This is a genomic window from Streptomonospora wellingtoniae (assembly GCF_031845375.1).
Lineage (GTDB): Bacteria > Actinomycetota > Actinomycetes > Streptosporangiales > Streptosporangiaceae > Streptomonospora > Streptomonospora wellingtoniae.
On the sequence record NZ_JAVREK010000027.1, the window covers coordinates 1 to 57,671 of the forward strand.

46 protein-coding genes are annotated in these 57,671 nt (G+C 72.7%); 21 read left to right on the forward strand and 25 right to left on the reverse strand.

The window, feature by feature from the left end:
• Positions 1 to 161 precede the first annotated feature (161 nt).
• Positions 162 to 1,013 (forward strand): AMP-binding protein, encoded by an 852-nt coding sequence (locus tag RM446_RS21060; RefSeq protein ID WP_311547120.1) that lies wholly within the window; start codon positions 162 to 164, stop codon positions 1,011 to 1,013.
• A 63-nt stretch (positions 1,014 to 1,076) separates the two neighbouring features.
• Here the strand turns inward: RM446_RS21060 and RM446_RS21065 are convergent, their stop codons facing one another.
• Positions 1,077 to 2,027: an alpha/beta hydrolase gene (locus RM446_RS21065; protein ID WP_311547121.1), complete on the reverse strand. Its 951-nt coding sequence runs from the start codon at positions 2,025 to 2,027 to the stop codon at positions 1,077 to 1,079.
• Positions 2,028 to 2,126: 99 nt separating this feature from the next.
• Positions 2,127 to 2,693, reverse strand: coding sequence for an ATP-binding protein (locus RM446_RS21070; RefSeq protein WP_311547122.1), 567 nt, complete (start codon positions 2,691 to 2,693; stop codon positions 2,127 to 2,129).
• 355 nt (positions 2,694 to 3,048) lie between these two features.
• Between RM446_RS21070 and RM446_RS21075 the strand changes: the two genes are divergently transcribed.
• From RM446_RS21075 to RM446_RS21095, 5 genes are all read left to right on the forward strand, one after another.
• Positions 3,049 to 4,017, forward strand: coding sequence for an ATP-binding protein (locus RM446_RS21075; protein WP_311547123.1), 969 nt, complete (start codon positions 3,049 to 3,051; stop codon positions 4,015 to 4,017).
• A 574-nt stretch (positions 4,018 to 4,591) separates the two neighbouring features.
• Entirely contained in the window at positions 4,592 to 6,169 is a 1,578-nt protein-coding gene (locus RM446_RS21080) for an ABC transporter substrate-binding protein (RefSeq protein ID WP_311547124.1), read from the forward strand.
• An 88-nt stretch (positions 6,170 to 6,257) separates the two neighbouring features.
• The gene (locus RM446_RS21085) at positions 6,258 to 7,208 is read left to right on the forward strand and encodes an ABC transporter permease (RefSeq protein WP_311547125.1); all 951 of its coding nucleotides are present in this window, start codon (positions 6,258 to 6,260) and stop codon (positions 7,206 to 7,208) included.
• The gene (locus RM446_RS21090; protein ID WP_311547126.1) at positions 7,205 to 8,107 is read left to right on the forward strand and encodes an ABC transporter permease; all 903 of its coding nucleotides are present in this window, start codon (positions 7,205 to 7,207) and stop codon (positions 8,105 to 8,107) included. Before RM446_RS21085 ends, RM446_RS21090 begins: the two co-directional genes overlap by 4 nt.
• A complete protein-coding gene (locus tag RM446_RS21095; protein ID WP_311547127.1) occupies positions 8,104 to 9,804 on the forward strand; it encodes an ABC transporter ATP-binding protein in 1,701 nt (566 codons plus the stop codon). Before RM446_RS21090 ends, RM446_RS21095 begins: the two co-directional genes overlap by 4 nt.
• Before the next feature lie 124 nt (positions 9,805 to 9,928).
• On the opposite strand, the gene RM446_RS21100 is transcribed toward RM446_RS21095, so the two are convergent.
• The 5 genes from RM446_RS21100 to dxr all read right to left on the reverse strand — a co-directional run bounded on the left by RM446_RS21100 (position 9,929) and on the right by dxr (position 16,912).
• The gene (locus RM446_RS21100) at positions 9,929 to 10,771 is read right to left on the reverse strand and encodes a GNAT family N-acetyltransferase (protein ID WP_311547128.1); all 843 of its coding nucleotides are present in this window, start codon (positions 10,769 to 10,771) and stop codon (positions 9,929 to 9,931) included.
• Between the two features lie 195 nt (positions 10,772 to 10,966).
• On the reverse strand, positions 10,967 to 12,553 hold the full coding sequence (locus RM446_RS21105) for an alpha/beta hydrolase (protein ID WP_311547129.1): 1,587 nt from the start codon (positions 12,551 to 12,553) through the stop codon (positions 10,967 to 10,969).
• A gap of 191 nt (positions 12,554 to 12,744) precedes the next feature.
• Positions 12,745 to 13,902, reverse strand: coding sequence for a flavodoxin-dependent (E)-4-hydroxy-3-methylbut-2-enyl-diphosphate synthase (gene ispG, locus RM446_RS21110; RefSeq protein WP_311547130.1), 1,158 nt, complete (start codon positions 13,900 to 13,902; stop codon positions 12,745 to 12,747).
• A gap of 429 nt (positions 13,903 to 14,331) precedes the next feature.
• Positions 14,332 to 15,690 carry a M50 family metallopeptidase gene (locus RM446_RS21115; RefSeq protein WP_311547131.1) on the reverse strand — a complete coding sequence of 453 codons (1,359 nt, stop codon included), beginning with the start codon at positions 15,688 to 15,690 and terminating at the stop codon, positions 14,332 to 14,334.
• A 22-nt stretch (positions 15,691 to 15,712) separates the two neighbouring features.
• Positions 15,713 to 16,912: a 1-deoxy-D-xylulose-5-phosphate reductoisomerase gene (gene dxr, locus RM446_RS21120; protein WP_311547194.1), complete on the reverse strand. Its 1,200-nt coding sequence runs from the start codon at positions 16,910 to 16,912 to the stop codon at positions 15,713 to 15,715.
• A 201-nt stretch (positions 16,913 to 17,113) separates the two neighbouring features.
• Between dxr and RM446_RS21125 the strand changes: the two genes are divergently transcribed.
• The 3 genes from RM446_RS21125 to RM446_RS21135 all read left to right on the forward strand — a co-directional run bounded on the left by RM446_RS21125 (position 17,114) and on the right by RM446_RS21135 (position 21,018).
• Entirely contained in the window at positions 17,114 to 18,151 is a 1,038-nt protein-coding gene (locus RM446_RS21125; RefSeq protein WP_311547132.1) for a trypsin-like serine peptidase, read from the forward strand.
• A 183-nt stretch (positions 18,152 to 18,334) separates the two neighbouring features.
• Positions 18,335 to 19,963, forward strand: a complete 1,629-nt coding sequence (gene dacB, locus RM446_RS21130; protein ID WP_311547133.1) for a D-alanyl-D-alanine carboxypeptidase/D-alanyl-D-alanine endopeptidase — start codon at positions 18,335 to 18,337, stop codon at positions 19,961 to 19,963.
• 104 nt (positions 19,964 to 20,067) lie between these two features.
• Positions 20,068 to 21,018: a 3-methyladenine DNA glycosylase gene (locus RM446_RS21135; protein WP_311547134.1), complete on the forward strand. Its 951-nt coding sequence runs from the start codon at positions 20,068 to 20,070 to the stop codon at positions 21,016 to 21,018.
• A gap of 270 nt (positions 21,019 to 21,288) precedes the next feature.
• Here RM446_RS21135 and RM446_RS21140 read toward each other — a convergent pair whose 3' ends face one another.
• From RM446_RS21140 to RM446_RS21160, 5 genes are all read right to left on the reverse strand, one after another.
• On the reverse strand, positions 21,289 to 23,679 hold the full coding sequence (locus RM446_RS21140; protein ID WP_311547135.1) for an excinuclease ABC subunit UvrA: 2,391 nt from the start codon (positions 23,677 to 23,679) through the stop codon (positions 21,289 to 21,291).
• Between the two features lie 281 nt (positions 23,680 to 23,960).
• Positions 23,961 to 24,371: a VOC family protein gene (locus tag RM446_RS21145; protein ID WP_311547136.1), complete on the reverse strand. Its 411-nt coding sequence runs from the start codon at positions 24,369 to 24,371 to the stop codon at positions 23,961 to 23,963.
• Positions 24,372 to 24,376: 5 nt separating this feature from the next.
• Positions 24,377 to 24,826 (reverse strand): helix-turn-helix transcriptional regulator, encoded by a 450-nt coding sequence (locus tag RM446_RS21150; protein WP_311547137.1) that lies wholly within the window; start codon positions 24,824 to 24,826, stop codon positions 24,377 to 24,379.
• A 101-nt stretch (positions 24,827 to 24,927) separates the two neighbouring features.
• Positions 24,928 to 26,610, reverse strand: a complete 1,683-nt coding sequence (locus RM446_RS21155; RefSeq protein ID WP_311547138.1) for a serine hydrolase domain-containing protein — start codon at positions 26,608 to 26,610, stop codon at positions 24,928 to 24,930.
• A gap of 230 nt (positions 26,611 to 26,840) precedes the next feature.
• Entirely contained in the window at positions 26,841 to 28,244 is a 1,404-nt protein-coding gene (locus RM446_RS21160) for a GH1 family beta-glucosidase (protein WP_311547139.1), read from the reverse strand.
• Positions 28,245 to 29,047: 803 nt separating this feature from the next.
• Here RM446_RS21160 and RM446_RS21165 point away from each other — a divergent pair.
• Positions 29,048 to 29,800, forward strand: a complete 753-nt coding sequence (locus tag RM446_RS21165; protein ID WP_311547140.1) for a hypothetical protein — start codon at positions 29,048 to 29,050, stop codon at positions 29,798 to 29,800.
• 354 nt (positions 29,801 to 30,154) lie between these two features.
• Positions 30,155 to 30,784 (forward strand): phospholipase, encoded by a 630-nt coding sequence (locus tag RM446_RS21170; protein WP_311547141.1) that lies wholly within the window; start codon positions 30,155 to 30,157, stop codon positions 30,782 to 30,784.
• Positions 30,785 to 30,970: 186 nt separating this feature from the next.
• Here the strand turns inward: RM446_RS21170 and RM446_RS21175 are convergent, their stop codons facing one another.
• Positions 30,971 to 34,381: a hypothetical protein gene (locus tag RM446_RS21175; RefSeq protein WP_311547142.1), complete on the reverse strand. Its 3,411-nt coding sequence runs from the start codon at positions 34,379 to 34,381 to the stop codon at positions 30,971 to 30,973.
• A gap of 357 nt (positions 34,382 to 34,738) precedes the next feature.
• On the opposite strand from RM446_RS21175, the gene RM446_RS21180 reads away from it, so the two are divergent.
• Positions 34,739 to 35,536, forward strand: a complete 798-nt coding sequence (locus tag RM446_RS21180; RefSeq protein WP_311547143.1) for a carbon-nitrogen hydrolase family protein — start codon at positions 34,739 to 34,741, stop codon at positions 35,534 to 35,536.
• Between the two features lie 816 nt (positions 35,537 to 36,352).
• On the opposite strand, the gene RM446_RS21185 is transcribed toward RM446_RS21180, so the two are convergent.
• Both RM446_RS21185 and RM446_RS21190 read right to left on the reverse strand, forming a co-directional pair.
• Positions 36,353 to 37,939, reverse strand: coding sequence for a CoA-acylating methylmalonate-semialdehyde dehydrogenase (locus RM446_RS21185; RefSeq protein WP_311547145.1), 1,587 nt, complete (start codon positions 37,937 to 37,939; stop codon positions 36,353 to 36,355).
• Between the two features lie 180 nt (positions 37,940 to 38,119).
• The gene (locus tag RM446_RS21190) at positions 38,120 to 39,412 is read right to left on the reverse strand and encodes an aspartate aminotransferase family protein (RefSeq protein WP_311547146.1); all 1,293 of its coding nucleotides are present in this window, start codon (positions 39,410 to 39,412) and stop codon (positions 38,120 to 38,122) included.
• A gap of 157 nt (positions 39,413 to 39,569) precedes the next feature.
• On the opposite strand from RM446_RS21190, the gene RM446_RS21195 reads away from it, so the two are divergent.
• Positions 39,570 to 41,192 carry a PucR family transcriptional regulator gene (locus RM446_RS21195; protein WP_311547147.1) on the forward strand — a complete coding sequence of 541 codons (1,623 nt, stop codon included), beginning with the start codon at positions 39,570 to 39,572 and terminating at the stop codon, positions 41,190 to 41,192.
• Positions 41,193 to 41,309: 117 nt separating this feature from the next.
• Positions 41,310 to 41,798, forward strand: coding sequence for an Lrp/AsnC family transcriptional regulator (locus RM446_RS21200; protein ID WP_311547148.1), 489 nt, complete (start codon positions 41,310 to 41,312; stop codon positions 41,796 to 41,798).
• Positions 41,799 to 41,858: 60 nt separating this feature from the next.
• Here RM446_RS21200 and RM446_RS21205 read toward each other — a convergent pair whose 3' ends face one another.
• Together RM446_RS21205 and rlmN are read right to left on the reverse strand one after the other, a co-directional pair.
• Complete coding sequence (locus RM446_RS21205; RefSeq protein WP_311547149.1) at positions 41,859 to 42,335, reverse strand: VTT domain-containing protein; 477 nt, start codon at positions 42,333 to 42,335, stop codon at positions 41,859 to 41,861.
• A gap of 43 nt (positions 42,336 to 42,378) precedes the next feature.
• Entirely contained in the window at positions 42,379 to 43,476 is a 1,098-nt protein-coding gene (rlmN, locus tag RM446_RS21210; RefSeq protein ID WP_311547150.1) for a 23S rRNA (adenine(2503)-C(2))-methyltransferase RlmN, read from the reverse strand.
• A 247-nt stretch (positions 43,477 to 43,723) separates the two neighbouring features.
• Here rlmN and RM446_RS21215 point away from each other — a divergent pair, with 247 nt between their 5' ends.
• Positions 43,724 to 44,809 (forward strand): suppressor of fused domain protein, encoded by a 1,086-nt coding sequence (locus RM446_RS21215; RefSeq protein WP_311547151.1) that lies wholly within the window; start codon positions 43,724 to 43,726, stop codon positions 44,807 to 44,809.
• Positions 44,810 to 44,830: 21 nt separating this feature from the next.
• Here the strand turns inward: RM446_RS21215 and RM446_RS21220 are convergent, their stop codons facing one another.
• On the reverse strand, positions 44,831 to 45,100 hold the full coding sequence (locus RM446_RS21220; protein ID WP_311547152.1) for a hypothetical protein: 270 nt from the start codon (positions 45,098 to 45,100) through the stop codon (positions 44,831 to 44,833).
• A gap of 173 nt (positions 45,101 to 45,273) precedes the next feature.
• Between RM446_RS21220 and RM446_RS21225 the strand changes: the two genes are divergently transcribed.
• Both RM446_RS21225 and RM446_RS21230 read left to right on the forward strand, forming a co-directional pair.
• Entirely contained in the window at positions 45,274 to 45,906 is a 633-nt protein-coding gene (locus RM446_RS21225; protein ID WP_311547154.1) for a helix-turn-helix domain-containing protein, read from the forward strand.
• The gene (locus RM446_RS21230) at positions 45,903 to 47,156 is read left to right on the forward strand and encodes an MFS transporter (protein ID WP_311547155.1); all 1,254 of its coding nucleotides are present in this window, start codon (positions 45,903 to 45,905) and stop codon (positions 47,154 to 47,156) included. The genes RM446_RS21225 and RM446_RS21230 overlap by 4 nt, the downstream gene beginning before the upstream one ends.
• Before the next feature lie 61 nt (positions 47,157 to 47,217).
• On the opposite strand, the gene RM446_RS21235 is transcribed toward RM446_RS21230, so the two are convergent.
• The 5 genes from RM446_RS21235 to rpsB all read right to left on the reverse strand — a co-directional run bounded on the left by RM446_RS21235 (position 47,218) and on the right by rpsB (position 51,718).
• Positions 47,218 to 48,051 (reverse strand): phosphatidate cytidylyltransferase, encoded by an 834-nt coding sequence (locus RM446_RS21235; protein WP_311547195.1) that lies wholly within the window; start codon positions 48,049 to 48,051, stop codon positions 47,218 to 47,220.
• A gap of 221 nt (positions 48,052 to 48,272) precedes the next feature.
• On the reverse strand, positions 48,273 to 48,830 hold the full coding sequence (gene frr / locus RM446_RS21240; protein ID WP_311547156.1) for a ribosome recycling factor: 558 nt from the start codon (positions 48,828 to 48,830) through the stop codon (positions 48,273 to 48,275).
• A gap of 58 nt (positions 48,831 to 48,888) precedes the next feature.
• Entirely contained in the window at positions 48,889 to 49,617 is a 729-nt protein-coding gene (gene pyrH / locus RM446_RS21245; protein ID WP_311547196.1) for a UMP kinase, read from the reverse strand.
• Between the two features lie 181 nt (positions 49,618 to 49,798).
• The gene (gene tsf / locus RM446_RS21250; protein ID WP_311547157.1) at positions 49,799 to 50,635 is read right to left on the reverse strand and encodes a translation elongation factor Ts; all 837 of its coding nucleotides are present in this window, start codon (positions 50,633 to 50,635) and stop codon (positions 49,799 to 49,801) included.
• 117 nt (positions 50,636 to 50,752) lie between these two features.
• The gene (rpsB, locus tag RM446_RS21255) at positions 50,753 to 51,718 is read right to left on the reverse strand and encodes a 30S ribosomal protein S2 (RefSeq protein WP_311547158.1); all 966 of its coding nucleotides are present in this window, start codon (positions 51,716 to 51,718) and stop codon (positions 50,753 to 50,755) included.
• 355 nt (positions 51,719 to 52,073) lie between these two features.
• Between rpsB and RM446_RS21260 the strand changes: the two genes are divergently transcribed.
• Entirely contained in the window at positions 52,074 to 52,715 is a 642-nt protein-coding gene (locus RM446_RS21260) for a M23 family metallopeptidase (RefSeq protein ID WP_311547159.1), read from the forward strand.
• On the opposite strand, the gene RM446_RS21265 is transcribed toward RM446_RS21260, so the two are convergent.
• Positions 52,688 to 53,638, reverse strand: a complete 951-nt coding sequence (locus RM446_RS21265; RefSeq protein ID WP_311547197.1) for a tyrosine recombinase XerC — start codon at positions 53,636 to 53,638, stop codon at positions 52,688 to 52,690. The genes RM446_RS21260 and RM446_RS21265 overlap by 28 nt on opposite strands.
• A gap of 53 nt (positions 53,639 to 53,691) precedes the next feature.
• The gene (locus tag RM446_RS21270; RefSeq protein ID WP_311547198.1) at positions 53,692 to 54,060 is read right to left on the reverse strand and encodes a RidA family protein; all 369 of its coding nucleotides are present in this window, start codon (positions 54,058 to 54,060) and stop codon (positions 53,692 to 53,694) included.
• Positions 54,061 to 54,308: 248 nt separating this feature from the next.
• Here RM446_RS21270 and RM446_RS21275 point away from each other — a divergent pair, with 248 nt between their 5' ends.
• The 3 genes from RM446_RS21275 to dprA all read left to right on the forward strand — a co-directional run bounded on the left by RM446_RS21275 (position 54,309) and on the right by dprA (position 57,611).
• The gene (locus RM446_RS21275; protein WP_311547160.1) at positions 54,309 to 54,743 is read left to right on the forward strand and encodes a YraN family protein; all 435 of its coding nucleotides are present in this window, start codon (positions 54,309 to 54,311) and stop codon (positions 54,741 to 54,743) included.
• The gene (locus RM446_RS21280) at positions 54,743 to 56,284 is read left to right on the forward strand and encodes a YifB family Mg chelatase-like AAA ATPase (RefSeq protein WP_311547161.1); all 1,542 of its coding nucleotides are present in this window, start codon (positions 54,743 to 54,745) and stop codon (positions 56,282 to 56,284) included. Before RM446_RS21275 ends, RM446_RS21280 begins: the two co-directional genes overlap by 1 nt.
• Positions 56,285 to 56,381: 97 nt before the next feature.
• Positions 56,382 to 57,611: a DNA-processing protein DprA gene (gene dprA, locus RM446_RS21285; protein ID WP_398695639.1), complete on the forward strand. Its 1,230-nt coding sequence runs from the start codon at positions 56,382 to 56,384 to the stop codon at positions 57,609 to 57,611.
• Positions 57,612 to 57,671 lie beyond the last annotated feature (60 nt).

Consider the following 57,671-nt stretch of genomic DNA (forward strand, 5'->3'; position numbering starts at 1 on the left):
CAGGGGTGGGCAGCAGCAGTTCGCCGAAGGGCGTGGTCTCGGGCGCGTCGCCGAAGGCCACCACCTGGCGCCCACGACACCCGCCGCACGGGAGTGCCGGGCTCGCCACGTGGAGGGGGCGTGACGAGCCCGGCACGCGATCGCGGCTAGATGGGGGACCGATGAGGGCCGACGGATCCGACGACGACCGACCGCCCTTCCTCGGCGGCGCCGCCCCGGTGGGGTCGCTGACCGGCGGGCTGCTCGCGCGACTGCGCTGCACCGAGGCCCGGCCGCTGGTGTCCGACTCCGGCGGGACCGCGGTCCGGGGCGCGGACTTCGCCGCCACCGTCGAACAGGCCGCCGCCGGGCTGGGCAGGCGGGGGATGTGCCCCGACGACATCGTCGGCGTGCTGGCGCCGGTGTGCCCGGAGCGGCTCACCGCCGTCTACACCGTCATGGCGATGGGCGGGCTGGCCCTGCCGCTGGACCTCGACTCCGACCTGGAGACGATCACGGAGATCCTCACCGCCGTGGACGCCCGGATGATCCTGGTGACGGCGCCGCTGGCGGGGATCGCCCGCGAGCTGGCCGACCACTCCCGTGTGCGCCAGGTGGTGGCCTTCGGCGACGCGCCCGAGACCACGCCCTTCGGCGAACTGCTGCTGCCCAGCCCGGACGGCAGCGGTTACGACCCCGCGCGCGGGCTCTTCGACAACGGGATCCTGGACTGCTCCGAGGGGGAGTCCGGAATCGAGAGCACCTTGCACGGCCACCGCGAGCTGCTGGGGCGCTTCCACGAGGTCAGCGCCGAACTCGCGCTCACCTGCACTGACACTGTCGTGCTGGACGCCGCCTGCGACGAGTCCGAGCGCGCCGTGCTGGGCGCTGCCGCGCTCTGGGCCGGCGCCTCCGTGGTCGTCGCGCCCGTACGCGACCAGCGCGAGGCCGCCGCCGTCGCCGAGGCGCACGGCGCCACGGTGCGCTGCTCTCCCTCGCCGCAGCGGATCGCCGCCACGCACCCCGCCGGCTGAACCCCCGCCGCGCGTCCGCACGGCCCGGCGCCCGCGGGGGCCGACCCGCCCCGCGGCACCCCGCTAAGAACCGGGACCGTACAGGGCGGCGCGAAGCGCGTCGAAGGCGGGCTGCGCGGCGGCGCGGGCCGCGGGCACCGCGTGCATGAAGCGCAGAAAGCTGTGCACGAGCCCCGGGCTGTCCTGCCACCGGGCGTCCACGCCGGCCTCGCGGAGCAGCTCCGCGTAGGCGGCGCCGTCCTCGCGCAGCGGATCGAGTTCGGCGGTGAGCACGAACGTCGGGGGCTGGGTCGCCGGGTGGGGCGCCTTGGCCGGGGGGAAGTAGGCGGGCAGCCGCTCGGCCGGGTAACCGCCGAGGAAGCTGCTCATGTACCAGTCCATGTTCTCGGGCCGCAGGCCCGCCGAGCCCGGCTCCGCATCGCGGCCGGTACCGCCGCTGCCGGCACCGGTGGCGGGGTAGATCAGCAGCTGGAAGGCGGGCGGGGGATCGCCGCGCTCGGCGGACATGAAGGCGACCTGGGTGGCGAGGAAGCCGCCGGCGCTGTCGCCGGCGACGGCCACGCGGCCAGGGTCGGCGCCCAGCGCCGCCGCCTCGGCCAGGACCCAGCGGTAGACCGCGTAGGCGTCGTCGACGGCCGCCGGATAGGTGTGCTCGGGGGCGAGGCGGTAGTCGGCGGCGACCACGACGGTGCGGGCCTGCTCGGCCAATAGCCGGACGGCGTTGTCGTGGGTCTCCAGCCCGCCGACGACGAAACCGCCGCCGTGCAGGTAGAGCGTCAGAGGCAGGTCCCGCTCGCCGGTGGGCCGGTAGAGGCGGGCGCCGATACCGGGCGCGCCTTCGGGGCCGGGGACCACCAGGTCACGGATCTCGGCGGGCTCGGCGAGCCGGGGGGCGGCCAGGCTCTCGGCCCGTTCGCGGGCGCGTTCCGCGGCGAGGTCGAGGGATTCGTCCCAGACCACGCGGGGCTGTGCTGCCAGGTAGTCCGCCAGTGCGGGATCGAGCCGGGTGGTCACGGCGGCGAGCGCTCCTCTCGTCGGTTTCGTTCGGGCACCGAGCCGGGGGGGACCCGGCGGCCGGAACCGCCTGCCGACTCGCCCGCCTGCGCGGACCGCTCAGCGCTCGGCGCGGGGCTCGATGTCGATCTCGAACCACGCCACGTGGGTGGTGTCGGTCCAGTACTCCCCGCTGCGGGTTGTGCAGCTCTCGATGATGAGCTTGCCGCGCCCGTAGTCGTCGTTGTCGGTGCGGGACGAGTCGGCGGAGTCGGCGGGCTGGGCCTTCTCTCCCTGATCGGCGACCGCGACGCGCACGCGGTCGCGCTCTGAGCGGATGAACAGGGTCATGACGCCGCCGGTCTGGCCGGAGCGGGAATGCAGCAGTGCGTTGGTGGCGAGCTCGCTGGAAGCCAGCTCGGCGTCGTCGAGTACGGACTCCGGCGGCTTGGCCCTCTGCAGGAACTCGCGCACGCGGGCGCGGATCGAGCGCACGGCGGTGAGGTTGCCGACGCAGCTCCAGACGGTGTGGTCGGTCGCAGTTCGGGAGTGCTCGCCGGACTCCAGCGCCTCGGCCTCGATCGCAGCGGAGGAGTCCGCGCCGCGCTCCCGGCGGGTGCCGGAGCAGGCGTCGGAGGCGGCTGCGTCGGCAGCGGCGTGTTCCCGGAGTCGCTGCGAATCGCTCATTCCCGTCTCACTCCCCATCACCACCGGGCGACAGCCGACGGCCTCACCTTAGACAACGCCACACCTCCACCAGGACAGCACATCCGGCCGCGATCACTCCCGCATACCCCGCAGAACACGGTTCCGTGTCGGTGGCGATTCACTCCGGGGCACGGCCGACGGAACCAGAGAAAACCCTTTGACCTGCGCATTCATGATACGTGCCGCAGCGGGCCGCCAGGACACGATCGGGTGAATTACCTGACAGGCGGCAGTTCAGCAACGATAATCGTTTCCATTACCGTGGACTCCGCCAAGAGCGGAGCCCTGCTCGAAAGCGTCCGCAATACCGGACACGACCAGGAGGAGGCCACCTGTGAAAATCGCGTTCGCCGGCAAGGGCGGCAGCGGAAAGACGACGCTGTCGGCCCTGTTCACCCGCTACCTGGCCGCAGCCGGCGCGGCGGTCGTCGCGGTCGACGCCGACATCAACCAGAACCTGGGCGCCGCACTGGGGGCGCCGGCCGACGACCTGGCGCGGATCCCGCCGCTCGGGTCGCACCTGGACGAGATCAAAGTGCTCCTGCGCGGCGACAACCCTCGGATCGCGTCGGCCGAGGCCATGGTCAAGACCACGCCTCCCGGGCGCGGCTCGCGGCTGCTGGACATGTCGTCGCGGAATCCGCTGCACAGCCGCTTCGGCCTGCCCGCATCCGGCGCGACGCTGATGGTGACCGGGCCGTTCAGCGAGGACGACCTGGGGGTGGCCTGCTACCACTCCAAGGTCGGCGCCGCCGAGATGTACCTCAACCACCTGGTCGACGGCCCCGGCGAGTACGCCGTCGTGGACATGACCGCCGGCGCCGACTCCTTCGCCTCGGGATTGTTCACCCGCTTCGACGTCACCTTCCTGGTGGCCGAGCCGACGCTGCGCGGTGTGGGGGTCTACCGCCAGTACGCCGAGTACGCCCGCGACCACGGCGTCGAGATCCGTGTGATCGGCAACAAGGTCCAGGACGACTCCGACGTGGAGTTCCTGCGCGAGCACGTGGGGACAGCGCTGGCGGCGACCTTCGGCCACTCGCCGTTCGTGCGCGCCATGGAGAAGGGCCGCCAGCCCGACCTGTCGGAACTGGAAGAGGAGAACGTCAAGACGCTGGGGTGGATGCGCGACAGCGTCGACGCGGCGGAGAAGGACTGGGCGCGCTTCACCCGGCAGAGCGCCGAGTTCCACGTACGCAACGCGCGCAGGTGGGCCGACGCCGCGACCGGCGCGGACCTGGAGTCCCAGATCGACCCGGACTTCGTGATGGGCCCCGAGGCGCTGGAGGCGCAGCGGGCCTGAGCGGCCCCGATACCCGGCGGTCGGCTCCGGCCGCCGGCCGGAGCCGCGGGGGCGCCCTTCGCACCGGGGCGAAGGGCGCCCCCGCCGCCGGGGACCCGCGCCGCTGCGGTCCTGAGGCGACTGGCCGGGCGACCGAACGTCCGCACTGCTCCAATCAATCCGACAAATCACGCATTTCGGTCATCAAACAACAAGACTTGACTTCCCGTGTGTATCGATTGCATCACGAAACCGAGCACGGAACTGACATTTTCCACCCCGCGAACGACGCTCGACCCGCCTGCGGTTCGGTACGCGCGGTGGGTGTTGCGATTATCGCAAATTCGCAGGTGGGAAGCGAAATTGTGACGTTGGGTGATCAAACTGCAATAGCGGTGGCAGGGACTCTCGAATCACGGTAAGTGACCGATTGAACACGGGTTGACGTGCGTGTTTCCGGTGACAACCATCGAACGGTCGGCGTGCTCCCCCCTTCTGCGCCGGCCGGCGCGACCGCTGCAACCGACTCTCTCCCCGCGGGGGGCCTGGTCGGCGGACCGGCGCCGTGTCCGATCCCCAACCGAATCGAGGTCCCGTGCCGCCCTCTGTCGACAGCGATCATCCGGGAACCGAGGCTCCTCCCACCCGCCGAAACGTTCTGAAGGCCGGCGCCGCCGGTGCCGTCGTCGTCCCCGCCCTCGCGGCGTGCGGCGGTGGCGGTTCCAGCGAGGCCGGCAGCAAGCGGCTGCGCGTGGGCGTGGCCGGCGGATCGGCACAGGACACCCTGGACGCGCACACGCCGACCGACAACACCGACATCGCCCGCTGCCACAACCTCTACGCCAGCCTGTGCTACTTCGAGACCGACTACTCGATCCAGATGGCGCTTGCGGAGTCGGTCGAGCCCAACGACGACGCCACCGTCTGGACGGTGACCCTGAAGAAGGGCCTCACCTTCCACGACGGCTCGCCGATCAACGCCGACTCGGTGATCTTCACGATGCGGAGGCTCACCGACCCCGATGCGCTGGCCGTCAACAGCGAGCAGCTGTCGACCCTGAAGCGCGACGACCTCAAGCGGGTCGACGAACACACCGTGGAGCTCCCGTTCAGCGAGCCCTACGTCATGCTGCTGGACCTGCTGGCCGAGTACTCCATGGGGCTCGTGCCCGAGGGGTACGACCCCGAGAAGCCCGTCGGCGCGGGGCCGTTCAAGTTCGCCGAGTTCACGCCCGGCCAGCGCAGCCTCTTCACCAAGTTCGACGGCTTCTGGAAGGGCGCACCCCAGCTGGAGGAACTGGAGATCGTCAACTTCCCCGACGAGACCGCGCGCGTCAACGCGCTCCTCGGCGGCCAGGTCGACGCGATCAGCCAGCTTCCGCCCAGCCAGATCGAAGTCGTGCGGGCCAACCCCAACATCCGGACCCTGGAGTCCGAGACCGGCATGTGGGTTCCGTTCACCATGCGCGTGGACAAGGCCCCCTTCGACGACGTCCGCGTGCGCCAGGCCTTCCGGCTGATCGTCGACCGCCAGCAGATGGTCGACCAGGCCCTGGCCGGGTACGGCAGCGTCGCCAACGACCTCTACGGGCGCTTCGACCCCGCCTACGACGAGGAGAAGCTGCCCGACCAGCGCGAGCAGGACATCGCCGAGGCCAAGCGGCTGCTGGAGGAGGCCGGCCACGGCGACGGCCTGGAAGTGACGCTGGTCACCGGCCCCATCAGCACCGGAGCCGAGGCCGCCGCGCAGGTGTTCAAGGAGCAGGCGAGCAAGGCGGGCGTGACCGTCCAGCTCAACCAGACCAACTCCACGGAGTACTACGGCGACAACTACCTCAAGTGGACCTTCGCCCAGGACTTCTGGAGCACCCGGAACTACCTCTCCCAGGCGGCGCAGGGGTCGATGCCCAATGCGGCGTTCAACGAGACCCACTGGGACGACGAGGAGTGGCTGGGGGTGGTCCGCGAGGCCCGCGCCACCGTCGACGACGACGAGCGCAACAGGCTGATCCGCAAGGCGATGGAGATCGAGCACGAGCGCGGCGGCTACATCATCTGGGGCTTCGTCAACATCCTCGACGGCTTCCACCGCAAAGTGAAGGGCCTGGAGCCCTCGGCCACCGGCCACCCGCTCACTTCCTACGGCTTCTACCGCGTCCGTATCGAGGAGTGACGGCGCCCGCGCCGCTCCCCGCGGCGCGGCGCCCGTGCCGTGCCGCCTCCGATCCCCGCTGACCGATGTCTCGCAAAGGTCGTCACACATGTCACGTCTGATCCTGTACCGCCTGGGCTACGGGCTGCTGACACTCTTCGTGGTGTCGCTGGTCGTCTTCTTGGCGACCCAGGCCCTGCCCGGCGACGCCGCCCGCGCCATCCTGGGCCGCGACGCCACCGCCGAGCGCGTCGCCGTCCTGCGCGACCAGCTCAACCTCAACGACCCGCTCGCCCTGCAGTACGGCAAGTGGGTCGCCGGGGTGTTCACTCTCGACCTCGGCGACTCCTTCGCCAACGCCCGCCCGGTCGCCGAGTACCTGGGGCCGCGGGTGGCCGGCAGCCTGACGCTGCTGGGGCTGTCCGCCCTGCTCGCCACACCGATCGCGCTGCTGCTCGGCGCGCTCAGCGCCATCCGCCGCGACCGCGCCGCCGACCACGCGACCTCGATGGTCTCACTGGTGCTGGCCTCGCTTCCGGAGTTCGCGGTCGGCATTCTGCTGATCCTGGCGTTGTCGACCGGTTGGCTGCACCTGCTCCCACCCGTGTTCGCGGGCACCGCGAGCGCGGTCCTCGCCGATCCGGTGCAGCTCATCCTGCCCGTACTGACCCTGGCGATCGCGGTGAGCCCTCCCATCGTCCGGATGATGCGGGCCTCGATGATCGAGGTCTTGGAGAGCGAGTACGTCCAGCAGGCCCGGCTGAAGGGCCTCTCCGAGCGGGTGGTCATCTGGCGCCACGCCGCTCCCAACGCCATCGGCCCCGTCGCCCAGGTGATCGCCGTCCAGCTCGGCTGGCTCGCCGGCGGTGTGGTGGCGGTGGAGTTCCTGTTCGCGTTCCCCGGCATCGGCCTGGCGCTCATGGACGCCATCTCCACCCGCGACATCCCGGTCATCCAGGCGATCACGCTGCTGATCGCCGCGGTATACATCGTGGTCAACCTGCTGGCCGACGTCGTGGGTCTGGCAGCCAACCCGAAGGTGAGGGTGTCCGCCCGATGAGTACAGCAACCGCTCCCGCACCCGAGGCCGCGGCGGCCGCACCCGGCTCCCCGCAGCGACGTGAAGGGCTGTTCCGCGCTGCGTGGCGGCACGGGCGCACCAAGGTCGGAGTGACCCTTGTCGGCGTGATCGTGCTGATAGCCGTCATCGGGCCGTTCGTCAGCCCGTACTCCCCCACCGAGCTCGTGGGCATCCCCAACCGGGCCTCCGTGGACGGCACCGTCTTCGGCACCGACGGCATCGGCCGCGACGTGCTCAGCCGGTTCCTGCACGGCGGGTACACGCTGATCTCCATCGCGGTCTCCGCCGCACTGGGCGGCGTCCTGCTGGGCACCGTGCTCGGCGTCATCGCCGGCTACCAGCGCGGATGGCTGGACGAGGCCATCATGCGCGTCAACGACATGGCGCTGGCGTTCCCGCAGCTGGTCCTCGCCCTGCTCGTCATGTCGATCATCGGCCCGCAGGTGTGGCTGATCGTCGCCCTGATCGGCGTCTCCCACGCCTGCCGGGTGGCGCGCGTGGCCCGTGAAGCGACGCTGAAGGTGGTCGAGCAGGACTTCGTCAAGTCCGCCGAGGCAATCGGCCTGCCCCGCTGGCGCATCATGACCGCCGAGATCCTGCCCAACATCACCAGCCCGCTGCTGGTCGAGCTGGGTCTGCGGATCACCTACTCGGTCGGCCTGATCGCCACGCTGAGCTTCCTCGGCATGGGCCTCCAGCCGCCCACGGCCGACTGGGGACTGATGATCAACGAGAACCGGATCGCGGTCACCGTGCAGCCCTGGTCCGTGGTCCTGCCCGTCGCAGCGGTGGCGCTGCTGACCATCGGGGCCAACCTCATAACCGACGGACTCTCGCGAGCGTCGATCGGTATCGATCGCGGGGTGGAGAAGCAATGACGATCCAGGACACCGCCCAGCACAACGCCGAAGAGGAGGAGCGCACGGCGCTCCGGGTCGACGGGCTGACGGTCATCGGCCGGCCCTCCGACGTCGAGATCATCTCCGACATCTCCCTGCAGGTGCGCCGCGGCGACATCCTGGGCCTGGTCGGCGAGTCCGGGTCGGGCAAGACGACCCTGGGCCTGGCACTGCTCGCTCATTGCAAGCGCGCCACCGAGGTCACCTCGGGCGGGATCACGCTCTCCGGCGAGCCGCTGCTGGGCCGCAGCGACGCGGACGTCCGTGCGATGCGCGGGCGCGCGGTCGCCTACATCCCGCAGTCCCCCGCCTCGGCGCTCAACCCCGCGCTGCGGCTGGGAACCCAGCTGCGCGAGGCACTGCACGACGCGACCGGCGGTGCGGAGCCCGAGGGCGCCACGGCGGTCTCGGACACCGATGCCCGCGTCCGCGAGGTGCTGCGCGAGGTCGCCCTTCCCGAGGACGACAAGTTCCTGCGCCGCTACCCGCACCAGCTCTCCGGCGGGCAGCAGCAGCGCGTGGCCATCGCCATGGCGTTCATCGCCTTCCCCGACCTGATCGTGATGGACGAGCCCACCACCGGACTCGACGTCACGACCCAGGCGCACGTGCTGCAGACCATCCGACGGATGACGCGCGAGTACGGCACCGCCGGTGTCTACATCAGCCACGACATGGCGGTGGTGGCCGACCTCGCCGACGACCTCGCGGTGATGTACAAGGGCGACGTCGTCGAGCACGGTCCTGCCGCCCGGGTGCTGGCCGACCCGCAGCACCCGTACACGATGCAGCTGCTGCGCGCGGTGCCGCTGCTCAAGACCGAGGGGCACGCCGACCCGGCCGAAGCCGCCGAGGACGCTCCGGCGCCGCTTCTGCGGGTGCGGGGCCTGCGGGCGGGCTACGGTTCGACGACGGTGCTCAGCGGCATCGACATCGACGTCGACCGCGGCGAGTGCGTCGCGCTGCTCGGCGAGTCGGGGTCGGGCAAGACCACGCTGTCGCGGTCGCTGGTGGGCCTGCACCACCAGTTCAGCGGTGAGGCGGTCTTCGACGGCGAGCAGCTGACCACCAGCAGCTACCGGCGCACCGCCGAGCAGCGCCGCCGGGTGCAGTACGTCTTCCAGAACCCCTACGAGGCGCTGAACCCGCGCAAGCGCGTGCGCGACCTGATCCTGGCGCCCTATACCCACCTGGTGGGCAAGCCGGCCGCCCCTGACGGGATCGTGGACAACGCCCTGGAGCGCGCCGCGCTGCCGGCGTCCTACGGCAACCGCTACCCGGACCAGCTCAGCGGCGGCGAGCGCCAGCGGGTCTCCATCGCCCGTGCGATCGCCACGACACCCGACCTGCTGATCTGCGACGAGATCACGTCGGCGCTGGACGTGTCGGTGCAGGCCGAGATCGTAGAGCTGCTGCGCAACCTGCAGCGCGACGGGATGGCACTGCTGTTCGTCACGCACAACATCGCACTGGTCTCCAACATCGCCCAGCGGGTGGCGGTGTTGAACAAGGGCGAGATCGTCGAGTACGGCGACGTGGGCACGGTGATGTCCAGCCCGACGCACTCCTACACCCAGGCGCTGATCGCCGACACGCCCGACTTCGAGCTGTCCGTCGGCGAGGTGCAGCAGCCGGAGTCCCCCTCCGCCGGCACCTCCGCCGCGGGCCGCGACTGAGCAGGCCGGGACCCGGCGCAGTGGGCACGGGGACCGCGGCGCCTCGGCCGCCGCGGTCCCCGACCTGTTCCGCCCCCTGCGGGTGGCGGCCCGGGCTCCGCGGGCGCCGCGGCACCGCCCGCCGCTAGAACAGCACCGAGCGCACCGCCCCTACCTCGCGGAACCCCACCGCGCGGTAGGCGGCGCGGGCGGGGCTGTTGAAGTCGTTGACGTAGAGGGTCACCCGCGGCGCGATCTCGGCGAGGGCGTAGCGCACCACGGCGGCCATGCCGGGGACGGAGTGGCCGCGCCCGCGCAGCGCCGGGTGCACCCACACGCCCTGCACCTGGCAGGCGTACGGAGTCACCGCGCCGATCTCGGCCTTGAACACCACCCGGCCGTCCTCGATGCGGGCGAAGGCGCGGCCGGTGCGCACCAGCTCCTCGATCCGGGCCCGGTAGAGCGAGCCGCCGTCGCCGGAGTCGGGCGGGACGCCGACCTCCTCGGTGAACATCGCCACGCAGGCCGGCAGCAGGATACCGATCTCGCCGGGGGTGACGCGGCGCACCAGCGGGTCCGGCTCGCGCCGGGACGGCTGGGAGATCTCCATGACCGGCTGCCGTTCGCGGATGGTCCTGGCCGGACCCCAGGCGGGGCTGAGGCGGGCCCACAGGTCGGCCACGGGGTCCACCGGGCCGACGATGGAGGAGCAGCGCCGCCCCTGCCAGCGGGCGTGCTCGGCGAACTGGCGCACGGCGTCGGGTCCGGCGTCGACCGGGACCAGGTTGGCGCCGGCGTAGCACAGCGCCGTGATGCGGCCGCGTTCGATATATCCCCACAGCTCGGCGCCAAGCCGACCGGAGTCGATGCCGCCGCTGCGCAAGCGCGAGCTGACGAAGACGTTTCCCACGGGGTCGGCGTCGAGCAGGGCCTGGACACTGTCGCGGTCGCGCTCGTCGAGCACACGCACCGATGAGGTCCGCAGCACCCGCATCACCCCGTCCGGTAGCGGGCGGCCCCGCCGTGCGCGCTCGGCCGCCGGTCAGCGGCCTGGTGGGTCGGGCCCGCGCCGTGAACAGTCATGTTCCTCGCTTCCCAGACTAATCGACCGCGGACAGCGCACCGCTCCCGGTGCGAGCGCGGCTCGTCCGCACGCGGACCGGCCGGGTGCCGGGTCGGGCGGTCACGGGCGCAGTAGGGCCGGCGCGGCCTGCGGTTCGCGGGAACCGGGGGTGTCGCCGGGCGCGGCTGCGGGTTCGGGTTCGGGGGAAGCGGGGCAGACGAGGTCGGCCGCATCCGGTCCGCCGGCCGGGGGCAGTGTGCCGTCGCGCAGGTAGTCGGCGACGGCGCCGTCGACGCAGGGGTTGCCGCCCAGCGCTACGCCGTGGGAGACGCCCGCGCGCTCCAGCACGAGCCGGGCCCCGGGGAAGCGGTCGCGCATCGCGAAGGCGCCCCCGACCGGCGTGGGGCCGTCGTCCTCGGCCTGCACCAGCAGGGCGCCGCTGATGCCGCCGCCGTCCACGGTCGGCCAGGTGCCGTCGGGGGCGGACCAGAACGCGCACGGCATATTGTACCAAATATTGTTCCATCCCTGGAACGGCGCGTCGGCGTGGGCCTCCTCGCCGTCCTCCAGCCAGGTACGCGTGTCGCGCGGCCACCGGGAGTCGGTGCACTGGGTGGCGAGATAGGCGCCGTAGGAGGCGTCGCTCTCGGCGCTCTCGCCGTACGTGCGGTGGACCTCGGCGAGTCCGGCGGCGTCGCCGCGGGCGTGGTCGGACAGGGCGCGCGCCAGCTCGGGCCAGGTCGCCGAGGAGTAGGCGGCGGTGAGGTAGGTGTTCTCCAGCTCGGTCGGTCCGACGGTGCCCTGGGCGGGGGCCTCGGCCAGGTCCGAGCGGGTGCCGTAGTAGGCCTCGGCGGTCTCGCCGGCGGTGTCGCCCAGGCCGTAGGCGTCGTCATGGCGCGCCGTCCAGGCGAAGAAGTTCTGCGCGGCCTCGTCCAGCGACCGGCTCTGCCGCAGATTGGCCTGGTACCAGGGGCGGCCCGGGGCGACGACGCTGTCCAGGACCAGGCGGCGCACCCGGTCGGGATGGCGGGTGGCGAAGACCGCGCCCAGCAGGGTGCCGTAGGAGTAGCCGAGGTAGTCCACGCGCTCGACGCCCAAGGCGGCGCGAATGGCGTCGATGTCGTCGGCGGAGTCGACGGTACTCATGTGCTCCAGCAGGTCGCCGCCGGTAGAGCGGGCGCAGTCCGCTGCATAGTCGGCGGCCCGGTCGACCAGAGCGGCGGAGTCGGTTGCCGTCTTCGGAACGGTGTCGGGGCGGGGCGCCTGGAAGTAGCCGGTGTCGCAGGAGACCGCGGGCGTGGCGGCTCCGGTGCCGCGGGGGTCGAAGCCCACGACGTCGTAGTGGTCGCGCAGGTCGCCCGGCAGGGACGCCGCGGTGCGGGCGGCCCAGGTCCGGCCCGGACTGCCCGGCCCGCCCGGATTGACCACCAGGGTCCCGGTGCGCTGCTCGCGCGCGGGCACGCGGGAGAGCGCCAGTTCGGCGGTGCCGCGCTGCCCGGCAGGCGCGCCGCGGTCGAGGGGGACGGTCAGCCTGGCGCAGCTCATCGGGACGCCTTCGGGCGCCTCCAGCCCGGAGCAGTCGCCCCAGTCCAGCCGCTGCTGCGGCGCGTTCGCGGCCGCGGCCGTTCCCGGCACCAGGGCCAGCGCCACCGTCGCCAGCGCCGCCGTGTGCGCCGCCGCCGCGGCGGCCCATCGGGAAGAAGCCACGCCCCACCTCCTCGACTTCGTGTCACCGGACGAATTCTCTCCGTAGCCGACCGGGATATGCGGAAGCGACACGGCGGGCCTGACCGGGGCGATCCGATGCCGGCGGCCCGCTGCGTCGAACACCCCGGAGGGCGCGGTGCCCGCCGGGGTGCTGCGAACGGCGCGACCGGTGCTGCGCCGGCCGCGCGGGCTCAGCCCGCGACCGAGACCGAGGGCTCGCCGGGCTCGGCGCCGTCGGACTGCATGCCCTCGGCGATGCGCATCGCCTCGTCGATCAGCGTCTCGACGATCTGGGACTCGGGCACGGTCTTGATGACCTCGCCCTTGACGAAGATCTGGCCCTTGCCGTTGCCGGAGGCCACACCGAGGTCGGCGTCGCGGGCCTCGCCCGGGCCGTTGACCACGCAGCCCATGACGGCAACCCGCAGCGGGACCTCCATGCCTTCGAGGCCGGCGGTGACCTCGTCGGCGAGCTTGTAGACGTCGACCTGGGCGCGCCCGCAACTGGGGCAGGAGACGATCTCCAAGCCCCGCTCGCGCAGGCCCAGCGACTCCAGGATCTGGTTGCCGACCTTGACCTCCTCGGCCGGCGGGGCCGACAGCGACACCCGGATGGTGTCGCCGATGCCCTCGGCCAGCAGCGCACCGAAGGCCACCGAGGACTTGACGGTGCCCTGGAAGGCGGGCCCGGCCTCGGTGACGCCCAGGTGCAGCGGGTAGTCGCACTTCTCGGCCAGCAGGCGGTAGGCGTTGATCATCACGACCGGGTCGTTGTGCTTGACCGAGATCTTGATGTCGCGGAAGCCGTGCTCCTCGAACAGCGAGCACTCCCACAGCGCGGACTCCACCAGCGCCTCGGGGGTGGCCTTGCCGTGCTTCTCCAGCAGCCGCTTGTCCAGCGACCCCGCGTTGACGCCGATGCGGATGGGCACGCCGGCGTCGCTCGCGGCCCGGGCGATCTCGCCGACGCGGTCGTCGAACTTGCGGATGTTGCCGGGGTTGACCCGCACCGCGGCGCAGCCGGCCTCGATCGCGGCGAAGACGTACTTGGGCTGGAAGTGGATGTCGGCGATGACCGGGATCTGGGACTTCCTGGCGATGATGGGCAGCGCCTCGGCGTCGTCGGCGCTGGGCACCGCGACGCGCACGATCTGGCAACCCGACGCCGTCAGTTCGGCGATCTGCTGCAGGGTCGAGTTGATGTCGGACGTGACGGTGGTCGTCATCGACTGCACGGAAACCGGGGCGTCCCCACCGACCGGTACGTTGCCGACCATGATCTGCCGCGACTTCCGCCGCTGAGCGAGCGGACGGGGCGGGGCGGCGGGGATTCCAAGATCGACGGTCACGCGTTTTCACCTCACGGCTGCCGGGGGCTCGGCCGGCAGCGTCGTTAGAAGTCGGTTTGAAATCTGGGCAGCGGACAGCGAGGAGCCGCCGCCGGGGGCGCCGGGACCAGAGTCCGGGCGCTCCGACACGCTGCCAAGGCTACCCGTATCGAGCAGGACGTTACGCCGTGACCAAGAGAACAGAGGGTGACCGTTCGCAGCGTGATTGCGGTGATTCGCCCCGCATCGCATTCCGGAGATCACCGGCGAAGCGGGGCGAAGGGAGCACGCGGGTTCGGCAGTGGACGTTCACTCGGTTCCCGCAGGCCCCATGCGTCACAGGCGGCACGATAGCGCGCGATCACGGGCATGGTCGACGTCCACCGCATTTCGGGACCTCCGCGCCGACGGCCGCGGCTGCCTGCGGCAGCCGGGGCCGTCGGCGCCGGGTCACTGCGTGAGACGCACCGGATTGACCACGTCGGCGACGAGCAGCATCACACTGAAGACCACGAAGCAGGCCACGACTATGTAGGCGACCGGCATCAGCTGCGCCACGTCGAAGGGCCCGGGGTCGGGGCGGCGGAACAGGCGCGCGAAGCCGCGCCGCACCCACTCCCACAGCGCACCGAAGATGTGCCCGCCGTCCAGCGGCAGGATCGGCACCATGTTGAACGCGAACAGGAACAGGTTGACCCCGGCGAGCATGTTGACCAGGAACACCACGCGGTCGGTCATCGGAATGGGCTGCGCCAGCACCTCGCCGCCGATGCGCGAGGCGCCCACGATCCCCACGGGGGAGTCGACGGTCCGCTCCTCGCCGAGGAAGGCGGCGCGGAACACGTCGTCGACCTTCGCGGGCAGTCCGATCAGGGCGTCGGCCACCCCCACGACCGACGCCCACATGCGCTCGGCCGACTCGCCCACGGTCAGCGGGCTGCGCTCCTGCGCGAAGGTGATGCCCAGGAACCCGGCGGTCTCGGTGGCGGGCACCCGGAAGCCGCGGTCGTCGGTGACCGGCTCGCCGTCGGGCCCGGTCTTGTACACGATCTCGCCTTCGGCGTCGCGCGCGACGACCTGGTTCTCGATGAGGTCGACGGTGAGCGTCCGCCGCTCGCCGCCGCGCTCGACGGTGAACTGTGTGGGCCCGGTGTGCTCGCGGATGGCCGAGTTCGCGGCCTGCCAGCCGGGCGTGGGCTCCCCGGCGACGGCCACGATCTCGTCGCCCGGCCGCATGCCGGCCTCCATGGCCGGGCTGGGCTCGGCGCCGGGCGGGCAGTCGGTGGTGGCCGCGTCGGCCGGCAGCACGCACGTTGAGACCGTGTTCACGGTGGTCGTCTGCTGGGGGACGCCGATGCCCATCATGATGGCGGCGAACAGCATCACGGCCAGGATCAGGTTCATCGCCGGCCCGCCGGCCATGACGATGATCCGCTTCCAGGGGGCGCGCTGGTAGAACTGCCGGTTCTCGTCGCCGGGTTCGAGCTCGACGCTGTTGGCCTCGCGGGCGTCCTCGATCATCGCCCGCCACCGCGACATCGGCTTGCCGGAGCTGTCGCGGGGCTTGGCCGCGGGCGGGATCATGCCGACGAGCCGCACGTAGCCCCCCAGGGGCACGAGTTTCACGCCGTACTCGGTGTCGCCCCACTTGCGCGACCACAGGGTCTTGCCGAAGCCGACCATGTACTGGGTGCAGCGGATGCCGAACATCTTCGCGGTCGCCAGGTGGCCCAGCTCGTGCCAGGCGATCGACAGGAGCAACCCGAGGAAGAACAGGACGATCCCGAGCGCGGTCAGAAACGTGACCATGGAACTCTCCCCGTACCTCTCGTCATGCCGCCCGCGCGATCAGCTCGCGGGCGCGGCGGCGCGCCCAGTCATCGGCCGCGTAGAGCTCGGCCGGCGACAGGTCGGAGGCCGCTGCGCCCGCCCGATGTTCTGAGACTACCTGTGCCACCGTGTCCACGATGGCGGGGAATGCCAGGCTCTCGTCGAGGAACGCGGCCACGGCGACCTCGTTGGCCGCGTTGTAGACGGCGGGCGCGGTCCCCCCGGCCGCACCGACCTCGCAGGCCAGCGATACGGCGGGAAACGCCTCGTGGTCGAGCGGGGCGAAGGTCCAGGTATGGGCGGAGGCCCAGTCGATCGGCGGCGCCGCCGCGCCCACGCGCTCGGGCCAGCCGATGCCGTAGGCGATGGGGATGCGCATGCTCGGGGGGCTGGCCTGGGCCAGCGTGGAGCCGTCGACGTACTCGACCATGGAGTGGATGACCGACTGGGGGTGCACCACCACTTCGATGCGGTCGAAGGGTATGTCGAAGAGCAGGTGCGCCTCGATGACCTCCAGCCCCTTGTTGACCAGCGTGGCGGAGTTGACGGTGATCACCGGCCCCATGTCCCAGGTGGGGTGATTCATGGCCTCGGCGGGCGTGACACCGGCCAGCCCGTCGCGGCTGCGCCCGCGGAACGGGCCGCCGCTGGCGGTGATGACCAGCCGGCGCACCTCGTCCAGCGGGGCGGCGACCTGCCCTTGGGCGAGGCTGGCCAGCTCGCCGGGCGCGGCGCGCGGAAAGCACTGGGCAAGGGCGAAGTGCTCGGAGTCGACCGGCACGATCTGGCCGGGTTGGGCCGCCTGGCGCACCAGCGGCCCGCCGATGATCAGCGACTCCTTGTTGGCCAGCGCCAGCAGACGCCCGGCACGCAGCGCCGCGAGCGTGGACTCCAAGCCCAGCGCGCCGGTGATGCCGTTCAGGACGACGTCGCACTCCCAGGCCGCGAGCTCGGCCACGCCCTCGGCGCCGGCCAGGACCTTGGCCGCCGATCCACGCTCCCGCAGGCGCGCGGACAGCCCTTCGGCCGCCCGGGGGTCGGCCACGGCCACGGCCTCGACGCCCAGCGCCGCTGCCTGGTCGGCCAGCAGGTCGGCCCTGCCGCCACCGGCCGCCAGGCCGACCACGCGGAAGCGGTCGGGATCGGCGGTGACGACCTCGACAGCCTGGGTCCCGATCGAGCCGGTGGAGCCGAGGACCACCACCTCGCGCCGGCGCTGGGCAGGGACGTCCGCAAGCAGCTTCTCCGCGATTCGCACACTGCCATTGTCGCCCATGTCCGCGGGCCGCTCGGCGCCGTCCTCACAGGGGCCGTGGGCGCAGCCGAAACAGGAGCCCACCGACCCGCCGCACATGCCCGTGGTAGTCATCCGAACACAGAAAGTGTGTCATGCTCCGGGGCCATGCACTCACTCGTCTCCCATAAGCTCGTCGGCATCCTGCTCAGCGCTGTCACGGCGCTAGCCGGCGTTCTTGGAGTCGAACCCGCCGGTGGCGCCGTCGGCGAGCCCCAGGCCGGCGCCGCCGCGGAGGCCGCGGCCCCTCCGCAGGACGCGCTCTACCGGGCAGCGCCCGCCGACCGCAGGCAGGACGGCGTCGTACGGCAGGCCGCCGCCGGTACCGACGAGCACCCCGAGGTGCTGGCCTACTGGACCCGGCAGCGCATGGCCGAGGCGACGCCGTTGGCCCCATATCCCAACGACCTCGCCGACGGCCCGCTGCCGAGCACCGGTGATGCCCAACACCAGGCGGCCGGCGGCTCAAGCACGGGCAAGCCCTGGCGGGGCGGCGGTCGCGTGGCCCGCACCACAGGCAAGGTCTTCCTCACCTTCGACGGGCGCGACTCCACCTGCACGGCCTCGGTCGTGTCGGCCGACAACCGCGACACCGTCATCACAGCCGGGCACTGCCTCAAGGACGGCACCGGCCCGTGGGCGGCCAACTGGGCCTTCGTCCCCGGCTACGACGACGGCGACAGCCCGCACGGCCGCTACACCGCCCGGCAGATGTTCGTGGCACCGCAGTGGGCCGACGGGGCCGACGACAGCTACGACTTCGGCATGGCGGTGCTCAACCGCTCCGACGGCGCCCATGTCCAGGACCAGGTCGGCGCCCAGCCCATCGCCTTCGGCGTCGAGCCGACCGACCCCACGTTCTCGTTCGGCTACCCGGCCACCGGCAGGTACCAGGGCCGACGGCTGCACTACTGCTCGGGCTCCACCGTCGACGACGAAGGCGGCACCACCGCCAAGGGCATGGCTTGCAGGATGACCCAGGGCTCGAGCGGGGGCCCGTGGTTCGACCGCTTCGACGAGGAATCGGGCAAGGGGACACTGGTCTCGGTGACCAGCTTCAAGTACGCCGACGACAGCCGCACCCACTACGGTCCCCACCTCGGCGGCGCAGCCCGCGAGGTGTACAAGCGCGCCCGGTCCTACTAGTCCCGAGACGGGCGGCGCGGTTCCGCGTCCGGCGCGCACCGAGACATCCCTCACGCCCGGCAGGGGTCCGCGGCGGCCTGTGAAGGCCCTCGCCGGACCGGACTCGCGCGAAGGCGGTGCGGTCAGCGGCGGCCTGTGCGGCCTGCTTTCCCGAGGCACGCGACTGCTGTAGGTTACGTCACCATGGCGAAACGTAACCGCCCTGCGTCTGTCCCGCTCAGCGCGCCGCGCCCGCGCCGCACCGCCGTCCGCGCCGGTTCGGCCGCCGTCGCGGCCGCGGCGAGCGCCGCCCTGCTGGCCGCCGGAGCCGCGCCGGCCGCGGCCGAAGCCGCCGCCGGCGTCGCCGACCTCCGCTCCGACATCGACTCCCTGCTCGCCGACTCGCGCCTGGAGGGTGCGACGTCGGGTGTCCTGGTGCGCAGCCTCACCCGCGGCGATGTGCTCTACCGCGACAGCGCCCGAACCGAGCTGATCCCCGCATCCAACGCCAAGCTGCTCACCTCCGCCGCCGCGATGGAGGTCCTGGGCGCCGACTACCGCTTCACCACCACCGTCTCCGCAGGCGAGGACCCCGGCGACGGCGTCGTCGACGGCGACCTGCACCTGGTCGGCACCGGCGACCCAACGCTCACCGCCGGCGCCGTCGACGACCTCGCCGCAGAGGTGGCCGACTCCGGTGTCACCGAGGTGACCGGCGACTTGGTCGCCGACGACACGTGGTTCGACGCCGAGCGCCTCTCCCCCGCGTGGGACCCCGCCGACCGGCCCTACTACTACTCGGCGCAGATCTCGGCGCTCACGCTGGCCGCCAACAGCGACTACGACACCGGCGTGGTCGACGTCGACGCCACCCCCGGCGCAGCTCCGGGAGACGCCGTCGACGCCGCGCTGTCGCCGATGACCGACAACCTCAGCCTCGCCAACGAGGCGGCGACCGGCGCCGCCGGCGCCTCCTCCACCTTCGGCGTGTCCCGCAAGCCCGACACCAACGACTTCACCGCCGAGGGCACGCTGCCGGTCGGGCGGACCTACTCCACGCTGCGGACCGTGGACGAGCCCACCGACCACGCCGCACACCTCTTCGCCGCGTCCCTGGAGGAGCACGGCGTCAAGGTGGCCGGCGGCGTGGGGCGCGGAACCGCTCCGCAGCGGTCGGCGCCCGTCGCCGAGCGCTCCTCCATTGAGCTGGGCGAGCTGCTGACACCGTTCCTGAAGCTGTCGAACAACGGCCACGCCGAGATCCTGACGAAGGCCATGGGCCGCGAGGCCGCCGGCGAGGGAAGCTGGGAGGCGGGCATCGCTGTGGCGACCCGGGCACTGCACCGCCTCGGCGTGAGCACACACGCCGTCGAGCTGGACGACGGCTCCGGCCTGGCACGAACGGACCGGCTGACCGCCGCCACGACCGTGCGGCTGCTGGAGCGGGTGCGCCACCAGCCGTGGTTCGGGACCTGGCGGGACGCGCTGCCGCTGGCGGGCGCCCCCGAGCACATGGTCGGCGGCACCCTGTCCGGCCGCATGGGCGACACTGCGGCCGCCGGCAACGTGCGGGCCAAGACCGGCACGCTCAGCGGTGTCAGCGCGCTGTCGGGGTATGTGACCACCGCCGGCGGGGAGCGCCTGGTCTTCTCGATCATCAACAACGGCTACGACGGCGCCGCGCCGCGGGACATCCAGGACGCGATCGCCGTGCGCCTGGCCGAGTTCACCCGCGGCGGCACGGTCGAGGCCGCCCGCCCTCTGGCAGCGCAGCGCACGGCGCCCGACTCCCCCGCCGCCGACCTGGAGTGCACCTGGGCCGGCACCTGCTGACACTGAGGCGCGTCCGCGCCGCCGCGCCTGGGCTCCCCCGCCGCATCCGTCCCGCGCCACCTGCGCGGACGGTGCGGTTGGGGCGCCGACCTATGCTGAAGGCGATGGACACCGGCACCGCGGCCGAGGCGGCCCCGCTCTCCGGCGGGCTCGACGTGCTCGCCGCCGACACGTGGCGCGAGCGCGAACAGAGCCACAACGCGCGCGTCGACGCTCTGCTTGCCGCACACCTCGACCGGCGCCGCCGGGGCGTCGCCCACCCGGTGGAGGACTTCCTCTTCACCTACTACAGCCATCGTCCCGCGCAATTGCGCCGCTGGCACCCCGGCCCCGGTGTGCTGCTGGCCGGCGACGGCCATCGGCCCGCCGACGGAGACTGGTACCGCGAGACCGCCGGCACCGACGCCGAGGGGCGCCGGGTGCACGGCCGCACGCTGGACCTGCGGTCGTTCGCCGCCAGGCGCGGCGCGACCGCGGAGTTCGTCCGCTCCCTGCTGGGCGCCGTGCAGGAGCGGCCGGCCCACCTGGGCTGCTTCGGGCTGCACGAGTGGGCGATGGTCTACCGGCTGCCGCCCGAGGGGGTCCGCCACGCCCAGGTGCCGCTGCGTCTGGGCTCCGAGGGCACCGACCGCGTCGTGGAGTCGCACCGCGTCCGCTGCTCGCACTTCGACGCCTTCCGGTTCTTCACCGACGACGCGCGCCCGCTGAACCGGCTGCGGCCCACCCGGGAGTCCCAGGTCGAGCTGGACCAGCCGGGCTGCCTGCACGCCAACATGGACCTGTACAAGTGGGCCTACAAGCTCTCCCCCGGGGTGCCCGGCGAGCTGGTGGTCGACTGCTTCGAGCTGGCGCGCGACATTCGCGAGCTGGATATGCGCGCCTCGCCCTACGACCTGCGCGACCACGGCTACGAACCGGTCGCGATCGAGACGCCGGAGGGCAAGGCCGCCTACGTCGAGGCCCAGCGCGCGTTCGCCGAGCGGGCCAACGCGCTGCGCACCCGGCTGCTGGAGGTCTGCGACCGCCTCGCAGCGAAAGCACCGTCGATCTTGTAGCTATCGTCACTGGAAATCGTTTTCCTTCACGATAGCTACAAGCTGTGTGGGGCCTCCCTCTGGTCGGCCGTACCGGAGGAACAAAACGAGGGTGAACCGGCCCGCTCCAGACCCACTCCAGAGAATGTCACGGAACGATAACGGGATTTCGTGGGCGTCTCGCGATGGAGTGCGTTTGCCCAGGTCAGAGGTGCTAGCTCCGCTGTTTTGGGAATAGATCAACGGGGTGGGGCCCGGGGACCGGTGATCATGCGGTTGCCCAAAGGCCACTCAGGCGCCGGCGTAGGCCGCGAGGTGCTCGCCGGTGAGGGTCGAGCGGGCGGCGGCGAGATCGGCGGGCGTGCCCTCGAAGACGACGCGCCCGCCGTCGTGGCCTGCTCCGGGGCCGAGGTCGACGATCCAGTCGGCGTGCGCCATCACCGCCTGGTGGTGCTCGATGACGATGACCGACTTGCCGGAGTCGACGAGCCGGTCGAGCAGCCCGAGCAGCTGCTCGACGTCGGCCAGGTGCAGGCCGGTGGTCGGCTCGTCGAGGACGTAGACGCCGCCCTTCTCGGACATGTGCGTGGCCAGCTTGAGCCGCTGCCGCTCGCCGCCGGAGAGCGTGGTCAGCGGCTGGCCGAGACTGAGGTAGCCCAGCCCCACCTGCTCCAGGCGCTCCAGGATCCGGTGCGCGGCCGGTGTCCGCGCCTCACCGGCGCCGAAGAACTCCGCCGCCTCCGTCACTGGCATCGCGAGCACCTCGCTGATGTCGCGGCCGCCGAGGCGGTACTCCAGCACCGAGGCGTCGAAGCGCTTGCCGTCGCACTCCTCGCAGGTCGTCGAGACGCCGGCCATCATCGCCAGGTCGGTGTAGACGACGCCGGCGCCGTTGCAGTTGGGGCAGGCGCCCTCGGAGTTGGCGCTGAACAGGCCGGGCTTGACACCGCTGGCCTTCGCGAACGCCTTGCGGACCGGCTCCAGCAGTCCCGTGTAGGTCGCCGGGTTGCTCCGCCGCGAACCGCGGATCGCCGCCTGGTCGATCGACACCACCCCGGCGCCCGCAGGCACCGACGAGTGCACGAGCGAACTCTTGCCGGAGCCGGCCACGCCGGTGATGACCGTGAGAACACCGAGCGGGATGTCCACGTCGACGTCGCGCAGGTTGTGCGCGTTCGCCCCGCGGATCTCCAACGCGCCTTTGGGCGTGCGCACCGCCTCCTTGAGGCGCGCGCGGTCGTCGAGGTGGCGGCCGGTGAGCGTGTCGGCGGAGCGCAGGCCCTCGACAGCGCCCTCGAACACGATCCTGCCGCCGTGCCGGCCCGCGCCGGGCCCGATGTCGACCACGTGGTCGGCGATCTCGATCGTCTCGGGCTCGTGCTCTACGACGAGTACGGTGTTGCCCTTGTCCCGCAGCCGCAGCAGCAGGTCGTTCATCCGCTGGATGTCGTGCGGGTGCAGGCCGGTGGTGGGCTCGTCGAAGACGTAGGTGACGTCGGTGAGCGAGGAGCCCAGGTGGCGGACCATCTTGGTGCGCTGCGCCTCGCCGCCCGACAGCGTGCCCGACGGCCGGTCGAGGGAGAGGTAGCCCAGGCCGATCTCCACGAAGGAGTCGAGGGTGTGGCGCAGCTTGGCGAGCAGCGGCGCCACCGACGGCTCGCCGAGGCCGCCGACCCATTCGGCCAGGTCGCTGATCTGCATGGCGCAGGCGTCGGCGATGTTGACCCCGTCGATGCGCGACGACCGGGCGGCCTCGCTGAGCCGGGTGCCGCCGCAGTCGGGACAGGGGGTGAACACAACGGCCCGGTCGACGAACTCCCGGATGTGGGGCTGCATCCCCTCGCGGTCCTTGGAGAGCATCGACTTGCGGATCTTGGGGATCAGCCCTTCGTAGGTGAGGTTGACGCCGTCGACCTTCACCTTCATCGGTTCGCGGTACAGGAAGTCCCGCATCTCGGTCTCGGTGTAGTCGCGGATCGGCTTGTCCGGATCGAGCAGGCCCGACTCGGCGTAGACGCGGACGGTCCAGAAGTTGTCCGACTTGTAGCCGGGGACGGTGATCGCGCCCTCGGTGAGCGACTTCGAGTCGTCGAACAGCTGGGTCAGGTCGAAGTCGGAGACCGTGCCCCGGCCCTCGCAGGCCGGACACATGCCTCCGGCGCGGGTGAACGTCTGCTTCTCGGTCTTCTTGTTTCCGCGCTCGACCGTGATCGCGCCGCTCGCCCGGACCGAGGGGGTGTTGAAGGAGAACGCGTTGGGCGAGCCGATGTGCGGCTGCCCGAGGCGGCTGAAGAGGATGCGCAGCATCGCGTTGGCGTCGGTGGCGGTGCCGACCGTCGACCGGACGTCGGCGCCCATCCGCTCCTGGTCCACGATGATCGCGGTCGTCAGGCCGTCGAGCACGTCCACGTCGGGCCGCGCCAGGGTCGGCATGAAGCCCTGCACGAAGGCGCTGTAGGTCTCGTTGATCATCCGCTGGGACTCCGCGGCGATCGTGCTGAACACCAGCGAGCTCTTACCCGACCCGGAGACCCCGGTGAACACCGTCAGGCGGCGCTTGGGGATCGCGACGCTGACGTCGTCGAGGTTGTTCACACGCGCTCCGTGCACGCGGATCAGGTCGTGGCTGTCTGCGGTGTGCAGCGCGGGCGGCTGCGTTTCCGTCCCCGTGGCCGTGCTCATCCTGCCTCCATCTGCTTCACGGGCCGCATTCGCGGCCTCCGTCGGCGTCGCCCGGCTCGGCTGCGGGCCGTGCCCAGTGCGGTTCGTTCGTCGGCGCGGCCGCGTCTGCGGTCCGCCGCCTGACTGGTCGGCGCGGGCGGCGCGGGCGGCGCGGCCGTCCCCGCCGCTCCGGCCGACCCTGCCGCGCAGGCCCGCGCTCCCGGCCCGAAGTGCGGCGCCCGCCGCGCGGGCTCGCGCCGCGGTGCCGGGGGTGCGGGTCGCGGTCGCGGCCCTGCGGCCGGTCAGGCGAGCTGGTTGATGCGGAGCATGTTGCCCGCGGGATCGCGGAAGGCGCAGTCGCGGACGCCGTAGGGCTGGTCGGTCGGCTCCTGGACGACCTCGGCACCGCCGGCCTGCAGCCGCGCGAACGTCCCGTCGAGGTCGGTGCTGGCCAGCGCGAGCATGGCGTAGGTGCCCTTGGCCATCATCTCCGCGATGGTGCGCCGCTCGTCGTCGGTGATGCCCGGGTCGGCCGCCGGCGGGTACAGGACGACGGCCGTACCGGACTTGTCGGCGGGGCCGAGTGTGAGCCAGCGCATCCCGCCGTATCCGACGTCGTTGCGGACCTCGAAGCCGAGGATGTCGCGGTAGAACGCCAGGGACGCCTCCGGGTCCTCGTGCGGCAGGAAAGCGTAGTGAATGCTGATGTCCATGGCAGTCACGCTAGGCCCGACCGGGCGGCGGGCGCTTCTCGATTCCTGACCGGTCTGGTCACCTGCTTCGCCACGCAGGCCGGCATGCCCGCCGTGGCGCGCTCCGACTCGCGGCGGTACACGCTGGGCGGAACGCCGACCAGCTCGGTGAAGCGGGTGCTGAAGGTCCCCAGCGACGAGCAGCCGACGGCGAAGCAGACCTCGGTGACGCTGAGGCCACCTCCGCGCAGCAGCGCCATCGCGCGCTCGATGCGCCGGGTCATCAGGTACGAGTACGGTGACTCGCCGTAGGCGAGCCGGAACCGGCGGCTGAGGTGGCCGGCCGACATGTTCACACCCTGCGCGAGTGCCTCGACGTCCAACGGTTGCGCGTACTCCCGGTCGATCCGGTCGCGGACTCGGCGCAGCCGCGAGAGCTCGCGTAGATGCTGCTCGGCGGGCGATCTGTTCGTCACCTGAACAATCGTGCCACGTCGCAGGGGAGTTTCCCAGCGCTGCGCACCGGCGCACCGGCCTCCTGCCCGCCGCGGCGCCGCGGCGGGCAGGAGGCGCAGGATCAGCCGTAGGCGGCCAGCAGCGCGTCGGCAGCGGCGAGCACCACTGCGGCGGATACCAGTACCGAGAGGCAGAAGAAGGCCGTGTGCAGCCACCGCCACCGGCCACCCTCCGTGGCCAGCCTCGGCCAGTGCCACACTCCGACCGCGCCCGCCGCGACCACCGCACCCGCCGATGCGGCCCACATCGCGGGCGGCGTGCTGACCCAGTCGCCGAGCACCAGCGCCGCCAGGAGGGAGGCGGAGGCCCCGGCCGTCATGGACACCACGCGCAACCGGTCCAGCGGTCGCTGCCCCACGAGAGTGCGGCGGCGCAGCATCAGGGCGACCGGCAGCAGAGCGGGCAGGAGCACCAGCGGCAGGGTGGCCGCCAAGCCCAGGGCCGTCGACCCCACTCGCGGCGACTCGGACAGGGGAGCCACGTCGGGGGTGTCCAGCACGCGGGGACCGATGACCGCGGCGTCGGCGGTGAAGCTGTCGGACAGTACGACCGCTCCGCGGTCTCCCCGGAAGCCGATGAACGCCGTGGAGCCGTAGGTCGCCCCGCTGTGCTGAACCAGGTCGACGCCGTCGCCGACGTCCGTGGTGAGCCAGGCCAGTCCGATCCGGGTCTCGTCCGAGGGCCCGTCATGGGTCGGCTCCGTTGCGGCCGCCCCCGGTGCCGTCCCGTCCATGACCGCGCGCAGCAGCTTCTCCATGTCCGCGGCGGTGGTCCAGGTGCCGATGCCGACGGGCAGGTAGTCGGGCGCCTTCCACGGTTCGGCGCGCTTGCCCGGCATCGCGTGCGGCAAGGCGGCGTCCTCGGGAAGGCCTTCCAGGTCGGCGCCGCGCATCACCGTGTCGTCCATGCCCAGCGGGTCCAGCACGCGCTCCCGCACCAGGCGCGGGTACGGGGTGCCGGCCTCCTCGGCGAGTGCGGCGCCCAGGACGGCATAGCCGAAGTTGGAGTAGCTCCACTCGGGTCCGCCCTGCACGGGCGCCGCCGCGGCGAGCGACTCCAGCACCGGCGGCATGCTCCGGTAGGGGTCGGTGAGGGTGAAGGGGGTCGCCGCACCCGCCACCATGGTCTCTGCGGGGATGCGGGGCAGCCCGGAGCGGTGGGTCGCCAGCTCCTCCAGGGTGATGTCCGCGGTGGCGTCGGAGGTGAAACCGAGGTCGGGGAAGACGTCGCCGAGCGTTCGGTCGAGGGAGGTCTCACCATCGGCCGCGAGGTCGGCCAGCGTCATGGCGGTGGCGACCTTGTATACCGAACCCGTCTCGAACGGGGTCTGTGCGGTGACGGACTCGCCGGAGGCGGTCGTGCCCCCCATCAGCGTGCGGGTGCGGCCGCCGTCGACCTCCAGCACGACCAGCGACTGCACCCGGTCCTCTCGTCCCTCGATCGTCGCGGCCACCGAGTCCGCGAGTGCCGGGTCCCCCTTCAGCTCCGGGCCGCCGGACGCGGGCGGCTTGCCCGGCATCACCAGGTAAGCGGCTACCGCGGCGACGGCGCCCAGCACGCAGGCGACCGCCCACACACGGCCCGGCGCGCGGGGGGCCGGAGGACGGCGCGGGCGCGCGCGGGGCGGCTCGGGCGGTGGCGGAGCGGAGGGGTGCGCGTAGGGCTGTTCGGGGTCCATCGCCCCAGCGTCGCCGCCGTAGGGCCGAGTGCTGTAGTCGGCGATGTCAGCGAAGTGCCATGACACCTGTCATGGCCCGTGGAGGGACCGCCTCGCGAGATGCGCCGGGGATACTGGGGCACGCTTCCTGTGCCCAGCCGCGTTGATCTTGTAGCTATCGCAAATGGAAATCGTTTTCCTTCACGATGGCTACAAGATCAACAGGGCTGGGCCGGTTGCCGGCCCCGCGCGGCGGCGCTGCCTTCGCCGTGCGCGGGGCCGGTAGTCGTCTCGCGGCGCGGTGCGCCGCGGGCCGGTCAGACGCGCTTGGCGGCGTGCTCGCGGATCAGGTCGCGGTACCAGTGGTAGCTGTCCTTGGGCGTGCGCTCCAGGGTCTCGTAGTCGACGCGCACGATTCCGAAGCGGCGGTCGTAGCCGAACGCCCACTCGAAGTTGTCCATCAGCGACCACACGAAGTAGCCCTGGACGTCCACACCGGCCTTGACCGCATCGGCCACGGCGCCGAGGTGGCCGCGGAGGTAGTCGATGCGCTCGCTGTCGTGGACGCGGTCGCCGGTGCGGTCCTGGTCGGCCTCGGCCGACCCGTTCTCGGTGATGTAGACGGGCGGCAGGTCCGGGTAGCGGCGCTGCACGTCGACCAGCAGGTCGGTGAAGCTCTCGGGCACCACCGGCCAGTCCATCCGGGTGTGGCGCACCCCGTCGAAGGGCACGTCGGCTACCCGGATGTCGGTGGCGGTCCGGCGGTCGGGGTCGGCCTCGTCGTAGGGGGCGTCCTTGAGCTTGGTCGGGCGGTAGTAGTTGATGCCCATGAAGTCCAGGGGCCGGCCGATGATCTCCAGGTCGCCGTCGCGTCGGTAGGACCCGTCGGCGAGCTCGCCCCAGGTCTCGGCCTCGTTCTCCGGGTAGGTGCCGCCCAGCAGCGGGTCCAGCCAGACGCGGTTGTGCAGCGTCTCGGCGCGGTCGACGGCGGCCCGGTCCTCGGCGGAGTCGGTGGCCGGGATCAGCCGGTCGAGGTTGAGCGTGATGCCCACCTCGGCGCGGCGGCCGTGCTCGGCGGCGGAGGCACGCAGCTGCTCGGTGGCCAGGCCGTGTGCGAGCAGCAGGTGGTGGGAGGTCGCGATGGCGGGGGTCCCCTCGCGGGTGCCGGGGGCGTGGCGCCCGATGGCGTGGCCGATGAACGCGGCGCAGAACGGCTCGTTCAGCGTGATCCACCGTGCCACCCGGTCCCCCAGGCGGTCGGCGACAATGCGCGCGTACTCGCCGAAGCGCTCGGCGGTGGTGCGGACGCGCCAGCCGCCCTCGTCCTCAAGCGCCTGCGGCAGATCCCAGTGATACAGGGTCGCGACAGGCTCGATCCCCGCATTCAGCAGCTCGTCGACCAGGCGATCGTAGAAGGCCAGCCCTTCGGGGTTCGCCGGGCCGCTGCCCGTGGGCTGGATGCGCGGCCAGGCGATGGAGAACCGGTAGGCGTCCACACCCAGCTCCTTGAGCAGGGCGACGTCCTCCCGGTAGCGGTGGTAGTGGTCGCAGGCGACGTCGCCCGTCTCGCCGCGGTCCACGGCGCCGGGGGTGTGGCTATAGGTGTCCCAGATCGACGGGCCGCGCCCACCCTCGTGGACGGCGCCCTCGATCTGGTAGGAGGCGGTGGCCGCGCCGAACAGGAAGTCGGCGGGCAGCTCGGGGAGTCCGTTGGAAGTCATGGTCATCCGTCCTCGGTCGTCGTCGGTCCGCCGCACGGTCGGCGCAGCGGACACGGGCAAGGGGCGTCGTGAGCGCCACCGCGCGGCGCGGGGACCGGCCTCGGCACGGTCCCGGGCCGCTGGGAGCGCTCCCAACCGGCGAAGGGGGCCGGGGTGCCGGCCGTGGACTCCCGTTCCCGGCGTGCGGGCCCCGGCGGGTCGCGGGCTTTCGCGCGACAGGGACCAGCGCGGGCCAGGAGCGAGCAGGGACCGCCGCCCTCGGCGCGACGTGTCGGGTGCCCGAGGCCAGCGCGCTGCGTCTGCTCGCACTACGGCCACGCTCACCCTTCCCGCAATCCCGCTCGGATCGAATCGGTTCGCCGGCCGCGCCACGCACGGGGCGGCCCTCACGGCCACTGAACCGATTCACCTTCACTACGGATGTTAGGAACGCGTCCACAAAGGGTCAATGCCTGATCATGGGATGTGCTGCGAAAATCCGCTGGCAGCGGGGTGCGGACGGTCGGCGGAGACGGGCTGGGCGGGGTCGGAGGGCGGCCATGCGGTGCCGAGAGGCGGGGAGGAGCGACCGGGGCAGGGGGCGCATCGGCGAGCCGGGAAGGGCGCGGGCGAGCGCGGAACCGGGCGTAGGCGCAGAGCGGTCCGGCACAACCCACCGCGCACAGCCGCGGAACCGCCGGCGCACCCGCTCTCCCCCGCTTTGCCAAGACCACGGGCGGGGGTTATCGTTCCGATCCGGCGGTATTCCGCACTTCCGGCGGCCGGCCGGAGGACAGCCACGGAACGGGAACGGGCGGCGCCCCATGGACTCGGATGCTACGCAGATTCTGAACAGGACCGCGGAATTCCCGGAGTTCGGCGATTCGACTCCAGAATGGGAGGCCGACGCCCGCATCCGCATCTCCGAGGCCGTCGAGCGATTCACCCAGCCGCTGGCCGACCTGCTGGAACGCGGAGCGAACGAGGGCGACACCCGGCTACTCGTCACCGATTTCCTTAGCGAAGCCCTCAGTTACAACAAATACGGTGAACTGACGACCGAATACCGCACCAAAGGCGAATCCGTCGACTACGGAATCACCCTCGACGGTGAACTCTTCGCCTTCATCGAGGTGAAGCCGTGCGGCACCGACCTCGACGCGCGCAACCTCCGCCAGGCGAAACTGCACGCCGGCGCCGAGGGCGTCTCCTGGGTGGTCCTGACCGACGGCCGTGTGTGGCAGGTGCACCATGTCGGCGACGGGGAGGACGGCACGGGCATCGTCCTCAACGTCGACCTGCTTGCCGAAACCCCGCTGACCGCGCGGGTGGACGCCCTGTTCCCGCTGTCGCGCGAGGCCGTCTCCCACGGGCGGCTGGAGAACCTGCGCGCCTGGCGCGCGGCCCTGGAGCCGGAGCCGCTGGCCGAAGTGCTGCGCAGCGACCCGGTCGCCTCGGCCATCCGCGCCGAGCTGCGCCGCCGCACCGACCACCTCGGCCACCTGGGGGACCTGGACGAGGTCGTCGACTCCCTGACCACGGGCGTCATCGGCCGACGCCTTCAGCAGGAGGGGTAGCCGACGGCGGTGCCGCGGACGACGGCGGCGCGGCGAACGGTCCGACTCGCCGAACCGGTCACCGCGGCCCGCCACCCTCACGAGCGGGTTCTCTTCCGCCTAAACCTCCGCCGCGCCGCCGCGAACCGCGTTCCACGCACGCACCCGCCGCGACCTGCGGTGAAACTTCGAGCAATTCAGGAAATCTCCCCCCAGTGATACGGCACTGAAGCGCGACGTATCCACGCAGTTACACAATCATCACTTCCCATTTCCCGCGCGCCTCTTTCGCGGAGCGAACACGGTCGTTTATCAAGCTGTAGTCACCCCGTCAGCGACCCGAACATCCACGGCTCCCCGAAAGGGAATCCCCCCATGCGTCATCCCGCTCGACGTGTCGGACAGTCCGTCATCGCCGCTTCCGCCGCCGGCCTCCTGGCCCTCACCGGTTCAGGGATCGCCAACGCCGCCGCGCTCCCTCCCGGCGAACTGAGGCAGGTCACTGACAGCTATCTGTTCGGCATCTCGCTGAACAGCTTCATCGACGTCCGAAACCAGGCGCCCTACAGCGACCAACTCGACTGGGGCAGCGACTCCTGCAGTTGGTCCCCCGACGAGCCGGTCGGCTACGACTTCGACCCCGGCTGCAAGCGCCACGACTTCGGCTACCGCAACTACAAGCTGCAGAACCGGTTCACCGAGGCCAACCGCCTGGCGATCGACAACAACTTCCGCGACGACCTCTACGGGATCTGCGGCGGCGACTGGCTGTGCGAGGGAGTGGCGGACGTCTACTACTCGGCCGTCCGCGAGTTCGGCGCCACCAGCGCCGACACCGCCGCCGCTCTGCGCACCGCCGACGTGGAGCAGCAGACGCGTGAGCTCGTCGCGGTCCACGAGGATCTGGAAGAGGCCGACACCGAAGCCGAGGCGGAGCGCCTCATCGCCGACTTCGAGCGCGACAACGACGTCCAAATCGCCAGGGAGTACCCGGTCGGAAGCTGACCCCCGCGGCCCTGGGGCACGTCTGGGTGTGCCCGGCGACACGCGCGCCGCCGGGCACACCGCCTTCACACCCGCAGTCTGCGCCCGGTGGAGGCCGGCTTCGGCGCACGTTGCCCCCGCAGGACCGGCGCGTCCGCGTACCGCCCGCCCGCACGGCCGAGCCGTCAGCGCCCCGGCCCGACGGGTTCATCCCGCCGCGGCCGCAGTCCCGGCTCCTATTTCGCCCGCGACCGCCTCGGGTTCGTGCAGGCAGCGCCACTCCGGAACCTGCAGGACCGGTTCTCCCGACAGCTGCGCCAGCACGTCGGCACGAGCCGAGAGCCGCCGCAGCTCGGCTCCCGTGCGAGCGGCGTCGACCAGGACCAGCTGCGGGCCCCGTGGCGTCTCGATCCGCAGGTCGGCCCGATGTCCGTGCAGGAAGGGCCCCGGCTGGACCCGGGCGCCGGTCTCGCGCAGCACCCGGGACAGCCTCCGGAACCCCGCGGTACCGGCCGCCGGCTCGCCGCCCGCCTCCAAGCTCCGGGCCAGCTCGGCCAGCGGGCCGCGCTCGCGCCGCCAGAACGCGCGGTCGCCTACGACGACCAGCTGCTCTGCCGTCCTCCCCAGCGCCGCCGACCACGTCTCGGCGCTACGCATCCGCTCCAGCAGGCTTTCGGGCAGACGCGCGCCCGAGCAGACCGCCGAGACCACGAGCACGTCCACCGCGTCGTCCTCGTCGTCGACGAGGTCCGCGGGCCCGTAGACGGCGACATCGCGCCCCAGGCAGCGCCGGTCCAGAATCCGCCGCAGCAGGGCGCGCTGCGGCTGGACCGGTGAGAACGCGGCCAGGCGCGTTGACCGCGGCAGCCGCGCGTCGGCCTCCTGTACGGTGCGCACCACCCGGTGCGCCTCGGCGCGGTTCAGGCACACGCCGCCCGGCACCGGCTCGCACTCGCCGAATCCGTTGCGCCACTCGACAGCGGCGCCCCTCTCGGCTGCGCCGTTCCCCGCAGCATGCTCGGCCACCGCGCCGCCTTCCGCAGCGCCGTCCTCAGCGGCCCGGTCCCAAGACCGGTCGGCATCCGACCGGGCGGCGCCGTCCCACTCCCCCCGGCTCCGGCCCGCGGTGCCGCCGAGACCGGGAACCGGTCGACGGACCGCGCCACCGCCCCGAGCGCGCTCGACGCCCGACACCGAGAACCCGCCCCCGTAGCAGTGCCGTGCCGCGACCCCGGCGACCTCCGGTCGGCCGCCGCGGTTCTCCTCCAGCCACAGCGGGGGGCGCCCGGCGGCGGAGACGGCGGATGCACACGCCGCGTAGGCGGAGTCGCTCGCGTAGACCAGTGCGTGCCTGCCGAGCAGCACGGGAGAGAGCCCTGCCTCCCGCTGAAGGCGCTCGTCCTCCCCCGGTTGCAGCGCGCTCCACCGCGCCGGGCGCGCCGGGTCGCCGATGACCAGAGCCCGCTTCGCCCGGTACAGCAGCGGGACCAGGTCAGCCACGGTCAGCTGGTCGGCGTCGACGACCACCGCGAGGTCGAACAGGCCCGCCTCCTCGGGAAGGGACCCGGTCGCGCGGGTGTTGACCGCCCACGCCGGCAGGGCACCGAGCAGTGGTGCGAACCCGGGGCAGGCGGCGGGGAGGGCCTCCGCGGCGTCGCCCGCACCTGTTCCGCCACCCGGCGCCGCGGCTGCGGAGCCCGCCTCGGCCGGCGCCGCCCCGCGCTTCCGGTACCAGTTCAGGCTCTCCAGCCGGCTCCGGACGGCGGATCTGCTGCGTGCGGCCCGCTGGGCGGCCACCCCCTCGGCCAGCGCGCCGGCCGATGCCCGATGGCGCTCCAAGGCTTCGGCGAGTGCGGCGGCGAACTCCTCCGGAGGAGGGGCGCCGCGGCGGCGCTCCAAGGCGGCACGCCAGTCGCGCTCGATCCTCGCCACCCGGCACAGCCGCCGCAGGTTCTCCGGAAAGGGTTCGACACCCAGTTCGCGGCGGATCGCCGCGCGGTGCTTCGCCCCGGCGAAGCCGCCGCCCGAAGCGCGCTCCGCCCGGCCGAGCCAGTACGCGGGGCCACCGCGACCTGGGCCGAAGTGCCTGTCGGGCAACCAGCCGAAGTCGGTCATCGAGCGGCGTTCCTCGGCCAGCCGCGCCAGAGTCCGGCCCTCGGCGGCGGTGGCGTCGAGGCACCGGCGCAGCCTCTCGACACGCATCCAGTCCCCGGCCGCCTGCGCCTGCAAAGCGCTGATGTCGGCGTCCTCGCCGGTACCGGGTACGGAGCGGTCGCGCAGCCGCTCCAGCACGCGCATCTCGGCGGCCCGCTGTTCGTGGCCGCCGGCGCGCGCGACCGTGTGGCCGGGCGGCTGTCCGGCGCGGTCGGCGATGCGGTCCAGCACGCGGTCCTCCCGGCCGCCGAGCACCGCCGTCAGCCCGGCCGCGGCGGCCGTCCGCAGCACCGCGTCGGCCAAGCCGGCGCCGTCGGTGCCGGGCGGTGCGGCGGCGACGGTGAGCGGGGCGCGGAGAGCGGCAAGGACGACCCGGTGCCCGGCTTCGTCCAGCTGCCCGGAGGAGACCGGGGGGACGCCGGGTTCGGCGCCGGGCCGACCGGGTCCCCCGAGCAGCGCCCCAAGCGCGGTCTGCGCGGCACCGTCCGGGAGCGCGTCGCCTCCGGCCGGACGGCCGAGCTCGGAGACCAGGCAGGCGAGGGATGTCGCGTCGTCCGCATCCGGCCCCGGCCCCCGGGCGGGAACCGGCGCGCCGGTTCCTCCCGCGGTGTAGACCACGGCGACGTTGCGCGCCCCCGGAGAGGCGTCGGGACCGGGAAGGGCGTCGCGCAGCCGGGACGGCAGGATGGGATCTGCGCGCTCGATCCCGAACCCCACCAGCAGGGCGCGCACCGTCTGCTCCAGGTCGCGCGGCAGGCGGGCGCGGCCTGCGCTCGCGCCCCCGCCTCCCCTCACACCTCGGCGCCCGCTTCCGCCGGGCACCGGACCGGCACCGGTCGCGCCGCGGCGCAGCCAGGCGCGCAGCTCCGCGGTCTCGGCGGCGGAGTGGATACCCAACGCGCGCAGCAGGACGGGGTTGACCTCGGCGCCGGAGACCGCCCGCGCGCGCAACCCGCCGCCGTCGTCGACGGCCTCGATGTCGGCCACCAGCAGCGGAGCGGCCCGAAGGCCCACCTTGGCCTCGCCGCGCCCCGGATGCAGCAGCACCAGCGGGTAACCGTAGCGCAGCGTGCGCCCGCCCGCGGCGGCCGACCGCACCAGCGCGCCGACCGAGGGGGGTAGGTGCGGCGCCTCCTCGCCGCCGCTGAACAGCGGCTCCGGACCGGCGGGCAGGCACACGACCGCGGACTCGGAACCGCCGTCCGGGGCATCCGCCCCCAGTGGGCACTCGGATCCCAGCACGGCCTCGCGCCGCAGGCAGCGCTGGTAGTAGGCGAGCAGTGCCGGCAGGCGTTCCAGAAGTGGCGGCTCGGCTTCGCCGGCGGCACCTCCCGCCGGCGCACGGCTCGCACTCGGGACGGCGGCCGCTCCCGCGTCTGCGCCCGGCGGGACCGGCGCGCCCGCGGCCGCCCGTGCGCCGCCCGCGGATTCCGCGGTTGCCGGAGCGGACGGGGACACGCGCATCGCATACCTCACAGCGGGCTCGACCGACGGTTGCGCCGCATCGTGTCCCGTCGGCCACGTACGGCAATGGCCATTGTGCGTCACGCTCGGGTTCTTCGCAGGAGAATCCGACGAAGGGCCCCGCGGGGCGTGCCGGCGCCGCGCCCGGCCGCCCTCCCGCGCACGCTCTGCCTCCGCACGCCCGCTCCCCCGGCACGCCCCGCGGCCAACCCGGCTCCCCATGTGCGTCGGCCCCGCGCCCTCGGGGACAATCGGCAGGACAGGCGCGGCCGTTTCGCACCGGGCGTGACGGCGGCGCGCCCGCGCCGCGGGCGCCCGCGGCGCCGGAGGCGGTCGATCCGCGGTGGAGGGAGCCCCATGGTCCACGTCGCAGTCGCTCAGTTCGCCCCGGGCGAGGACAAGACGCAGAACCTGGCGGCCGCGGGGCGGCTGGTCGCCGAGGCCGCCGAGCGCGGCGCCGGTGTCGTCCTGCTCCCGGAGTACGCGATGTTCACCGCACCGCGCACCGACCGGCGGTTCGTCAAGGCCGCCGAGCCCTTGGACGGCGCCTTCGTCAGCGGGCTTGCGCGCCTGGCCGCCGAATCGGGTGCGGTTGTCGTGGCCGGCATCAACGAGGCGGTACCCGGCGGCGAGCGATTTCGCAACACCCTCGTGGCGCTGGAACCCGGCGGCTCCGTCGCGGCGCTCTATCGGAAACTGCACCTCTACGACGCCTTCGGGGCGACCGAGTCCGACGTCGTCGAGCCCGGGGCGATCGACGCGCCGCAGACGTTTTCGCGGGACGGCGTGGTCTTCGGCCTGCAGACGTGCTACGACCTGCGCTTTCCCGAAGTGACCCGGCGCATCGCCGACGCCGGCGCGCAGGTGCTGCTGCTCGCGGCCGAGTGGGTGCCGGGCCCGCAGAAGGAGGACCACTGGGACACCCTGGTTCGGGCCAGAGCGATCGAGAACACGCTCTATGTCGCCGCGGCGGGACAGAACGCCCCGACCGGCGCGGGCAACAGCATGGTCGTCGACCCCATGGGCGTTCGCGTCGTGGCGCTCGGTGAGCAGACCGGGGTTGCGGTCGCACCTATTTCGACGGACCGCCTGACACAAGTGCGGACGAAGAACCCGGCCCTGCGGCTGCGCCGGTTCACGGTGACGCCCGCGTAGTACCGGAGAAGCGTCCGATTCCTCCCTCCCCAACCCCGGTCATCCCACCACACACTCCGCACTAGTCACAGATGGTTACCGAACTTCGTCGCTCTGTAACAAAAATCGGCCTGGGCTATTCCGGTTGCAGACCGCTTCTGATTCAATAAGACCCGATCACGGCAAGCCCGCCAGACTGTCCTAAACCACGGGGGGAGCAGGGACGTTGAGCGGTCTGAGCATTATGTGCGATTCAGACATCGAAAATACGGACACAACCGACATTCACCTCTTTGACGCAGGAGCACTCACGGTCTCGCAGCTTATGGGCGAGGCCTGCGCTGTCTGCCACGCCCGTTGGCCGCGACCCCGGCACCGGATCGGAGCCTCATCCGACGGCGGTGCCGTGTTCGGGTGCCACGAATGCGTCGGCTTCGCGGCCGCGTACGACGCCGGCGCCCTGGAGCACGCGCTGGTCGCGCACTGACCGCTTCCGCAGCGCCGCAGCGGCCGGATCAGGGTCGGCCGGCCCGTGCGCAGCGGGTTCGCGTGCGACGCGGCGGTGCGGAGACCGGCGGGAACGAAGGGTCGCCCGCCACAGGAGACGAGTGGGGCGCTCCGGGAGACGGGGGAACCGCGCCCGGAGCGCCGCCACCCACGCGCTCGCTTCCAGGGGGAGGAGGGGAAGAGCGCGTCTCGGGGAATGCTCCGCGTCGCCGACCGTGGCACCGGGGGTGTGGCACCGCGGCGGACCACCCGCCACAATACCGACTGTCGCGGACGAGGAACCCCGTGTAGGCGAATTCCGTTCCGTCGCATCGGCTTGATCCGGCGGACTCATCCGCTGGTGGGGAACCCGAGGTCGACTCCGCCGTTCTCGGCCGGGGACGCGGCCGCCGAACCGGTCGCCGCCGCGGAGGGGGACGCGCCTCCGCCCACCGCACCGCCGCCCGCAGGCGCCGCCGACCGCCAGCGCGCCGTCACGGCCTTCGTGCGGGTGTAGAAGTGCACCCCTTCGGTGCCGTGCATATGCGAGTCGCCGAACAGCGAGTCCTTCCAACCGCCGAAGGAGTAGTAGGCCATCGGGACCGGGATCGGCACGTTGATCCCCACCATCCCCACCTCGACCTCGTTCTGGAAGCGGCGCGCGGCCGCGCCGTCGCCCGTGAACACCGCCGTGCCGTTGCCGTAGGGGTTGGCGTTGATCAGCTCCAGGCCGGCGTCCAGGTCTGGCACACGCAGCATGCTCAGCACCGGACCGAAGATCTCGTCGGTGTAGCAGGCCATCCGCGGGCTCACGTGGTCCAGCAGCGAGGGCCCCAGCCAGAAACCGCCGCCGCCCCCGCCCAGCACCGGGTGGGTGCGGCCGTCGATCGCCAGGGTCGCGCCCTCGCGTACGCCCGACTCCAGGTAGCCGGCGACCCGGTCGCGGTGTTCGCGGGTGACCAGCGGTCCCATCTCGCTGCGCTCGTCGTCGCCCGGTCCCACCCGCAGCCGCTCGACCCGCCGGCGGATACGCTCCAGCAGGTCGTCGGCGACGGACTCGGCGGCGACCACCGCCGAGATCGCCATGCACCGCTCCCCGGCCGAGCCGAAGCCCGCCGAGACGGCCGCGTCGGCCGCCGCCTCCAGGTCGGCGTCGGGCAGCACCAGCATGTGGTTCTTGGCGCCGCCGAGCGCCTGCACGCGCTTCCCGTTGGCCGCGGCCGTGGCGTAGATGTAGCGGGCGATCGGGGTGGAGCCCACGAAGCTGACCGCCTTGACGTCGCGGTGCTCCAGCAGGGCGTCCACGGCGGAGCGGTCGCCGTGGACGACGTTGAACACGCCGTCGGGCAGACCGGCCTCGGCCCACAGCTCGGCCAGGCGCACCGCCGCCGAAGGGTCCTTCTCGCTGGGCTTGAGTACCACCGTGTTGCCGCAGGCGATGGCGACGGGGAACATCCACATCGGCACCATCGCCGGGAAGTTGAACGGGGTGACCGCAGCGACGACGCCGAGCGGCTGGGGGATGGAGTAGGCGTCCACCCGCGCGGAGACGTTCTCCGAGAACCCGCCCTTGAGCAGGTGCGGGATGCCGCAGGCGAACTCGGCGACCTCCAGGCCGCGCGCCACTTCGCCCGCGGCGTCGGAGACCACCTTGCCGTGCTCGGCGCTGATGATGCGGGCCAGCTCGTCGGAGTGGCGGTCGACCAGCTCCCGGAAGCGGAAGAGCACCGACGCGCGCGCGGACAGGGAGGCGTCGCGCCAGGCGGGGAACGCCTCGCGGGCGGCCTCCACGGCGGCGCCCACCTCGGCGGGGCCCGCCAGGTCGACGGTTCCGGCCACGATGCCGGTAGCGGGGTCGGCGATGTCGGCGCGGCGCTGTTCGGCGCTCGATCCGGCGAAGGGCTTGCCGCCGATCCAATGGGTGACGTGCTTGCTCATGGGAAGACCTCCGGAGGTACGCGCGAACAGGGGCGTGGCATGCGGGAGCCGGCGAGCGTGGGGCGTGCGGGACGGGCGGGCGCAGCGTCGGACGCCGCGGGGCGCCGACGCTGCCGGCGGCGCCCCGCGCGGTCGTCCGGCCCGTCGGGCCGGGGCCGCGGCCCGGGATGAGCGGCGCGGTCAGCCCGCCTGGGCGTCGACCTCGGTGACGGCGTCGACGAGGATGTCGCGGGCCTCGCGGACGTCGGCCTCCTCGACGGTCAGCGGCGGCGCCGCGCGCAGCACGTTCCCGCGCAGCCCTCCCTTGCCGATCAGCAGCCCGCGGCGCCGAGTGGCTTCGAGCACCGCCGAGGCCAGCTGAGGCGAGGGGGCCCCGGTACCGGGGTCGACCATGTCCACCGCGAACATCAGGCCCTTGCCCCGTACCGCGCCCACCGCGGCCAGGCCGGCCAGCGGCCGCAGGCCGTCGAGCACGATCGGGCCCAGGCGGGCGGCGTTGGCCTGGAGGTCGTGGTCGAGGACGTAGTCGAGCGCGGCGTTGGCGGCGGCCATGGCCACCGGGTTGCCCCCGAAGGTGGAGACCCCGTTGGCGGTCAGGCCGTCCATCAGGTCGCCGCGCGCCACGACGCCCCCGACCGCGAAGCCGTTGCCCAGGCCCTTGGCGAAGGTGATTGCGTCGGGGGCGACCCCGTGCTCGCTGATGCCCCAGAACCCGGTGCCGGTGCGTCCCCAGCCGGTCTGCACCTCGTCGGAGACGAACAGCACGCCCTCCTCGTCCAGGACCTCCTTGTAGGCGGCGAACAGGCCTGGCGGCGGCATGGTGAACCCGCCGACGCCCTGGACCGGCTCGGCGATCAGGCAGGCGACGTCGCGGGCCGTGGCCGTGGCGAGCACGTCGCGCAGGTCCGCCACACAGGCGTCGATGTAGCGGTCGTCGGACATGCCGCGGAACGCGGCGGCTTCACGGTCGGTGCCGTGCAGGTAGTGGACGTTGAGCGGGGACAGTGCGGAGTTCTTCCACCCGCGGTTGCCGGTGACCGCGACGGTGCCGTACGAGCGGCCGTGGTAGCTGTTGCGCATGGCCAGCACCTGGTCGCTGCCGCGTGCGCAGGTGGCCAGCAGCAGGGCCGTCTCGTTGGCCTCGGTGCCGGAATTGGTGAAGAAGACCTTGGCGTCGGGGATGCCGGACAGGCGTGCGATCTTCTCGGCGAGCTCGACCTGCCCGCGCAGCAGGTACAGCGTGGACGTGTGCACGACGCCGGTGGCGATCTGGCGTTCCACCGCCTCGCGCACCTCGGCCACGTCGTAGCCGAGCATGTTGGTCAGGATGCCGGCGAAGAAGTCGAGGTAGGTGTTGCCGTCGGCGCCGGTGAGGCGGACGCCCTTGCCTCCGGTGATCTCGACCGGTTCGTCGTAGTAGAGGGCGAGCCACGATGGCATGACGGCACGGTGACGAGCGAGAAGTTCCGACATGACCTCAGTCTCACTCCCATCGCGGCCGGCCGCCAGCGGCAGGGTGTCGGTTTCGGCCCCGCCTGGTTGACAACGTGTCATGAACAACGCCGGGCGGGCGGGTCGGCCCTGCTCTTTCGCCCCGGGCCGCGGGCGGGCGCGGGCCTAGACTGGGTGCGTGCTGCCCACCCTCGCCGACGTGCTCGAACTCCCGGCCGTGCGTCGCGCGCGCCCGCGGGTCGTGGTGGGTGCCGACCGCCTGGACGCGGCCGTGCGCTGGGTGCACGTCGCCGAGGTCACCGATCTGGCGCATCTGCTGCGCGGCGGCGAGCTGGTGCTGACCACCGGGATCGCGATGCCCGACGACCCCGAGTCGCTGCAGGCCTACATCGACGGCCTCGCCTCCGCCGGGGTAGCGGGAATCGCCGTGGAGCTGGGCCGCAAGTACGACGCGGAGCTGCCGGAGGAGCTGCTGCAGCCGGCCCGCAAGGCGGGCATCCCGGTGGTCGCGCTGGAGCGCGAGGCGCGCTTCGTGGAGATCACCGAGGCCGTGCACATCCGGGTGGTCAACCGGCAGTTGGAGGAGCTCCGCGAATCCGAGCGGCTGCACGAGGTCTTCACCGAACTGTCCGTCGAGGGCGCCCACCCCTCGCGCGTGCTCCGGGAGATCGCCGAGCTCTCCGGCTGCCCGGTGGTCTTGGAGAACCTCGCCCACCAGGTGCTGGTATGCGACCTCAACGGCGAGGACCCCGGGCGTCTACTGGCGTCGTGGGAGACCCGTTCGCGCGGAGTGCGGGTCAGCGGGCGCACCTCGCACGACGCCCCGACCGGGTGGCTGGTGACCATGGTGGGCGCCCGCGGCCAGGACTGGGGGCGGCTGATCCTGATCACCGGCGCGGCTCCCGCACCCCGGCAGACCATGCTGATCGAGCGGGCGGCGACCACACTCGCCCTCGGCCGCCTGCTGGAGCGCCATCAGGAGAGCCTGGAGCGGCAGACCCACCGAACGATCATCGCCGGGATCATCGACCGCGCCTATTCCGACCCCGAGGAGGCACTGGTGCGCGCCCGTGCCGTGGGCGTGCCCCTGTCAGGGCGCAGGCTCGTAGGGCTGGTGCTGCGGCTGCGCGAGGCGGGCACCGGGCTGGCCGCCCAGGCGCGGCTGTCCGACACCGCCGAGGGGGTGGCGCGCGCCTGCCGGGCGCTGCGGCTGACGGCACTCGTGGGCTCGATCGACGACCTGCGGGTGGGGGTGCTGCTCGCGGTGCCGGACTCCGGGAAGCTGGAGCCGCACCTGCACCGGTTGTCCGAGGCCATCCGCGAGCGGGTCGGGGCGAGCGCCGTGCTCGCGGTGGGCTCCACCGCTCAGGGCGTGCGCGACGTGCGCCGCTCGTTCCTCGAGGCGCGCCAGGTCGGCGACGTCGCGCTGCACCAGCAGGACGGCGACGGCGACGACCGCCCCTTCTACCGCCTACCCGACCTGCATCTGCGCGGCCTGCTGCACCTCTTCCGCGACGACGAGCGGCTGCAGACCTACGTCGAGCGCGAACTCGGCCCGCTGCTGGACTACGATGCCCGCCACGGCAGCGATCTCACCGAGATGCTGCGCCAGTACCTGGCTTCGGGACGCAACAAGGCGCTGGCCGCCGCCAACGCCCATCTGTCGCGCCCGGCCTTCTACGAACGGCTGCGGCGCATCTCCCACGTGCTGGAGGCCGATCTCGACTCCGTCGAGACCTGCCTCTCCCTCCATGTAGCGCTACTGTCGTTGGATTCGGTACGGGGCAGGCTCTCGTCCTAGAGGCGCTCACCGGCATCCCCCTGGAGTATTCTGATTCAGTTGCACTGATCCCCGAATACCACCGATTCACGAGCCTAGTGGCGCGAGAACTATCATTTACGCCAATCGGAGGACCCTGTGACCGACAACGGTGATACTGCGCCGGCCGCCGCTCGGAAGCACCCCCATCTCGATGCGACGGCCAAGCGCATCATCGAGCAGCTGCAGCAGGACGGACGGCGGTCCTACGCCGCAATCGGCAAGGCCGTGGGCCTGTCGGAGGCGGCCGTGCGCCAGCGCGTCCAGCGGCTGCTGGAGGCCGGGGTCGTCCAGGTGGTGGGCGTGACCGATCCGATGATGCTGGGCTTCAGCCGCCAGGCCATGATCGCGGTGCGCTCGAACGGGGACCTCACCGCGGTGGCCGACCAGATCTCCGAACTGGAGGGCGTCGACTACGTCGTCGTCACCGCCGGGTCTTTCGACATCCTGGTCGAGGTGGTTGCGGCCGACGACGAGCAGCTGCTGGAGCTGCTCAGCGCCATCCGGTCGGTGCCCACCGTCACCGGCACGGAGACGTTCCTGTACCTGCGGCTGCACAAGCAGACCTACGCGTGGGGCACCCGCTGAGCGAGGCGCGGCGGCGCGGCGCCGAGCCGTCCGGGCCGCCGCTCCGGCCCCGGCCTGCCGCTAGAGCGCCCACATCGCCAGGCCGGGCGCGTAGACCAGGAGCGCGAACCGCGCGGTGCGGGTTGCGAAGGTCACCAGGACGAAACTCGCCAGCGGCATGCGCAGGGTGCCCGCCAGTACCGCGACGACCATGAACGGCGGGATGCTGGCGAAGGAGCTGACGGCCACCAGGCCGACCGTCCACCAGGGGCGCCCCTCGGCCTTGGCGCGCCAGCGCTCCACGCGTGCCGTCCACCGCTGCGGAGTCCGTGCCCGCCGCTTGAGCCACGGCACGTTCAGCGCGCCGCGACCGATGTAGTAGTAGGCGATCTTGCCGACGGTCTGGCCGATTCCGGCCGCCACCGCCACGAACGCCAGAACACCGCCGCCCAGGGCGCCCATGCCCACGAGGTAGAGCTCGACGTTGATCACCGGGAACAGCGCGGACGCCGCCCCGACCAGGAAGGCCAGCGCGATCTGGGCGGCGGACTCGGTCACGTCCTCAACTTCCGGTCGTCGGCGGGGGCGGCAGCGCCGACGGCTAGTCCTCCGCGGCGGCGAGCTGGCCGCAGGCGCCGTCGATCTCCTGGCCGCGGGTGTCGCGGATGGTGACCGGGACCCCGTGCGCCTCCAGGCGGCGCACGAACTCGCGCTCGTCCTCGGGCCGCGAGGCCGTCCACTTCGAGCCCGGAGTCGGGTTCAGCGGGATCAGATTGACGTGCGCCAGATGACCCTTGAGCAGCCGGCCCAGCAGGTCGGCGCGCCAGGCCTGGTCGTTGATGTCGCGGATGAGCGCGTACTCGACGGAGACCCGCCGGCCCGTGGTGCCCGAGTACCGCCAGGCGGCGTCGAGAACCTCGGCCACCTTCCAGCGGTTGTTCACCGGCACCAGCTCGTCGCGCAGCTCGTCGTCGGGGGCGTGCAGCGAGATGGCCAGCCGTACCTGCATCCGCTCGGCGATCAGCTTGTCGATCGCCGGAACCAGGCCCACCGTCGAGACGGTCACGCCGCGCTGGGACATGCCCAGCCCGCCGGGCACCGGATCGGTCATCCGGCGCACGGACTCCAGCACCCGCCGGTAGTTGGCCAGCGGCTCGCCCATGCCCATGAACACGACGTTGCTGATGCGGCCCGGTCCGCCGGCGACCTCGCCGCGCGCGAGGTCGCGCGCGACCGAGACCACCTGGTCGGTTATCTCCCCGGTGGAGAGGTTGCGGGTGAGCCCGTTCTGCCCGGTGGCGCAGAAGGGGCAGTTCATGCCGCAGCCCGCCTGGGAGGAGACGCACAGCGTGATGCGGTCGGCGTAGCGCATCAGCACCGACTCGAACAGCACGCCGTCGAAGGCGCGCCACAGCGTCTTGCGGGTCATGCCGTCGTCGCAGGTGACATGGCGCACCGGCGTGAGCAGCGGCGGCAGCAGGGCGTCGCCGAGGGTCTCGCGCACCTCCGCCGGGAGGTCGGTCATCGCGGAGGTGTCGGACTCCAGCCGACCGAAGTAGTGCTGCGCGAGCTGCTTGGCGCGGAAGGGCTTCTCGCCGAGTTCGGTCACGGCGTCCCGGCGCTCCTGCGGGCTGAGGTCGGCGAGGTGGCGGGGCGGCGCGGCCCGTCGGGGCGCGGCGAAGGTGAGCTCGGCAGGCATCGGTATCCAAGGCGGATCGGAGTCGGACGGCAACCGCAGACGGGACCGGCGATGCGCGGTACTTTAGGGGCCTGTACGGCCTTCGGCGACGGAAGCCGTGGTACCGCCGGCGCGGCCCGGTCGGGGACTACGGTTCATGATATGCGGCGCTCACGCCGGCGCCGTCCGGCACCGGCCGGTCCGCTCCCCCGCGGGCCCCTCGGCCGTGCGACCAGCCGAAGCAGACGAGAGCCGACAAGGAGGGCAGGTGGCCGGAGCGCGCGTCCTCCTCGACCAGTCCAGCCCCTACCGCAGCCGCCGCGTCATCGTCGAGCACGACTCCCGCACCACCTCCGCCTACCTCCTGGACGCCCGGGGCTCCATCCGCGTGCCGGTGTGGCTGGCCAACCACGAGATGGCTCCTGAGACCAGCGACCCCGCGGGCCTCTACCGCGGGCAGGCGCCGCTGATGCCCGCCGCGCAGACCAAGCACCCGCAGGGCCGCGCCCCCTTCGACGAGTCCGCGCTGCGCGCCGTCTGGTTCGAGGAGGGCGACGGTGTGGCCCTGCTCGACGACGACGGCCTGCTGGCGATCGTGCCGGGCTGGGCGGAGGCCGACAGCGGCCTGCCCGGCTACGCTCGCGAGGCCATCGGCCGCAGCCCCTATGCCTGGGCGCTGGACCCGGTCGCCGAGCAGCTGTGGCCGAGGGTGGTGCATGCCGAGGCCTACTGGGACTGGCGGGCCGCGCCCAACGCCTGGCGCAGCGTCCAGCGCACCGTCTTCAACCACCTCACCCGCACCGTCGGATCCGCCGGGCACTACTGGGACGTCTCCGACGGCCACGCCCCGCTGATCCGCGTCTCCGAGCGCCCGCCGACCGAGGACCGGCCCTATACGGTGCTGAGCACCGTGGGCATGTGCGGGCAGCGCATGCCCACGCTGGACCGCTACATGGCCGACACCTCCGCCTACGCCCGCATCGAACTGGCGCTGGCCACCACCACGCAGGCGCACGTGGCCGCCCGGATCTTCCGCTGGATCGGGGCCTTCCCCTGGCGGGCGGTGACCTGGTTCGGCACCGGGCACAGCGTGAAGTGGCTGGACAACCCGGAGGACACCGCCATGCGCGGCAGCAGCGCGGCCGTGCTGCTCGTGGACGACCCGGCACCGCTGAGCGGGCCCTCCGGCCAACTGCCCCCCGACACCTCCGGCCTCACGTTCCACGGCGACCCGGTCACCTGGCTGTGGATCGTCCCCATCACCCGGCCCGAGCACCTCTTCGCCAAGGAGCACGACTCCGCCACCCTGCTCGACAAGCTCGCCGCCGAAGGGCGCAGCTGGATCCTGGGGTGACGTGCCGAAGGCGCGGCGGGCTCATCCGGTCCAGCGCTGCGCGACGACCTCGTCGATCAGGTCGGAGACCGCGTTGTAGGTGTGCGTCTGGTTGAACTCCGCGGCGCCGGCCCCGAGCGCGAAGGGAGCCACGTCGGCGTCGGTCAGGGCCACTTCGTAGCCGTGCGCGGTGGTGATGCGGTGGAGGCGGCCCTCGGGGGTGTCCTCGGTGCTGTGGTAGTCGATGATCTTCAGCCCGGCCAGATCCATCAGGATCCGGCCGAGCGTGTCCCGCGGCGGCCAGGATTCCATGGGCTCTCCTCGCGTCGTCCTCGCACCAGCGTGCCAGGGTCGGCGCCGCGGAGTCGGCCACTCCGCCCAATTCCCGAGGCTCATGCCGGGCCACGGCCCGCGTTCGCCCTCCACCCGACCAACTACCAAACAACTCTTTGACGGATGGGCTGAAGGCTCCTAGTGTGCCTGCCATGCTTGATCCCCCCGACCCTCCCGACTCCCCCGACTCCCCCGATCTCGCCGGCCTGCGGCTGCTGGCGCACCCGCTCCGGCTGCGGCTGCTGTCGCTGCTCACCGCGCAGGCGATGAGCGCGGCCGAGGCCGCTCGCGAGCTCGGCGAGACCCAGGCCAACGTCAGCTACCACCTGCGCCGGCTGCACGACGGCGGACTGCTGGAGCTCGCCGAGGAGGTGCGGGTCTCGGGCGGACGCGCGCGCCGATACCGGCACGACGCCGCGAGCGGTCCGTCCGCGCTGGCCGCGGGCCCGACCGCGACCGGCGTCGACCACCGGGCGGTCGCCGCCGCGCTCGCCGCCGAGCTCCAGCGCCGCGCCGCGCGGCGCCGCGCGGACGAGCGCGGCAACATCACCGACGCCGAGGTGTGGGTCGACCCCGACGAGTGGCACGCCATCGTCGAAACCGTCTCGGGCGCCACCGAGCGCCTGCACTCTGCGGCACGCCCTCCGCACACCCCCGGCACGATCCCCACCAGCACCACCCTGGCCATGTTCGCCCTCGACGACCGCCGATCCCCGGGCACCGGCGGCGGCCACGGTGGCCACGGCGGTGACGGCGCTGCGGCCGACGAGCGGCGGGGACGGTGAGCGCCGGCGACCCGCCGGCGCCGGGAACCGCGGATCCGCCCCGCTCCGAGCGGGGCGTCCGTGCGCCGCTGCGCTACCGGGACTTTCGCGGGCTGGCAGCCGGGCGCGGGTTGATGTACTTCGGCAACTCGCTGGCCACCGTCGCGCTGGCCTTCGCCGTGCTCGACCTGACGGGCTCGCCGGTGGACCTGGGGATCGTGCTGGGCGCCCGGTCGGTGGCGCTGATCGTCTTCGCGCTGCTCGGCGGCATCCTGGCCGACCGGCTGCCGCGCTCGGTCATCCTGCAGGGCGCCTGCGCACTGGCGGCGGCATCGCAGGCCGCGATCGCCGCCGCCGTCCTGACCGGCGCGGCGTCGGTCCCCCTGCTCGCGGCGCTCAGCCTGGTCAACGGCGGGGTCGCCGCCGTGGGCCTGCCCGCCGCCGTCTCGCTGACTCCGCAGACCGTGCCCGCGCATCTGCTGCGCCAGGCCAACGCGGTGGCCCGCATGGGCATCATGCTGGGCATGGCCGTGGGGATGTCGGCCGGCGGCGGCGCGGTGGGGCTCGTCGGGCCGGGCTGGACGCTGGCGGCCGACGCCGCGGTCTTCGCCGCGGCGGGGGCGGCCTTCGGGTTCGTGCGGGTCGCCCCGCCCGCCACCGGCGGGGGCGGCAACCCGCTGCGCGAGCTCGCCGAGGGGTGGACCGAGTTCGCCGCGCGGCCGTGGGTGTGGATCGTGGTACTGCAGTTCATGGTGGTCAACGCTGTCTGGTCGGGCGGGGTGAAGGTGCTCGGTCCCGCCGTTGCCGATGCCACGATCGGACGCGGGCTGTGGGGCGTCGTCCTCTCCGCCGAGACCTTCGGCGCCCTGGCCGGCGGGCTGCTGGCAGCGCCCGGGCAGCCGCGCCGGGCGCTGCTGTTCGGGGTGTCGCTGGTCGCCCTGGACGCGCTGCCGCTGCTGACGCTGGGCTACGCGCCCGCGGTGCCGTTCCTGCTGCCCGCGATGTTCCTCACCGGCGTCGCCCTTGAGCAGTTCGGTGTGGCCTGGGAGGTGTCGCTGCAGCAGAACATCCCGCCGGAGAAGCTGGCGCGGGTCTACTCCTACGACGCGCTGGGCTCCTTCGTCGCCCTGCCGCTCGGCGAGACCGCGGCGGGACCGATCGCGGCGCTGGTGGGGATCCGGCCGACGCTGACAGGCGGGGCGGCCCTGATCGTGCTCGCGTGCCTGACCGCGCTCAGCGTGCCCGGCGTACGTCGGCTCACGACACGGTGACCCGGCGGAGGGGACCCGGCCGCGCGGCGCGTGCGCCGGGCCTTTTCCGCTGGAACGGGTGCTAGGGCACCAGCAGGCTCAGCACGACCCAGGCGACCGGTCCGGCGATCAGAAGCGAGTCGACCCGGTCCAGCAGGCCGCCGTGGCCGGGCATGAACCGGCCCATGTCCTTGAGGCCGAGGTCCCGCTTGAGCAGCGACTCGATCAGATCGCCCACCGTCGCCGCCAGGACGACGGCCACGCCCAACACCGCGCCGGCCCACACGGGGCCGTCCAGCATAAGCGCGACGGTCAGCCCGCCTGCCAGCATGCAGGCAAGCACCGAGCCGCCGAAGCCCTCCCAGGTCTTGTTCGGGCTGATCACCGGCGCCATCTTGTGCCGGCCCATCAGGATTCCGGCGAAGTACCCGCCGATGTCGCTGCTGATGGTGACGAGGATGAACGCGATCAGCCGCTCCTGGCCGTCGCCCGGCGTGGCGATCAGCAGCTGCCAGGTGCCCAGCAGGAAGGGGACGTAGAGAAGGGTGAGCAGGTTCGCGCCGGCGTCGCGGACGTAGCCCTCGGCACCGTCGCGCAGCCGCCATGACAGCGCGGCGACGGCCGTCAGCGCCGTGGCGCCCACCAGCCACTCGGCGCCGCCGAAATAGGCGCACACCTGCATGGCCGCGCCGCCCAGCGCCAGCGGCCAGACCGCGAGCCGGCCGCCCTTGGCGGCCAGACCGCGGTTGAGCTCGCGCAGGCAGATGAGTGTGGCCGCGGCGGTGATGGCCACGAACCCGGCCGAGAAGGGGTAGATGGACAGCAGCACGAGCGCGCCCAGCGCCACACCGCTGGCGATGGCCAGCGGCAGGTTGCGGCCGGTGCGCACGGGTTCGCCGTCGGGCTTGTGCAGCACAAAGCGCTGCCGGGCGCTGTCGTCGCCTTCGCCTCCGGCGCCGGCGCCGCCGTCCGGTGCCGGCGCCCCGTGCGAGGCGCCCGCGCCGGGGTTCTCCGGCCCCTCGGAGCTCTGGCACCCGCTCTCGCCTTCCTCGGGCGCGCCGGGGCCGGTGGGCGGCGGTTCGTGCCGCGCGCGGTCGTCGTCCTGCTCGGAACCGGGCTCGATGAACGTCACGGACTCTAGACCTCGAGCAGCTCGGATTCCTTGTGCTTGAGCAGCTCGTCGATCTCCGCGACGTACTTGTGCGTGACCTCCTCCAGCTCCTCCTGCGCGCGGTGGCCCTCGTCCTCGCCGATGTCGCCGGCCTTCACGGCCTTGTCGAACGCGTCCTTGGCGTGGCGCCGGATGTTGCGGATGGACACGCGGGCGTCCTCGGCCTTGCTGCGCACCACCTTGATGTACTCCTTGCGGCGCTCCTCGGACAGGTCCGGGAACACGATGCGGATGACGTTGCCGTCGTTGGCGGGGTTCACCCCGAGATCGCTCTCGCGGATCGCCTTCTCGATCGCCCCCATCGACGTCTTGTCGAACGGGGACACGACCACCATGCGCGGTTCGGGAACCGAGAACGACGCGAGCTGGTTGATCGGGGTCTGGGCGCCGTAGTACTCGGCCGTGATCTTGTTGAAGGTCGCCGGGCCGGGGCGGCCCGTGCGGATCGCGGCGAAGTCCTCCTTGGCGACCACGACTGCCTTCTCCATCTTCTCCTCGGCCTCGAGGAGGGTCTCTTCGATCATTGGGGCTCCCGTGTGTCGCTTCAGTCCATCTGTCGGGCTGTCGGAGGTCGGCGCCGTGTCAGCTCTGGTCCGCCGGGCACACGATGGTGCCGATCTTCTCGCCCCGTACCGCACGGACGATGTTGCCCTCGGCCATCAGGTCGAATACGACGATCGGCAGGCCGTTGTCCATGCACAGGCTGACCGCGGTGGCGTCCATGACCTTCAGGCCGCGGGTCAGCACCTCGTTGTACTCCAACCGGTCGAACTTGAGCGCGTTGGGATTGCGCTGCGGGTCGGAGTCGTAGACTCCGTCGACCTGGGTTCCCTTGAGCACCGCCTGCGCACCGATCTCCAGGGCGCGCTGGGCGGCCGTGGTGTCGGTGGAGAAGAACGGCGCGCCGAGCCCGGCGCCGAAGATGACGACGCGGCCCTTCTCCAGGTGGCGGACCGCCCGGCGCGGAATGTAAGCCTCCGCGACCTGGCTCATGTGGATGGCGGTCTGCACGCGGGTCTCGACGCCCTGCCGCTCCAGGAAGTCCTGCAGCGCCAAACAGTTGATCACCGTGCCCAGCATCCCCATGTAGTCGGCGCGGCCGCGCTCCATTCCCCGTTGCGACATCGCGGCGCCGCGGAACATGTTGCCGCCGCCCACGACCACGGCGACCTCGATGCCCTCGGCCACGGCGGATGCGATCGCCTCGGCCAGGTACTCGACGACGACGGCTTCGATCCCGAGGTCCTCACCGCCGGCGAACGCCTCGCCGGACAGTTTCAGTACGACGCGCTTCCAGCCCGAGTCGTGCATCGCTGGGGCCTCCGCGGCGGCATGGCCTTCGGTCTCCGACACGGCGCTCGGCCTCCTTCTGGTTCCCCCGAGTGGTTATGCGAATGCGGGGCGGCCGCGCGTCCGCCGGGCCGACCCCCGCCTGATCCACCGAAGGTGCCGGGGCGCGGCACGCCCCGACACCTCCATCATGTCAAACGGACTAGGATTGGCCGACCTTGAAGCGCACGAAGCGGCGAACGGTGACGCCGGCGGCGTCGACGATCTGCTGGACCGTCTTCTTGCTGTCCTTGACGAACGGCTGCGCGAGCAGCGTGGCGTCCTTGAAGTAGCCGTTCACCCGGCCCTCGATGATCTTGGGCAGTGCCTGCTCGGGCTTGCCCTCCTCGCGGGCGGTGGCCTCGGCGATGCGGCGCTCGTTGGCGACGGTCTCCTCGGGGACGTCGTCCTTGCTGACGTAGGACGGCGCGAGCGCGGCGATCTGCTGGGCGACGTCCTTGCCCACCTCGGCGTCCGCCTTGTCCAGCTCGACCAGCACGCCCATGGTCGGCGGCAGGTCGGGATCGGACTTGTGCAGGTAGCTGGCGACGAAGGCGCCCTCGAACTTCGCGAAGCGGCGGAGCTCCAGCTTCTCGCCGATGACGGCGCTGCGCTCCTCGACGACGGTCTGCACGGTCTTGCCGTCGGAGAACTCGCTGTTGGCCAGCGCCGCGATGTCGTCGACGTCGTTGGCGGCGGCGAAGCCGGCGATGTCGGAAGCCAGCTGCTGGAACTGCTCGTTCTTGGCGACGAAGTCGGTCTCGCAGCCCAGCTCGACGAGCACGGCCGAGGCGTCGTCGTCCTGCTTGAGGGCGACCAGGCCGTTGTCGGCGGAGCGCTCGGCGCGCTTGCCGACGGCCTTGGCACCCTTGACGCGCAGGAACTCGACGGCCTTGTCGAAGTCGCCGTCGCTGTCCTCCAGCGCCTTCTTGCAGTCCATCATGCCCGCGCCGGTCTGGTCGCGGAGTTTCTTCACGTCGGCGGCGGTGTAGTTCGCCATGGCGTTTCTCTAATCCCTCGGTGTGGGTCGACGGGTCTCACGGGAGCCGGGCCGCGCGGCCCGGCGTGGCTCCCCGCGCCCGGTGGGGCGGCGGGGAGCCGCAATCGCCTGAAGGGCTCAGGCTTCCTTCGAGCCCTCGGCCTCGGCCTCGCCGACGGGCGCCGCGGCCGACTGCTCCTCAGCGGCCTCGGCGGCCGGCGCCTCAGCGGGCTGCTCCGAGGCGGCCTCGGCGGGCTGCTCCGGGGCGGCCTCAGCGGCCGGCGCCTCAGCAGCCGGGGCCTCAGCAGCCGGGGCCTCGGCGGTGGCCTCGCCCTTCTCCAGCAGCTCGCGCTCCCACTCGGCCAGCGGCTCCTCGCCGGACTTCTCGGCGCCGGCCGAGGCGGAAGCGCCCGACCGCACCAGCAGACCGTCGGCGACGGCATCGGCGACGACGCGGGTGAGCAGGCTGACGCTGCGGATGGCGTCGTCGTTGCCCGGGATCGGGTAGTCGACCTCGTCGGGGTCGCAGTTGGTGTCCAGGATCGCGACGACCGGGATGTTCAGCTTCCGGGCCTCGCTGATCGCGATGTGCTCCTTCTTGGTGTCCACGATCCAGACCGCGCTGGGCACGCGGGACATGTCGCGGATACCGCCGAGGGTGCGCTCCAGCTTCTCCTTCTCACGGCGCAGCCCGAGCAGTTCCTTCTTGGTGAGCCCGGAGGCGGCGACGTCGTCGAAGTCGATCTCCTCCAGCTCCTTCAGGCGCTGGAGCCGCTTGTGGACGGTGGAGAAGTTGGTGAGCATGCCGCCCAGCCAGCGCTGGTTGACGAAGGGCATCCCGACACGGCGGGCCTGCTCGTCGATGGCCTCCTGCGCCTGCTTCTTCGTGCCGACGAAGAGGATGGTGCCGCCGTGGGCGACCGTCTCCTTGACGAACTCGTAGGCGCGGTCGATGTAGGCCAGCGACTTCTGCAGGTCGATGATGTAGATGCCGTTGCGCTCGGTGAAGATGAAGCGCTTCATCTTCGGGTTCCAGCGCCGCGTCTGGTGCCCGAAGTGCACACCGCTTTCCAGCAGCTGACGGATGGTCACGACTGTGGCCATGACTCGGTCCTCCTAGTACGGCGGGTCTGTCCCGCCCCGGTTGTTCCTGACGCCCCGACCGCTCCGCCGCACCGCGCGGGTGCGGACCGTGAGAGCGGCCCCTTGCCGGGAAGGCACGGAGGCGTGCGTATTGGTCGGCTCGCATCGAGCCTCATGGAATTCTAGCGGCCCTCGAGGTGCGTCGGGGCCTATCGACGGCCCTCGCCGGTGTCAAGGACCGCCGAGCGTCCGGATTCCGCCGAATCCGCGCTTTCTCCACAGGCCCGGGAACGGCCTGGCGGTGCGGTGGCGGGCGCACCAGGCTGGGTAAATGCCGTCTCCGCGTCCTACCCCGGCCCGCCGTCCGATCCGCGCCTTGGCCGCCGGGCTGGCGGCGCTCGTCCTGGCGCCCGCGGGCCATGCGGCGCCCGCCCGGGCCCAGGACGACTCCTGGCAGCGGCCGCTTCCCGAACCGGTGCGCATACTGCGGCCCTTCGACCCTCCGGCCCAGCGCTGGCTGCCGGGCCACCGGGGCGTCGACCTCGCGGCCGGACCGGGCTCCGCCGTCCGCGCCGCCGGCGGGGGTCGCGTCGCGTTCGCCGGCAGCGTCGCGGGCACCGGAGTGGTCAGCGTCGACCACGGGGGACTGCGTACCACCTACCTGCCCGTGGTGCCGCGGGCCGAGGAGGGGATGCGAGTGGCGGCGGGGCAGGTGATCGCGTCCGTCGCCGAGGCCGGGCGGCACTGCGTCACCCGCCCCTGCCTGCACTGGGGGCTGCGCAGCGGCGACACCTACCTCGACCCGCTCGCGCTGCTGGGGGTCGGGCGGGTGCGGCTGCTGCCCGGTCCCGCTCCCCGGCGGCAGGGGAGGCCGGGAAGGAAGCGGTGCAGAGGCGGGACGGACCGGAGCGGACGCGCTGTGCGGCCCGGGCGCAACAGGCGGAAAGGCCGAACGGGCCCGAGTGAACGGAACGGACGCCCGCATCGCGCCTACGCCCTGGGGTGCGCCCGGTTGTAGGTGCTCATCAGGCGCTCGATCGAGACGTGCGTGTAGATCTGGGTGCTCGACAGCGATGCGTGGCCGAGGATCTCCTGCACGCTGCGGAGGTCGGCACCGCCGTTGAGCAGATGTGTAGCCGCGCTGTGCCGCAGCCCGTGGGGGGCGGCGTCGGTGCCGTGTGCCCGCAGATAGGCGTGCACGTCGCGCCGGGCCGACCTGGTGCCCAGCCGCCCGCCCCGCGCCCCGAGGAACAGGGCCGGCCCGCTCGCGGGCGAGGTCAGCCGCGGGCGGCCCTCCAGCAGCCAGACGCCCACCGCCTCCAGGGCCGGCGCCCCCACCGGCACCACCCGCTCCTTGCCTCCCTTGCCCAGGACCCGCAGAGTGCGGCGCTCCCGGTCGACGTCGTCGACGTCGAGGGCGCACAACTCGGCCACGCGGACGCCCGTGGCGTAGAGGACCTCGACCACCGTGCGGCGGCGCAGGGCGACGGGGTCGGAGTCCGGGGCGCGGCCGGAGTCGGAGGCCGGGCCGACGGGGTCGGAGGAGGGGCGGGATTCCGGGGCGCGGTGCGGGTCGGAGCCGGGGTCGGGGTCGTCGGCGAGAGCGGCGGCGGTCTCGCGCTCGCTGAGGACGTCGGGCAGCGACCGGTGCGGGCGCGGCGCGGCGAGCTGCGGGCCGGGGTCGTGGGCGATCCTGCCGCTGCGGTGCAGGAACGCGGTGAACACACGAGCGGCGGCGACCCGCCGCGCCATGGTCGCGCGCCCCGCGCCCCCGTCGCGCATCCGGGCCAGCCAGCCCCGCAGCGCGGCGAGGTCGAGGCCGTCGAGCCCCCGACCGGTCTCGTCGAGGTAGCCCAGCAGCGCCCGGGCGTCGCCGAGGTAGGCGCGCACGGTGTGCGGCGACCGGTCGACCGCGAGGTGGCCGCGCAGGTCCTCGATCAGCTCCCGCCGCTCGGCCGACTCGGCGGTCCCACCGGCCCCGCCCGCCCCGGCACTCACCGCGCCTCCGTCCCCCGCCCGCGCACGGCGACGGCGTCGACCTCGATCAGGCACCGGGAGTCCACCAGCCCGCTGACCTCGACGAGAGTGCTCGCCGGGCGGGGCTCGTGAACGAGGTACCCGTCGACCACGCGCCGCACGTCGTCGAGGTCGGCCATGTGGCGCAGGTAGTAGGTCAGCTTGACCAGGTGCCGCGCGTCCGCCCCGTTCTCGGCCAGTACGGAATCGACGTTGCGCAGCGCCCGCCGGGTCTGCGCGAGCGCGTCGCCGACGGCCACCGTCCCGTCCGCGTCGATCGGCATCTGCCCCGAGACGAAAACCAGCGGCCCGTCAGCCACGACCGCGTCGCTGTACCTTCGCGCCATCATGCTCCCCCTCTCCACCGCTGCGGAGGCTGTCAGCGCCAACCTGGAACACCGGGCCCCCTCACCGCAACCCTTTCACCCGAGTAAGGCCGATCTATCCGGGACGCCGCGGAGAACGACACCGCAGGGAGCGCCCGCCCCCGACACGCTCGCAGGGCTCGACTCCGCGCTGTGTTCGCTCGCCGCCGGTTGTCCACAGCCCGGAAATCGGCGTGGAACGGCGGCCGCCGACTGACCAGGCTAGGAGCATGAGCTCCTTCCGCCGCGCCCTGCGCCCCTGCCCTCGCCGCGACCGAGTCGACACTCCCACTGCCCCGTCCACGCCGGGTGGGCGCAGATCCACGCTCGGCACGCGGGGCGAAGACGTGGCCGCGGCCTACCTGGCACGCGGCGGGCTGCGCATTCTCGCGCGCAACTGGCGCTGCGCGGAGGGCGAGATCGACATCGTCGCGGGCCAGGGGGCCACCATCGTCGTCGCCGAGGTCAAGACCCGAACCGGTCTGCGATTCGGTTCGCCGCTGGAGGCGGTCACCGAGTCCAAGAGGCGGCGGCTGCGCAGACTGGCACGGCGGTGGGCCGCCACCCACGGGGCGGCCGGCAGGCCCATCCGGATCGACGCCGTGTGCGTGCTCGTCCTCACCGGTGACCGCGTCTGCGTCCGTCACCATGAGGGGGTGGCGTGATGGCGCTCGCCCGGACGCGCTCCATGGCCCTGATCGGCATCGACGGCCACATCGTCGAGATCGAGGCCCACCTCGGCGACGGTGCGGCCGGACTCACCCTCGTCGGCCTGCCCGACACCGCGCTGCGCGAGGCGCGCGACCGGATCCGGGCCGCCGTGGTCAACTCCGGGGAGCACTGGCCGGAAGGGCACATCACCGTCAGCCTGTCGCCGGCCAGCCTGCCCAAGCGCGGCAGCGGTTTCGACCTCGCGATCGCCGCCGCCGTCCTGGCGGCCGAGGGCGCCGTGCCGCCGGAGTCGCTGCGCACCGCCGTCGTGCTGGCGGAACTCGCCCTCGACGGCCGCACGCGTCCGGTCAGCGGCGTACTCCCCGCGGTCCTGGCCGGGGTCCGCAGCGGGCACACCACCTTCGTCGTGGCGCGCGGCAACGCCGCTGAAGCCGCGCTGGTGCCGGGGGTGTCGGTGATGGCGGTCGCCTCTCTGGGCGAGCTCCTCGCGCGGCTGCGCGGTGAATCGGTCGCCGAAGACCCTCCCGGCGACGACCCCGGCCCGAAGCCGCAGACCGACGACACCGATTCCTCCGAGGCCGCCCGCAAGCCCGACCTCTCCGACGTACTGGGGCAGCCGGTCGCCCGCCGCGCGCTGGAGATCGCCGCGGCCGGCGGCCACCACCTGATGATGGTCGGTCCACCCGGCACCGGGAAGAGCCTGCTCGCCGAACGCCTGCCCACCGTCCTGCCCCGGCTTGCCTCGGCGGAGTCCATCGAAGTCACGGCGGTCCACTCCGTGGCGGGAACCCTGCCCGACCGGTCGCCGCTGGTGGTCGATCCGCCGTTCTGCGCACCCCACCACACCGCCACCCGGGCCGCGATCGTCGGCGGAGGCAGCACGCGGTTGCGCCCCGGATGCGTTTCGCTGGCCCACCGCGGCGCACTGTTCCTCGACGAAGCACCCGAGTTCGCCCGCGGCGTCCTCGACTCGCTGCGCCAACCGCTGGAGACCGGCGAGGTCGTCGTCGCGCGCTCGGCCGCCACCGTGCGCTTCCCCGCCCGGTTCCTCCTCGTTCTCGCCGCCAATCCGTGCCCCTGCGGCAAGGCCGGAACCGCCTGCACCTGCACGTCCGTCCAGCGGCGCCGCTACCTGGCCCGGCTCTCCGGGCCGCTGCTGGACCGGGTCGACCTCAAGGTCGAGCTCCAGCCCGTCGCCCACGCCGAACTCCTCGCCGACCGCGCCTACGCCGAGTCCTCGGCCACCGTCGCGAAACGGGTCGCCCGAGCCCGCGAACGCTCCGCCGCCCGACTGGCGGGCACCCCGTGGAGCACCAACGCGGAGGTCCCGGGCGCCGAACTCCGACGGCACTTCCCCGTACCTCCCGACGCCCTGCGCATCCTCGCGGCCGCCCTTGAGCGCGGCGAGATCAGCGCCCGCGGGCTCGACCGCGCGCTCCGCGTCGCCTGGACCGTCGCCGATCTCGGCGACCGCGAACCCGCAGCGGAGGACACCGCCTACGCCTACGCGCTATGGACCGGCCGCGTCCAGTAGGCCGACCGGCACAGCCGGACTCCGCACCACCCTGCACCCATCCACCTCGAAGGGAGGAAGGCGGCGTCTTGCCGAGGGCAGCGCCGCCGCCGCGACCATGAGCTGTTCCGGTTCCCCGTCCGAGCCGCCGGAACCCGGGCAGCACGCCCCGCCGTCGGAGTCCGGTCCCCGCCCGGCCCCGGTCGGCGACGACGCCTCGGCGCGGGCGTGTCTGACCGCCGTGGCCGATCCCGGCGACGCCGCCATGGGTGCGCTGCTCGACGAGCACGGCGCCGCCGCGGTCTGGCGAGCTCTGCGTGACGGCGAGGCACCGCAGCCGCCGCCGGGCGCGCGCCCCGACACCGTCGCACGGCGGTCCGCGCGCTGGCGCGACCGCGCCGGCCGGATCGACCCCGATGCCCTGCTGGCCGCGACGGCCGACTTCGGCAGCCGACTGGTCGTTCCGGGTGATCCCGGCTGGCCTACCCAGCTCGACCAGCTCGGGCGGCGGCGCCCCTACGCACTGTGGGTCCGCGGCGCCCACGACCTGCGGCACGCGTGCCTGCGTTCGGTGGCGGTGGTGGGTGCGCGGGCCGCGACCGCCTACGGCATGCACGTGGCGGCCGACCTCGCATGGGGTTTGGGCCGACGCTCGTGGGCGGTCGTGTCCGGGGGCGCATACGGAATCGACTCCGCAGCCCACCGCGGCAGTCTCGCCGCCGCCGCCTCCGCGGTGGCCGTTCTCGCCTGCGGTCTCGACCTCGCCTATCCGCGCGGCAACGAGGGCCTTTTCGCCGACATCGCAGCGCGCGGCGCGCTCGTCAGTGAGCACCCGCCCGGAACCCCGCCCAGCAAGCACGGATTCCTCGTACGCAACAGGATCATCGCCGCGCTCACCCCCGGAACGGTAGTCGTCGAGGCCGGACTGCGCAGCGGCGCCCTCAACACCGCGCGCCACGGGCAGGAGCTGCATCGGACCGTCATGGCCGTACCGGGCCCGGTCACCTCGGCGCTGTCGGCGGGCTGCCACCGACTGCTCCGCGACGGCGCCGCCGTCTGCGTCACCGACACCGACGACGTGGTGGAGCAGGTGGGGCGGATCGGCGCCGACCTGCGCACCGACGAAGGCGGTACCGCGCTCGACCCCGGCTCCCTCGACGACACCTCCCGCAGAGTCCTGGCCGCGGTACCCCACCGCACCTGTGCAGGGACGGCATCCGTCGCCGAGACGGCGGGCCTGGGACTCGACTCCGCCCTGAGCAGTCTGGGCCTGCTCGCCGCCGCCGGATTCGTCGAACGCGGCCCGTCGGGCTGGCGGCGCACCGCGGGCGTCCGCGGTCGCGGGTAGGAGGGGATGCTCCGGACGCGGGGCCCGGGCTGCCCCGGGCATCGCACCTGGTGGGCATAC

Coding starts and splice junctions, on each gene's coding strand:
- RM446_RS21225 (WP_311547154.1), top strand. CDS start 45,274: ATGCTTGATCCCCCCGACCCTCCCGACTCCCCCGACTCCCCCGATCTC.
- rpsB (WP_311547158.1), bottom strand. CDS start 51,718: ATGGCCACAGTCGTGACCATCCGTCAGCTGCTGGAAAGCGGTGTGCAC.
- RM446_RS21175 (WP_311547142.1), bottom strand. CDS start 34,381: ATGCGCGTGTCCCCGTCCGCTCCGGCAACCGCGGAATCCGCGGGCGGC.
- RM446_RS21190 (WP_311547146.1), bottom strand. CDS start 39,412: ATGTCGGAACTTCTCGCTCGTCACCGTGCCGTCATGCCATCGTGGCTC.
- RM446_RS21275 (WP_311547160.1), top strand. CDS start 54,309: ATGAGCTCCTTCCGCCGCGCCCTGCGCCCCTGCCCTCGCCGCGACCGA.
- RM446_RS21180 (WP_311547143.1), top strand. CDS start 34,739: ATGGTCCACGTCGCAGTCGCTCAGTTCGCCCCGGGCGAGGACAAGACG.
- RM446_RS21270 (WP_311547198.1), bottom strand. CDS start 54,060: ATGGCGCGAAGGTACAGCGACGCGGTCGTGGCTGACGGGCCGCTGGTT.
- RM446_RS21140 (WP_311547135.1), bottom strand. CDS start 23,679: ATGAGCACGGCCACGGGGACGGAAACGCAGCCGCCCGCGCTGCACACC.
- dacB (WP_311547133.1), top strand. CDS start 18,335: ATGGCGAAACGTAACCGCCCTGCGTCTGTCCCGCTCAGCGCGCCGCGC.
- RM446_RS21220 (WP_311547152.1), bottom strand. CDS start 45,100: ATGGAATCCTGGCCGCCGCGGGACACGCTCGGCCGGATCCTGATGGAT.
- pyrH (WP_311547196.1), bottom strand. CDS start 49,617: ATGCACGACTCGGGCTGGAAGCGCGTCGTACTGAAACTGTCCGGCGAG.
- RM446_RS21185 (WP_311547145.1), bottom strand. CDS start 37,939: ATGAGCAAGCACGTCACCCATTGGATCGGCGGCAAGCCCTTCGCCGGA.
- RM446_RS21280 (WP_311547161.1), top strand. CDS start 54,743: ATGGCGCTCGCCCGGACGCGCTCCATGGCCCTGATCGGCATCGACGGC.
- RM446_RS21085 (WP_311547125.1), top strand. CDS start 6,258: ATGTCACGTCTGATCCTGTACCGCCTGGGCTACGGGCTGCTGACACTC.
- RM446_RS21160 (WP_311547139.1), bottom strand. CDS start 28,244: ATGACTTCCAACGGACTCCCCGAGCTGCCCGCCGACTTCCTGTTCGGC.
- RM446_RS21070 (WP_311547122.1), bottom strand. CDS start 2,693: ATGAGCGATTCGCAGCGACTCCGGGAACACGCCGCTGCCGACGCAGCC.
- RM446_RS21135 (WP_311547134.1), top strand. CDS start 20,068: ATGGACACCGGCACCGCGGCCGAGGCGGCCCCGCTCTCCGGCGGGCTC.
- RM446_RS21095 (WP_311547127.1), top strand. CDS start 8,104: ATGACGATCCAGGACACCGCCCAGCACAACGCCGAAGAGGAGGAGCGC.
- RM446_RS21060 (WP_311547120.1), top strand. CDS start 162: ATGAGGGCCGACGGATCCGACGACGACCGACCGCCCTTCCTCGGCGGC.
- RM446_RS21115 (WP_311547131.1), bottom strand. CDS start 15,690: ATGGTCACGTTTCTGACCGCGCTCGGGATCGTCCTGTTCTTCCTCGGG.
- RM446_RS21125 (WP_311547132.1), top strand. CDS start 17,114: ATGCACTCACTCGTCTCCCATAAGCTCGTCGGCATCCTGCTCAGCGCT.
- RM446_RS21090 (WP_311547126.1), top strand. CDS start 7,205: ATGAGTACAGCAACCGCTCCCGCACCCGAGGCCGCGGCGGCCGCACCC.
- RM446_RS21165 (WP_311547140.1), top strand. CDS start 29,048: ATGGACTCGGATGCTACGCAGATTCTGAACAGGACCGCGGAATTCCCG.
- tsf (WP_311547157.1), bottom strand. CDS start 50,635: ATGGCGAACTACACCGCCGCCGACGTGAAGAAACTCCGCGACCAGACC.
- frr (WP_311547156.1), bottom strand. CDS start 48,830: ATGATCGAAGAGACCCTCCTCGAGGCCGAGGAGAAGATGGAGAAGGCA.
- rlmN (WP_311547150.1), bottom strand. CDS start 43,476: ATGCCTGCCGAGCTCACCTTCGCCGCGCCCCGACGGGCCGCGCCGCCC.
- RM446_RS21170 (WP_311547141.1), top strand. CDS start 30,155: ATGCGTCATCCCGCTCGACGTGTCGGACAGTCCGTCATCGCCGCTTCC.
- dprA (WP_398695639.1), top strand. CDS start 56,382: ATGAGCTGTTCCGGTTCCCCGTCCGAGCCGCCGGAACCCGGGCAGCAC.
- RM446_RS21145 (WP_311547136.1), bottom strand. CDS start 24,371: ATGGACATCAGCATTCACTACGCTTTCCTGCCGCACGAGGACCCGGAG.